The 42,323-nt window shown below is 68.6% G+C and carries 37 protein-coding genes and 1 pseudogene (1 of these 38 running past the window's edge); 15 read left to right on the top strand and 23 right to left on the bottom strand.

Annotated features, from left to right (window positions below):
* Positions 1-241 (bottom strand): hypothetical protein (locus tag B0I29_RS46430; protein ID WP_220091537.1); only part of this gene is annotated, 241 nt, incomplete at its 3' end.
* Positions 242-730: 489 nt separating this feature from the next.
* On the opposite strand from B0I29_RS46430, the gene B0I29_RS37385 reads away from it, so the two are divergent.
* Positions 731-1,009: a hypothetical protein gene (locus B0I29_RS37385; protein ID WP_111653883.1), complete on the top strand. Its 279-nt coding sequence runs from the start codon at positions 731-733 to the stop codon at positions 1,007-1,009.
* A 302-nt stretch (positions 1,010-1,311) separates the two neighbouring features.
* Positions 1,312-2,409, top strand: coding sequence for a glycoside hydrolase family 19 protein (locus tag B0I29_RS37380; protein ID WP_111653882.1), 1,098 nt, complete (start codon positions 1,312-1,314; stop codon positions 2,407-2,409).
* Between the two features lie 102 nt (positions 2,410-2,511).
* Here B0I29_RS37380 and B0I29_RS37375 read toward each other — a convergent pair whose 3' ends face one another.
* Positions 2,512-2,928 carry an MmcQ/YjbR family DNA-binding protein gene (locus B0I29_RS37375; RefSeq protein WP_111653881.1) on the bottom strand — a complete coding sequence of 139 codons (417 nt, stop codon included), beginning with the start codon at positions 2,926-2,928 and terminating at the stop codon, positions 2,512-2,514.
* Positions 2,929-3,041: 113 nt separating this feature from the next.
* On the opposite strand from B0I29_RS37375, the gene B0I29_RS37370 reads away from it, so the two are divergent.
* From B0I29_RS37370 to B0I29_RS37360, 3 genes are all read left to right on the top strand, one after another.
* Complete coding sequence (locus B0I29_RS37370) at positions 3,042-4,163, top strand: hypothetical protein (protein WP_111653880.1); 1,122 nt, start codon at positions 3,042-3,044, stop codon at positions 4,161-4,163.
* 136 nt (positions 4,164-4,299) lie between these two features.
* Positions 4,300-4,494, top strand: coding sequence for a hypothetical protein (locus B0I29_RS37365; RefSeq protein ID WP_111653879.1), 195 nt, complete (start codon positions 4,300-4,302; stop codon positions 4,492-4,494).
* Complete coding sequence (locus B0I29_RS37360; RefSeq protein WP_245973072.1) at positions 4,461-7,205, top strand: helix-turn-helix transcriptional regulator; 2,745 nt, start codon at positions 4,461-4,463, stop codon at positions 7,203-7,205. Before B0I29_RS37365 ends, B0I29_RS37360 begins: the two co-directional genes overlap by 34 nt.
* On the opposite strand, the gene B0I29_RS37355 is transcribed toward B0I29_RS37360, so the two are convergent.
* From B0I29_RS37355 to B0I29_RS37340, 4 genes and pseudogenes are all read right to left on the bottom strand, one after another.
* Complete coding sequence (locus B0I29_RS37355) at positions 7,174-8,646, bottom strand: multicopper oxidase family protein (protein ID WP_111653904.1); 1,473 nt, start codon at positions 8,644-8,646, stop codon at positions 7,174-7,176. The genes B0I29_RS37360 and B0I29_RS37355 overlap by 32 nt on opposite strands.
* Before the next feature lie 86 nt (positions 8,647-8,732).
* Positions 8,733-9,395 (bottom strand): response regulator, encoded by a 663-nt coding sequence (locus tag B0I29_RS37350; protein ID WP_111653877.1) that lies wholly within the window; start codon positions 9,393-9,395, stop codon positions 8,733-8,735.
* Positions 9,392-10,441: a sensor histidine kinase gene (locus B0I29_RS37345; RefSeq protein ID WP_111653876.1), complete on the bottom strand. Its 1,050-nt coding sequence runs from the start codon at positions 10,439-10,441 to the stop codon at positions 9,392-9,394. The genes B0I29_RS37350 and B0I29_RS37345 overlap by 4 nt, the downstream gene beginning before the upstream one ends.
* A 4-nt stretch (positions 10,442-10,445) precedes the next feature.
* Positions 10,446-11,177 (bottom strand): annotated as a pseudogene (locus tag B0I29_RS37340) (class I SAM-dependent methyltransferase).
* 86 nt (positions 11,178-11,263) lie between these two features.
* Between B0I29_RS37340 and B0I29_RS37335 the strand changes: the two are divergent.
* Together B0I29_RS37335 and B0I29_RS37330 are read left to right on the top strand one after the other, a co-directional pair.
* Positions 11,264-12,211: an NAD-dependent epimerase/dehydratase family protein gene (locus tag B0I29_RS37335; RefSeq protein WP_111653875.1), complete on the top strand. Its 948-nt coding sequence runs from the start codon at positions 11,264-11,266 to the stop codon at positions 12,209-12,211.
* A 645-nt stretch (positions 12,212-12,856) separates the two neighbouring features.
* Positions 12,857-13,906, top strand: coding sequence for an FAD-dependent oxidoreductase (locus B0I29_RS37330; protein WP_220091535.1), 1,050 nt, complete (start codon positions 12,857-12,859; stop codon positions 13,904-13,906).
* Here B0I29_RS37330 and B0I29_RS37325 read toward each other — a convergent pair.
* Positions 13,839-14,201: a winged helix-turn-helix transcriptional regulator gene (locus B0I29_RS37325; protein ID WP_111653874.1), complete on the bottom strand. Its 363-nt coding sequence runs from the start codon at positions 14,199-14,201 to the stop codon at positions 13,839-13,841. The genes B0I29_RS37330 and B0I29_RS37325 overlap by 68 nt on opposite strands.
* 99 nt (positions 14,202-14,300) lie before the next feature.
* Here B0I29_RS37325 and B0I29_RS37320 point away from each other — a divergent pair, with 99 nt between their 5' ends.
* Complete coding sequence (locus B0I29_RS37320) at positions 14,301-15,143, top strand: alpha/beta hydrolase (RefSeq protein WP_111653873.1); 843 nt, start codon at positions 14,301-14,303, stop codon at positions 15,141-15,143.
* On the opposite strand, the gene B0I29_RS37315 is transcribed toward B0I29_RS37320, so the two are convergent.
* Positions 15,094-17,805, bottom strand: coding sequence for an ATP-binding protein (locus B0I29_RS37315; protein WP_181558173.1), 2,712 nt, complete (start codon positions 17,803-17,805; stop codon positions 15,094-15,096). The genes B0I29_RS37320 and B0I29_RS37315 overlap by 50 nt on opposite strands.
* Positions 17,806-17,899: 94 nt before the next feature.
* On the opposite strand from B0I29_RS37315, the gene B0I29_RS46105 reads away from it, so the two are divergent.
* A complete protein-coding gene (locus tag B0I29_RS46105; RefSeq protein WP_181558172.1) occupies positions 17,900-18,475 on the top strand; it encodes a hypothetical protein in 576 nt (191 codons plus the stop codon).
* A gap of 6 nt (positions 18,476-18,481) precedes the next feature.
* Here the strand turns inward: B0I29_RS46105 and B0I29_RS37305 are convergent, their stop codons facing one another.
* The 9 genes from B0I29_RS37305 to B0I29_RS37265 all read right to left on the bottom strand — a co-directional run bounded on the left by B0I29_RS37305 (position 18,482) and on the right by B0I29_RS37265 (position 27,446).
* On the bottom strand, positions 18,482-19,639 hold the full coding sequence (locus B0I29_RS37305) for a glycosyltransferase family 4 protein (protein ID WP_111653870.1): 1,158 nt from the start codon (positions 19,637-19,639) through the stop codon (positions 18,482-18,484).
* 152 nt (positions 19,640-19,791) lie between these two features.
* A complete protein-coding gene (locus tag B0I29_RS37300) occupies positions 19,792-21,153 on the bottom strand; it encodes an alkaline phosphatase family protein (protein ID WP_111653869.1) in 1,362 nt (453 codons plus the stop codon).
* The gene (eboE, locus tag B0I29_RS37295; RefSeq protein WP_111653868.1) at positions 21,150-22,235 is read right to left on the bottom strand and encodes a metabolite traffic protein EboE; all 1,086 of its coding nucleotides are present in this window, start codon (positions 22,233-22,235) and stop codon (positions 21,150-21,152) included. The genes B0I29_RS37300 and eboE overlap by 4 nt, the downstream gene beginning before the upstream one ends.
* 2 nt (positions 22,236-22,237) lie before the next feature.
* Entirely contained in the window at positions 22,238-23,089 is an 852-nt protein-coding gene (locus B0I29_RS37290) for a TatD family hydrolase (RefSeq protein ID WP_111653867.1), read from the bottom strand.
* Positions 23,089-23,652 carry an EboA domain-containing protein gene (locus B0I29_RS37285; RefSeq protein WP_111653866.1) on the bottom strand — a complete coding sequence of 188 codons (564 nt, stop codon included), beginning with the start codon at positions 23,650-23,652 and terminating at the stop codon, positions 23,089-23,091. Before B0I29_RS37285 ends, B0I29_RS37290 begins: the two co-directional genes overlap by 1 nt.
* Positions 23,649-24,476: a sugar phosphate isomerase/epimerase family protein gene (locus B0I29_RS37280; protein WP_111653865.1), complete on the bottom strand. Its 828-nt coding sequence runs from the start codon at positions 24,474-24,476 to the stop codon at positions 23,649-23,651. Before B0I29_RS37280 ends, B0I29_RS37285 begins: the two co-directional genes overlap by 4 nt.
* Entirely contained in the window at positions 24,473-25,393 is a 921-nt protein-coding gene (locus B0I29_RS37275; RefSeq protein ID WP_111653864.1) for an SCO3242 family prenyltransferase, read from the bottom strand. The genes B0I29_RS37280 and B0I29_RS37275 overlap by 4 nt, the downstream gene beginning before the upstream one ends.
* A complete protein-coding gene (locus tag B0I29_RS37270; RefSeq protein WP_111653863.1) occupies positions 25,386-26,525 on the bottom strand; it encodes an inositol-3-phosphate synthase in 1,140 nt (379 codons plus the stop codon). Before B0I29_RS37270 ends, B0I29_RS37275 begins: the two co-directional genes overlap by 8 nt.
* 174 nt (positions 26,526-26,699) lie before the next feature.
* The gene (locus B0I29_RS37265) at positions 26,700-27,446 is read right to left on the bottom strand and encodes an ATP-binding protein (protein WP_111653862.1); all 747 of its coding nucleotides are present in this window, start codon (positions 27,444-27,446) and stop codon (positions 26,700-26,702) included.
* A gap of 181 nt (positions 27,447-27,627) precedes the next feature.
* Here B0I29_RS37265 and B0I29_RS37260 point away from each other — a divergent pair, with 181 nt between their 5' ends.
* From B0I29_RS37260 to B0I29_RS37250, 4 genes are all read left to right on the top strand, one after another.
* Positions 27,628-29,970, top strand: a complete 2,343-nt coding sequence (locus B0I29_RS37260; protein ID WP_181558171.1) for a glycoside hydrolase family 9 protein — start codon at positions 27,628-27,630, stop codon at positions 29,968-29,970.
* Between the two features lie 134 nt (positions 29,971-30,104).
* A complete protein-coding gene (locus B0I29_RS46100) occupies positions 30,105-30,248 on the top strand; it encodes a hypothetical protein (protein WP_181558170.1) in 144 nt (47 codons plus the stop codon).
* Positions 30,249-30,346: 98 nt separating this feature from the next.
* A complete protein-coding gene (locus B0I29_RS37255; protein WP_111653860.1) occupies positions 30,347-30,718 on the top strand; it encodes an STAS domain-containing protein in 372 nt (123 codons plus the stop codon).
* Between the two features lie 95 nt (positions 30,719-30,813).
* Entirely contained in the window at positions 30,814-31,452 is a 639-nt protein-coding gene (locus B0I29_RS37250) for an SMI1/KNR4 family protein (protein ID WP_111653859.1), read from the top strand.
* 39 nt (positions 31,453-31,491) lie between these two features.
* Here B0I29_RS37250 and coaD read toward each other — a convergent pair whose 3' ends face one another.
* The 5 genes from coaD to B0I29_RS37225 all read right to left on the bottom strand — a co-directional run bounded on the left by coaD (position 31,492) and on the right by B0I29_RS37225 (position 38,230).
* A complete protein-coding gene (gene coaD, locus B0I29_RS37245; RefSeq protein ID WP_111653858.1) occupies positions 31,492-31,938 on the bottom strand; it encodes a pantetheine-phosphate adenylyltransferase in 447 nt (148 codons plus the stop codon).
* A gap of 324 nt (positions 31,939-32,262) precedes the next feature.
* Entirely contained in the window at positions 32,263-32,790 is a 528-nt protein-coding gene (locus B0I29_RS37240; protein ID WP_146617026.1) for a hypothetical protein, read from the bottom strand.
* Positions 32,791-33,142: 352 nt separating this feature from the next.
* Positions 33,143-33,661 (bottom strand): tetratricopeptide repeat protein, encoded by a 519-nt coding sequence (locus B0I29_RS37235; protein WP_111653856.1) that lies wholly within the window; start codon positions 33,659-33,661, stop codon positions 33,143-33,145.
* Between the two features lie 371 nt (positions 33,662-34,032).
* Complete coding sequence (locus B0I29_RS37230; protein WP_111653855.1) at positions 34,033-35,253, bottom strand: SGNH/GDSL hydrolase family protein; 1,221 nt, start codon at positions 35,251-35,253, stop codon at positions 34,033-34,035.
* 1 nt (position 35,254) lies between these two features.
* A complete protein-coding gene (locus tag B0I29_RS37225; RefSeq protein ID WP_111653854.1) occupies positions 35,255-38,230 on the bottom strand; it encodes a glycosyl hydrolase 115 family protein in 2,976 nt (991 codons plus the stop codon).
* Positions 38,231-38,476: 246 nt separating this feature from the next.
* On the opposite strand from B0I29_RS37225, the gene B0I29_RS37220 reads away from it, so the two are divergent.
* Entirely contained in the window at positions 38,477-40,075 is a 1,599-nt protein-coding gene (locus B0I29_RS37220) for a methyl-accepting chemotaxis protein (RefSeq protein WP_111653853.1), read from the top strand.
* A 6-nt stretch (positions 40,076-40,081) separates the two neighbouring features.
* On the opposite strand, the gene B0I29_RS37215 is transcribed toward B0I29_RS37220, so the two are convergent.
* On the bottom strand, positions 40,082-41,833 hold the full coding sequence (locus B0I29_RS37215) for a hypothetical protein (protein WP_111653852.1): 1,752 nt from the start codon (positions 41,831-41,833) through the stop codon (positions 40,082-40,084).
* A gap of 123 nt (positions 41,834-41,956) precedes the next feature.
* Here B0I29_RS37215 and B0I29_RS37210 point away from each other — a divergent pair, with 123 nt between their 5' ends.
* A protein-coding gene (locus B0I29_RS37210; RefSeq protein WP_111653851.1) for a nuclear transport factor 2 family protein crosses the window boundary here: on the top strand, positions 41,957-42,323 show its 5' portion. The gene runs 23 nt beyond the window's last position; 367 of the gene's 390 nt are visible here — the first part of the coding sequence; the start codon lies at positions 41,957-41,959; its stop codon lies beyond the right edge, outside the window.

Raw genomic sequence — 42,323 nt, 5'->3', positions numbered from 1 at the left:
ACCTGCGGTGGACAGCCGCGTGCGAGCGATCCCACCGGTCACCTCGACCAAGCCTGGCCGGGCTGCGGTCGTACTTCAATGAAACAAGTAGCCGCAGCCGCCGGGCATGCCGCTGAGCCAACCCCCACGAACGATGCCGCTCGTGCTCCCGCCGAAACTCCTCAGCCGCCACCGAATAATTGCGGCGCAGCGTCCGATCCCGAAGATGCCTCGTCGGAAACAAAGAAAGCTGCTGCGCCATTCCTCCATTGTCCGCAGCCCAGCCAGCAACAACGATGACCCCAGCCCGAATTTCACATCAAGAAACGTTTCTGAAATCGCCGAACCTTCCAGACCCAACACACCAGAAATTGCTTCGTCTGCGGCACGGGTTGGTCACCTCAGCAGCTGCCGGAAAGGGCCGGCGCGGACCCCGGCAGCCGCGCTCCGAGCTGAAGATGATCCCCGCACGAGGCCAGCGCACAGGCACAGCACACCACCGGGTGCGGATCCACCACGATGAGGGGAACTCCGCGACTTCAGAAAATCCACAGCACGAACCCGGCCGAAGTCACCGGCGGGACACGCCCCGGGACACGGGCGAACGCCACCGCCAACGAAGCCCTTTCCCCTACTCTCCGCAACCTGATCATGCCACGCAGCGACATCCGCGCCCAAGCACACCCCACCCTGCCCCATTTCACTCACGAGTGGGTCACACCCCCGAACCGGCCAGATACGGTTAACCACTATGACGACCTATTCCGGTCCGGCGAGGCTCACTCTTGTCGACGGCACCCACGTGTCCGGCATGGCCTCGCTCAGCACCAATCAGCGCGGTGGCATCGAGGGCTGGGGTGGCACGTTCCGCCCGGACCAGACGAGCGACGACATCCGCAACGCGAGTGACGGGCTGTACCTGGAGTTGCCGTACGACCAGATCGGCGCCGTGGCAGTCACCGGCGTACGGAAACTGCTCGCGACGCAGTTACTCGTCTCGCTCGCCGGCAGCGGCCCCGCCCCGTTCTGACGGCGGCAGGCCACAAGAAGCCCGCAAAAGGCCAAAAAAAAGGCCGTAAAAGGCCACAACCGGCCGCAAAGCGCCGCGAACATCCCCCCAAGGAAGCCAGCAGCTTCCGCCACGACACAACAAACACAACACCGCGAGACCGATGGCGCCGCTCATGCGGCGCCATCGCCGTTTTCCGGCCGCGTACCGAATCCTGAAGTTTCTTAACAGATGCCTTGACTCCCCACCCGGCATCTAGTTGAGTCGATGTACCCCTGATCCCCCTCGCACCAGTACGTCCCTCGACGTACGGAAGGTGAACTATGCCCAGAAGACGGCTTCTGTCGATCGTGGCCGCGGTCAGTGTCGCCCTGGCCGGCGCCGCCGCGGCGATCCTGCCCATGACGGCTTCCAGCGCCGCCGAAGCCTGCGTGACCGCGTACAACAGCTCAGCGGTGTACACCGGGAACATGCGCGCTTCCTACAACGGCCGCAACTGGACCGCCAAGTGGTGGACCCAGGGCGAGGCCCCCAGCACCGGCGGCTCCGGCGTCTGGGCCGACAACGGCGCCTGCGGCGGCGGCACCACGAACCCGCCGCCCAACACCGGCACCTGCAACCACCCGAACTGGGTAGCGGGCCAGTACTACGCGGCCGGCTCGATCGTGCGGTACACCAACGGGCTGTACTACGTGGCGACCAACGCGAACCCGGGTTACGACCCGGTCATCAGCACCTGGTACTGGTCGCCGTACACCTGCACCGGCGGCGGCACCACGACTCCGCCGCCCGGCAACAGCGGCGGCTTCCCGGTCAGTGAGGCCCAGTTCAACCAGATGTTCCCGAGCCGGATCGCGTTCTACTCGTACTCCGGCCTGATCGACGCGATCAAGAAGTTCCCGTCGTTCACCACCACCGGCAGCGACACGGTGAAGAAGCAGGAGGCCGCGGCCTTCCTCGCCAACATCAACCACGAGTCCGGCGGCCTGGTCTACGTCGAGGAGATCAACCAGGCGAACTGGCCGCTCTACTGCGACCGTAACCAGCCTTATGGCTGCCCGGCCGGCCAGAGCGCGTACCACGGTCGCGGCCCGATCCAGCTGAGCTGGAACTTCAACTACAAGGCAGCCGGCGACGCACTCGGCATCGACTTGCTGAACAACCCGGACCGGGTCAAGAACGAGTCGTCGGTCGCTTACCAGACCGCCGTCTGGTACTGGATGACCCAGCGCGGCCCCGGCACGATGACCCCGCACGACGCCATGGTCAACAGCCGCGGCTTCGGCGAGACCATCCGCAGCATCAACGGCTCCCTCGAATGCAACGGCGGCAATCCCGCCCAGGTCCAGAGCCGCATCAATGCCTACAACCGCTTCACCGCCATCCTCGGCGTAACCCCAGGCTCCAACCTCTCCTGCTAAAAAAACAAAAAACAATTGCTGGGGTACGCGCAAAAGCCCGTACCCCAGCAATGTTCATTCAGTATCGACGCGCCCGCATTTTGTCGCCGTCCGCGGACTGTATCAACGGCACGCCAGCCAGGTCGCCGCCCGCCGTGCCGACGCCTGGGACAGCCACGCGTCCTGAATGACCTCGGCCAGCTCCGCCCGCGAAAGCTCACCGATCCGGCTGGCTCGCACGAGAACCGACAGATGCCCGTTGAAATGCGCGGTGGTGAAGAACGGCGAACCCTCGTCCTGCACCAGCGCCTGCTTGTCCGCCTCGGTAGGCACCCAGAAGACGATCACATCGGTCAGCCGCTCCCCGGTGACCGCGTCGACAGCGTCCGGCCGCGGATTGCGAAAGAAGACGAACGACTTCCGCCCCACCTGATAGACGGGGTTATCCCCGGTCCCGTTCTCGACGGTGACGTGCGGCATCCCCGCAGCGATCTCATGCACGTCCTCGACCCGGGCAGCCAGCCCCTCACCGTCGGCCATGACCCCACCCTAAGCCGGATTCCCGGCACCGCCACGCGTGATGTCACCGGCCGTCAACGCGGGGTTCATGGCACTGTCGACCGGCGGCGCACGGCCACCTGCATCATCCCGGGATGCTTGGTGATCAAGAAGTCGCCGGACTGTACGCCGCCGCGGACTCCGGTGACCTGACCTCGTTCCAGACGCAGATCCCCCAACTGTGGCGGGCCGTCGCGCAGGCCGAGCCCAGCGAGGCGACCGAGGTCCTGGAGAGGATCACCGGCTTGTTCGAGCGGGTGCCGAGGCCCGCGGCCGCCTACCTCGCTGTCGTAGCCGGCCGGCTGGTCGATCGTGGCGCGGCGCCAGGAACACTGCCCGGAGTCCTGGCCGACGCCCTGGTGGAGATCCTGGAGCTCGCGACCGGGTTCGTCACCGCCTGGCGCCGTGCGCTCGGCTCGTCCGCGCCACTCCCCGCCGGCGACGGCGAGCAGCAGGACTTCGACGCCGCCGTGGTCGCGCTGACCAGGAGCAGCCGCCTGCCGTGGCGGCGCGGGTCGACGGTCGACGAGGCGGTGGCCCTGGCCGGTGCGTGGTTCACGCTCGGCGAGTGGCAGACACCGGTGGTCGCGCTGCTGCATTCGCGCGAGGTGCGGGCGGACTTCCCCCGGCGACCCGAGATCACCGCACTGATCACCCGCCTGCGCGAGGACCGTCACGACCTTCAAGGACTGCGGAATCTGCTCGCGATCCTCGATGACGAGCCGCTGATCGTGGTGCATCGCGAACAGCGGCGGGGCTATCGGGTGCGCATCTCCGGAGTGGGTGACAACTTCCAGCTCTACACGCTTCTCGCCGACACGCTGATCGGCGATCCCGGGCAGGGGCTGCTCGACGGTGACCGGCCGGAGCCGTCCTGGGTCGCCGCGGCGACGACCGGCCCGGCGGACGCCGCCGATCAGATCGACGCGCGATTCCAGCTCACTGACGGCGACGGTCAGTACATCCCGCTCGAAGGACGTCCGGCGGACATCCCGCTGTCCCGCGGAAGCCGGGTGATCGTGCTGGACCGGGTTGCGGTGAGCCGCAGCTGGGACGTCGGCCGCCGGCACGACTGCGCAGCGCCCGAGGTCCGGCTCGACGAGATCCTCACGGTGGACGAGGTCGATCGATGGCTGTCCCAGGTGGCCGGGCTGATCCCGACCGGCCTTCCCGCGGTGCGCATCCACCTGAGCATGCGGCCCCAGGCGGGCGTCTAGGTATGCCTAGGCCACCTAGGCACCCCTCCTAGACGCCGCTGACCTGCGAAGATAGGTAGCCACTCCCGATGTGACGGCTCCCCGGAAGTCCGACGATGGATACATCAACGGAACGACGGAACACAGGAGTCAGGTCATGATGATGCACCCGGACATGCTGCTCGAACTCGTACACGATCGTCAGCGTGAGCTGATCGCGGAGGCCGACCGAGGCCGGCTTCTGGCCCGTGCCCTGAAGGCACGGCCTCGCCGGACCAAGAAGCCGGTCCGCGGACAGCCCACCGGTACCCTGGCGTCGTGCGAACCCTCCGCGGTGGTGCCAGCCCGGTGATGATCGGGCGGGAGAGCGAGCTGCGTCGATTGACGCAGCTCGCTGCCGCGCATGAGCCGGCGGTCGCGATCATCGCGGGCGAGCCGGGCATCGGGAAGACCCGCCTGGTCCACGAGCTGCTGGCGAGTCTGCCGGCCGACACCGTGGTGCTGGTCGGGCACGCCGAGCCGGGCTCACTGTCCCGCCCTTATGAAGTACTGCTCGACGCCATGGACGGCACCACGAGTGAGGACCAGCTCCAGGCTCTCGCCGACCCGCGTCGCAGCCCGGTCGAGCGCCTGCACACCGGCCTCGCCATCCTGAACCGGATGATCGGCGACTCCCCCGCCGTCGTCGTCTTCGAGGACCTGCACTGGGCCGACTCGGAGAGTGCCGCGCTGTTCGAACGGATCGCCGACGGGCGCGGGCCACGCCTGCTCATCGGCACCTACCGCCCGGACGAGGTGACCCGCCGCCAGCCCGTCGCCGGCCTACTGGCCCAGATGGAGCGACGGCACGCCGTCACCCACGTACGCCTCGATCGTCTGACGCCGTCGCAGACCGCGGCCATGCTGGCTGCCGCGACCGGCTCGCCAGCGCCGCTGCGCGCCGCGGCGGCGCTGCATCACCGCACCGGCGGCAATCCCTTCTTCTTGGAGGAATTGTTGCGCGCACTTCCTGGGTACGACGCCGAAGCACTCGTGGAACAGCCCCTGCCCTGGAGCCTCGCCGACGTCCTGCGCCGCCAGGTCGAGGACCTGGACCCGGTGAGCCACCGGATCGTCGAGGCCGCGACCGTGCTGGGTCACCGCATCCCGTTCGACCTGCTCGCCGACGTGACCGGCACCGGCGAGGACGAGCTCATCGCGGTACTGCGCGACCTGGTGACCCGCGGCGTGCTCGTGGAGTCCGGTGAGGACGAGTTCGCGTTCCGGCACGCGCTGGTCCGTGAGGCGATCGCCGACCAGATGCTGGGCCGTCAGCGCCGCCGGCTGCACGAGGCGGCGCTGGACGTGCTGCTGCGGGAGAGCGCCGATCCGGCGATGGTGGCGCATCACGCCCGCGGCGCCGGACGGTACGACGACCTGGTCGCCGCCGCCCGTCGCGGCGCCGCGCTGTACCTGTCGATCGGGTCGGCCTATCAGGCGTTGCAGCTGGCCGAGATGGGCCTCGACGAGGTGCCCGACGACACCGAGCTGCTGGCCTCGGCGGCCAAGGCGGCGTGGCTGGCGGGCCTGCTCGACGACGCCCTGCGGCACGCGCGGCAGTGGCGTGACCTGGCGAGCAGCAGCACCGACCGGGCCGAGTCGCTCTATCTGCTGGTCCGGCTCGCGTGGGAGACCCGGGAGACCGCCACCATGCGCGGGCTGACCCACGACATCGAGACGCTGATCGCGCAGCTGCCGCCCGGCGCCGACCAGGCGCGGGCGATGACCGCGATCGCCCAGTCGGCGTACCTGCGCGACGACGCCGACGTCGCACTGCTCTGGTGCGACCGGGCTCTCGCGCTCGCCGACGAGTTCGACCTGCCTTCGGTACGCCTGGCCGCGCTGGTCGAGAAGGGTTCGACACTCGCCGAACGGCCGCAGACCGCCGCCGACGGCCGCACCATCCTGTCCGGGCTGGTCGACGAGGCGGAGAAAGCGGGCGAGTGGGTTCTCGCGGCCCGAGCGTTGAACGCGCTGGTGCACGGTGTGCCGCCGACCACGCCGGCCGAGCACGCCGAGATCCTGGAACGGATGCGGGCCGCCGCCGAGCGGGCCGGTTTCGAGTCCCTGTCCGTGGCCACGTACTTCCAGGGTGGCGCCCGGCTGGCGTTGCGGGCCGGCGATCTGCGGGCCGCGATCACCGCGCTGGAGGAGGGCCGCGAGCAGGACCTCAGCTATCGGCGCCGGGGCCGCTGGGCCGATTACCACGGTGTCTTCCTGGCCGGGCTCTACCTGGAGGCCGGCGAGCTGGACCGGGTCGAGCCGATCATCAACGACCTGGCGGCACTGCCGGACAATCCGCCGAACACGATTCCCGGCCTGGCGTTCCACCTAGCCTGCCGCCGCGGCGATCTCGCCCGCGCCGAGGCGACGCTGGACCAGCTGTTCGCCGAGCTGGACGAGCAGCCGTGGCGCAGCGGCGAGCAGGCCCACGACCTGATCTCGGCGGCGCTGGAGATCGGCCTGCCCGCGGACCGCCTCGACCGGATGGCCCGCGACCTGCTCGACGTCAACGTGTGGGACGCGTTCCGCACGCTGGTCGACGCCCAGGTCGCGGAGGCGCACGGCCGGCACGCCGAGGCCCTGGCCGGTTATCTGTCCATCGTCGAGGCGCACATCCTCGGGCCGACGCTGCGCGGAACGGTACGCGTCGGCGCCGCCCGCTGTCTCCTGGCAGCCGACCGTCGCGAGGAGGCGACCGCGCAGGTGGACGCGGCCGCTTCGCTGCTGTCCGGGTGGGGTGGCTGGCGGGTGGCGCAGCTCGCCCAGGTCCGCGCTCAGCTCGGTCTCGCCCCGGCCGGTGTGGACGCCGCGGTCACCGGGCCGGCCGCGCTGACACCCCGCGAGCGGGAGGTGGCGGTACTGATCAGTGAAGGGCTGACCAACGCGGAATTGGCGAGGCGCCTGCACATCTCGCCGAAGACGGCCGCCGTGCACGTCTCGAACATCCTGCGGAAACTGGGCGTGTCCTCGCGTACCGAAGTGGCGCTTTTCATCGGTGACGGTGACCGGGCGCGAGGGTGAGTGGAACGCGGTTTTCGGTGCCGGGTTCGACGACGACGAATTGACCCATCATTCCTTTGTCCTCGTGGCGCAGCAGATGGCAGTGGTACATGTACGGCGTCAGCGGGTCGACGAATGCGCCGAATCGCACGAGGAGCCGGGCTGTGGCCTCTTTCGGAAGGAAGACGGTGTCCTTCGGGCCGGCCTGATACGCGGGCGGCGGTGTCCCGTTGATCTCCAAGATCCGGAAGACGACCTCGTGGATGTGGAAGTTGTGGGCGTAGGTGGTGTTGTCGATCTCCCAGATCTCGACGGCTCCGGCCGAGACGACCTCGTCGATGCGGGTCATGTCCATGTCCTTGTTGTTGATCTCGGAGCCGGAGAGCTCGAACCGCCGGACCGTGGCGCCCGCCGGCACGGCCGGGACCGGTGTGCCGCCAAGCGTGGCGGGTAACGGATCCGAGTCGTCGAGCCTGCTCCCGGCCACGATCTTGAGCAGGGTGAAGTCGTCTTCTTCGATGTCGTTGGCGGATCTGCTGTCCTCGCCGAGGCTGTTCATCACGACGGTCTCGCCGGCGGTGAACCGCACGACGACCTCGATTCGCTCCCCCGGGCTGATCTTGACGCGGTCGACGGGAGCCGGGCGTTCCAGCGGGCCGGCGTCGGTGCCGATCACGTCGAAGGTGCGGTTGTCGGCGAAACCGATCCGGTAGACGCGCGTGTTCGAGGCGTTGAGCAGCCGGAACCGGACGAGCCGGGTGGTCACCTCGTGGAACGGGTCGTAGGTGCCGTTGATCAGGATGGTGTCGCCGAGCAGGCCGAACGTTCCGCTCTCCACGCCGCTGGTGTCGATGGTGCCGTCGCGGTCGAAGTTCTTGTCCTGGACGATCAGCGGGATGTCGTCGACGCCGTATTCCGACGGCAGCGGCGGGCCGTCCGGGTCGTCGATCAGGAACAGTCCGGCCAGGCCCCGGTAGACGTGCATGGCCGTCTCCTCGTGCAGGTGCGGGTGGAACCACGAGGTCATGGCGGGCTGGTCGATGGTCCACTCGGCGATCCAGGTGGCGCCCGGGTCGATCATCTGGTGCGGGCCGCCGTCCATCCGGGCGGGCAGGCGCATGCCGTGCCAGTGCAGCGTGCTGGTCTCGGCGAGGCGGTTCGTGACGGCCATCCGGACCTTGTCGCCGCGGTGGGCACGGACCGTGGGGCCGAGGTAGGCGCCGTTGATGCCCCACGCGCCCTCGGTGACTTTCCCCGGGATGAGCTCGGCGCGGCCGCCGGATTGCAGGGTGAGCGCGAATCGTTTCGCGCCGTCAGGGTCGGTCGAATGGTCCGCGAGCGGCGGGATGCGCAGCCGATTGGTGAAACCGAGCTCGTCGTTTCCGCCCGCGTGCGAACATCCGCCGAGAAATGCTCCGGCGCCGGAGAGAACGGCCAGGGAGAGAAGACTCCTGCGTTTCATGAATACCAGCGTCACATTCGATGACTGCGCCAGTAATCCGCTGTCTCCCCCATTTCCCCGCACCGGCGCATACATCTGAGGATGTATCAGGGAAGCCAGCCGGGCACGATGCGGCCGGATTCGTAGGCGAACACCACCAGCTGCGCGCGGTCCCGCATGCCGAGCTTGGTGAGGATCCGGCTCACGTGTGTCTTCGCCGTCGCATAGGTGATCGCCAGCTCGGCGGCGATCTCCTCGTTGGACCGGCCGGCCGCGACCAGGTCGAGGATCTCGGCCTCCCGGGCGGTCAGCACGTCCAGCCGGGGCACCGGCGGCGGCGTCACCCGGGACGCCACCTCGGCGATCAGGCGGCGGGTCACCGACGGCGCGAGCAGGGCGTCACCGCGGGCGACCACCCGGACGGCGTGGATCAGCTCGACCGGTTCGATGTCCTTGAGCAGGAAACCGCTGGCGCCGGCCCGGATGGCGCCGTAGACGTACTCGTCGGACTCGAACGTCGTCAGGATGACCACCTTGACGCCGGCCAGGGTGGCGTCGGCGCAGATCGCTCGGGTGGCGCCGAGGCCGTCGATGCCGGGCATCCGGATGTCCATCAGGAAGACGTCGGGGCGGGTCCGCCGGGCCAGGGTGATCGCCTGTTCGCCGTCGGATGCCTCGCCGACGAGCGTGATGTCCGGTTCTCCTGCCATGATGGCGCGGAAGCCCGCGCGTACCAAGGCCTGGTCGTCGGCGAGGGCGAGGGAGATCATCGCGTTCCGTTCCCGGTGAGAGTGTCGGTGGGAGTGGGTGTCGCGGGCAGGCGCGCGCGGACCCGGAAGCCGCCGCCGGGTCGCGGCCCGGCCTGGCAGTCGCCGCCCAGGGCCGAGGCGCGTTCGATCATGCCGCGAATCCCGTTGCCGGCGATGATCTCGGTCTCCGAGAAAGAGCCGTCGTCGTCAACGGTGATCTCCACGGCCGTGTCGGTCTGCCGGATGGTGACATCGACGCTGGCCGCGGAGGCGTGCCGGACGACATTGGTCAGCGCCTCCTGGATGATCCGATAAGCGGCGAGCTGGACCTCCAGCGGGGGTTTTTCACCATCCACTTGGGTACGCACAACGAGGCCGGCCGCTTCAGCCCGGCGAAAAAGGTCGGCCAGCCCGGATAAATCGGGACCGTCCTCACGGAGCACACCGAGCACCGACCGGATTTCTTTCAGCGCTTCGCCGCTGGCGGAACGGATCGCCCGCAGCGCGTCAAAAGCGCCGTCCGGATCACGGGTGTGCAGGGCAGCGCCGGATTGCACACTGATCAGCGAGATCTGATGGGCGAGAACGTCATGGAGTTCCCGCGCGATCCGAAGCCGTTCCTCCACGGCCGCCTGCCGCTCAGCCTGCTTCTCGCGGAACCTCGCGACCTCCCCCAGCACCACCGGCAACAAGAGAATCGGCACAATCCCGAGAACAGCCGGAAACGCCTCCTCCGCCGTCGCGACCAGAATCGCCGACAGCACCGCCACCGCACCGGCCGCCAGAACCCACCCGCGATGACGCGCCACCGTATAAAGCGCGATCGCCAAACTCAGAACGACCGGCGCATCCGGAAACCCCAGCGGGTAATAAACGAGCGTGACCACCCCGGTGACGACCAGCACCGCGACCGGAAACCGATGCCGCCACAGCAACACGCCGGAAGCGACAATCATCAGACCGAGGCCGACCGGCAGCAACGGCCGGCCCGCATCATCCGCCGTGGTCAGCGCGGTGAGGACGTCGAGCCCGAGCACCCCGGCGACGACGGCCGCATCCCACCGCATGCTCCTACTCTAAAGCCGGGCGCCCGATCGCCACCCACGCCGCCGCGCTGAGCTCCACGGGTCCTTCCTCCGGCAGCAGCGAAGCGCACCGATCGCGCAATTCCGCGCGCCCCCGCTCGTCAAGGCCTCGCACATAAGTTCCCGCGGGTCCGACCCCGAGGGTGAACGGCTCCCACCAATCCGGAAAATCCTGGAACCGAGCCGTCACCCGCAGAACCGCCGGCTCCACGTCCCGCAATCCGGCCTCGGCGAACAATTCCGCGAGGTGCCCTTCCCGCGTTCCGGCCAATTCCGATTCCCCGCTGACCGCGGGATCCAATGACCGGACCGCCTGCCAGAACTCGGTGAGCGGTCCGCCGCCGGCTGCGTAATCCCAGACGCAGGCGCCAACCACCCCTTCGGTACGCGTAACCCGCGCCATTTCCCGAATCCCGGCAACCGGATCAGTCATGAAATGCACGACCAGCGAAGCCAGCGTCAGGTCGAACGACTCGTCGGCGAACGGCAGCCGCTCCGCCGACGCCTACCGCACGTCAACCGCCGGCAACCTCGCCCGGCTGGCGGCGACAAAGGACGACGACGGATCGACAGCCGACACGAACTCAGCACCGAGCCGATCGCCAAGCACCGATGTGAGCGCCCCGGGCCCGCAGCCGACATCAAGCGCCCGCTGCCCGGGCAGAGGCCGGACCAACGACGCGAACTCGACGGCGAGCGGCTCGGAGTACCTGCCCATGAAACGGCCGTAGGCGTCTGCCATGACCTCAAAACTCATGGCCGAAAGCCTAAAACACGCATTGACGTGCGTGACAGACTCGCGGGATGCGCGTCTTCATCACCGGCGCCAGCGGTTTCATCGGCCAGGCCCTCGCCGCCCGGCTGCGAGCCGAAGGCCACACCGTTTCCGGCGTCGACCTGCGCGCCTCCGCCGGTGTGGTCGCCGGCGACATCAGCGCGGGCGGCGCCTGGCAGCCGGCCACCGCCGACCTGTTCATCCACACCGCCGCGGTGGTCTCCAACGGCGTCGGCCTGGCCGGCCAGTGGAAGGTCAACGTGCGCGGCACCCGCAATGCCCTGGACGCGGCGGTCCGCAGCGGCGCGACGCGTTTCGTGCACTTCTCGTCGATCCGGGCCTTCTCCGACCTCGGGTTTCCGGACGGCGTCACCGAGTCACACCCGGTACGCCCGGACGGCAACCCGTACGTCGACACCAAGATCGCCTCCGAGCAGGTGGCGCTGCAGGCCCACGCTGCCGGCGAGATCGACGTGACGATCATCAGGCCGGGTGACGTCTACGGCCCGGGTTCCCGGCCGTGGACCCTGATGCCCCTGGAATTGATCAGAAAGAACCAGTTCCTGCTGCCGGCCCGGGGTAACGGCATCTTCAGCCCGGTCTACATCGACGACCTGGTCTCCGGCGTGCTGCTGGCTCGCGCGGATGACGCGGCGGGCCAGATCTTCACCCTCACCGGTGGGGCAGGTGTGACCTGCCGGGAGTTCTTCGCCCACTACTACCGCATGCTCGGCAAACGCAGCCCCCTCTGCCTGCCGACACCAGCGGCGGTGGCCGTGGCGGCAGCGGCCGGACGGGCGTTCGGCCTGGCCGGGCCCACCGAGTTCAACGCCATCTCGATGCGCTACTTCGCCCGCACCGGCACCTACTCGATCGAGAAGGCACGGCGGGTGCTCGGCTACGAACCCAAGGTCGACCTGCCGGAAGGCATGTCCCGCACCGAACGCTGGCTCCGCGACCAGCACCTGATCCCGTAACCCCTGACCCGATAGCGACCGCCCCAAGTACGACCCCGTCCCGCCACCGATCACGAGCGTGTCGATGTACAGCGCAATCCGCACCCGAGATCGACACGGGAGCTGGAGTCTGCCGGGTTGTGTCGATCTCGGGTTCGATCCGGGAGTTGCCGTGGCGAGCCGTAGCTCAGACCTGTAATCAGGGCCCCAAAACATTCCTGGACGACGGCTCAGGTCGTCAAGCCGTAGTCCAGACCCGTTATTCGGGTCCGATGACAGATCTGAGCTACGGCTCGCCTGCGACAACCCCGCCACTGAGCAAGCGGTATCGGCCAACCCGGAGTCGGCCAGCGCTTACGGTCGCTGGCAGGGCTCAACCACGACCACGAGCGCCAGCCGAACAACCGTGGTGTTCAGCCGAGGGCTGGCTGTCTCGTATGGCTGCCGGCTGTCGCCTATGGCGACCACGGTGTACAGCCACGGCCCGGAGAACTCGCGCTTACGGCGTTCGGCAGGCCGGCGAATGGGCGGACGGACGGGCGGACGGGCGGGCGGGCGGACGGGCGGGCGGATGCAAGATCGAGTCCGGGAGAGCGAGGAAGAACTCGTGAGGAATGATCACCCTCTGCTACTTGTTTGACGAAACAAGGCAGCGAGGAGATGACCATGGAACGGCGCACCACGGTGACGGTGATCGGTGGCGGACAGGCCGGGCTCTCTGCCGCCTACCACCTCCAGCGCCGCGGTTTCGACTTCGTCGTGCTCGACGCCGACGCCGGCCCGGGCGGCGCCTGGCAGCACCGCTGGGCCTCGCTGACCATGGAGACCGTCAACGGCATCTTCGACCTGCCCGGCCTGCCGAAACCCGCCATCGACCCGGCCGAGTCGAGCAGCACCGCGATCCCCCGGTACTTCGCCGCGTACGAACGCGCCTTCGACCTGCCGATCCTGCGCCCGGTGACAGTGCAGGCCGTCGAGCGTGACGGCGACGACCTGCGGGTCACCACCGACCAGGGCACCTGGCTCACCAGCGCCGTGATCAACGCGACCGGCACCTGGACGAACCCGCTGCTCCCGGCCTACCTCGGCGCGGAGACGTTCCGCGGCCGCCAGCTGCACACCCACGAATACACCGACGCCGCCGAATTCGCCGGCCGCCGCGTCGCGATCGTCGGCGGTGGCATCTCGGCGATCCAGCAGCTGGAGGAGATCTCCCGAACCGCCACGACGTTCTGGTACACCCGGCGCGAACCGGTCTTCATCGACGAGTTCCGGCCCGAGCAGGAGGGCCGCTCCACCATCGCGAAGGTCATCGCCGACGTCGAGGCGGGCCGCCCGAGCAGCAGCGTCGTCTCGTACACAGGTCTGGGTTGGACGAGTTACGCACGTGCCGCGCAGGAGCGCGGGGTTCTGACCCGGCGACCGATGTTCACCGCGATCGAACCGACCGGCGTCCGCGAAGCGGACGGCACCCTCACCGAGGTCGACACGATCCTGTGGGCCACCGGCTTCCGCGCGGCGCTCGCCCATCTGGAGCCGTTGCGGCTGCGCGGACCGCTCGGCGGCATCCCGATGCGCGGCACCCAGGTCGCGGCCGAGCCGCGGATCCACCTCATCGGGTACGGCCCGTCGCAGTCCACCATCGGCGCTAACCGGGCTGGTCGTGAGGCTGTGGCTGCTCTGCGCCGCCTGATTCCAGAGCCCACGCGCATATAGCGGCGAGCGGCTCCTGCAACGTCTTGCCGAGTGCGGTCAGCGCGTATTCGACGTGCTGTGGCGGCCGTTCCTTGAGCACCCGACGTTCCACCAGGCCGTCGGCCTCCATGTCGCGCAGCGTCTCGGTGAGCATCTTCTGCGAGATCCCGGCCACCCGTCTGCGCAGGTCAGCGTGCCGGGCCGGACCGGCGAGCAGCGCGTAGATCAGCAGCACCCGCCATTTCGACGCGAGCCGTTCCAGAGCCTGCCGGGTGGCACAACTCTCCTCCAGCACATCCGGAATGACGAGCGCCATGAACCAACCTCCGAAGGGCACCAGAAAGTGCCTTCTACCTCTGCGCGGTGATGCGTCCTACCGTCTGATCCAACGATAGTCGTCGAAAGGATTCCTCGAATGCCCGAGAGCGTCACGTTCACGGCCGACGGCATCACCCTGGCCGGGAACCTCACGGTCGCCGGTTCCTCGAACCCCGCCGTCGTCCTTACCGGACCGTTCACCGGTGTGAAGGAGCAGGTCGTCGCGGTCTACGCGGAACGGCTCGCCGAACGCGGCATCACCACCCTCGCCTTCGACCACCGGGGCTTCGGCGAGAGCGGCGGCCGCCGCGCCCACGAGGACAGCCAGGGCAAACTGTCCGACCTGCGGGCCGCGGTCAGCCTCCTGACGCAGTACACCGACCGGATCGGCGTCGTCGGCGTCTGCCTCGGCGGCGGTTACGCCCTGAAAGCCGCCGCGACCGACCCCCGGCTGCGCGCGGCCGTCGGCATCGCCGGCGCCTACAACAGCCCGATCAGGTTCAGCGCCGGCAACCCTGCCGGGTACCGCCAGGCGATCACCTCGTTCATCGACCGCTACGACGAGGAGCTGCCGGCGGTCGCGCCGGACGGTGGCGAGGCCGCGATGGGCGGCGACGAGCCGTACGCCTACTACGGCACCAAACGCGGTACCGCGGCGAACTGGGAGAACCGGGTCACCTACGGCTCCCTGCACTCGCTGATGACCCTCGACGCGCTCGGCGCCGCCCCGGTGCTCGGCGACACCCCGCTGCTGATCGTTCACGGACGTACCGACGACTACTGCTCACCGGAGCTGGCCCAGGCCGCCCACGACGAGGCATCCGGCCCGAAGGAACTGCTGTGGCTCGACGCCGGCCAGCACATCGACCTCTACGACGTGGAACCCTACGTCACGCAGGCGGCTGACGCGGCCGCCCGTTTCCTTCACCAGCACCTCTGAGCAGGGCGGCGACGGTTTCCGGCAATGTGGTTGCCGCGGCAGCCCGATAGACCGCGGCGACTGCGGACCCACCCAATGCCGCGCGTGCCGCCGCCTCCGACTGCTCCCGATCGGCGATCTCGTCGGGCGTGAAGCTCGGCGCACCCAGCGCCGACCGCTCCCGCTCGGCGAGCACGAGCAGCCCCAGCCCACCGGCTGGATCCCCTTCCAGCACGTCGAGCTGCGCCAACCCTTCGATCGCATCGAGTTGCCCCTCGACGATCCCCAGCTCGGTGTAGATCTCCAGCGCTTCCCGCATCGCCAGCCGGGCCGGCTCATATCGGCCGCGCCGACGATCGGTCGTGGACAGATTCGACAGCGCGGCCGCCACCCCACGCTGATCGTTCAACGCCCGGAACCCGTCGAGGCCCCGCGCGAACAACGCCTCCGCCTCATCCAGCCGGCCCATGCACCGCAGAGTCCCGGCGGTGTTGTTCGACGCCGCCGCGACCATCCGCGCGTCCGACGCCTCCTCCGCGATCCGTAACGCCTCGTAACCGAACTCCAGGGACGCCGGATAGTCCTCCTGCGCCTGCGCGGTGATCAGCAGGTTGTTCAGCGCCGCGATCACCCCGATCCGGTCGCCCACCGCACGGAACGTCGCGAGGCACTGCTCACCCAGCTGCCGCGCTCTGTTCAGATCTCCGGAGTTCCTGGCCAGCGCCGCCGCCGCCCGCAACGATCGTCCCCGCAGGGCTGTCGGCTCATCCGGGGTGGCGTCCAGCGCACGCCCGAGCCAGGACAGCCCCTCGGCCATCCGACCGGCGACCCACCAGTACCACCACATCGCCGCCGCGATCGTCAGACCCTTCGCGGCGTCACCCTCGGTGAGACTCCAGTCGATCGCCGCGACGATCGTGTCATGGTCCGCGCCGATTCCGGCAACCCACGCGGTGTGCGCCGGGCCGTCCATCGGCGGCGGCTCTGCGAGCCGTCGCTCCAGGATCAGAACCAGTCTTGTGTACGCGTCAACGCGCTCCTCCGCCACCAATCGTTCCCGGGCGAACTCCCGAATCGTCTCGATCAGCCGGTACCGCCCGTCCTGCCACTGCACCATCGACCGGTCGACCAGCTGGGTCAGCGGATCGAGCGGATCACTATCGGTCAGCGCGGCCGCGGTCGCCAGGTCGAATCCACCGGCGAGCACCCCGAGGCGCCGCAACAGGTCCTGCTGCGGCGTGTCGAGCAGCTCGTAACCCCAGTCGATCGCGGCCCGCATGGTCTGGTGCCGTGCCACCGGGGACACCCCGGTCAGCAGGTCGAGCCGCCGGTCCAGACGCGACATGATCTCCGACAGCGGCAGGGCGCGCAGCCGGGCGGCGGCCAGCTCGATGGCGAGCGGCAGGCCGTCGAGGCGACGGCACAACTCGGCGGCGACCGTCAGCTCGGCCGGGGTGAGCCCGGCGCCGCCGCGTGCGGCCGAGACTCGGTCGGCGAGAAGGCGTACCGCATCGGTGTGGTCTGTCGCCCCCGGCGGGGGCGTCGCCAGACCGCCCAGGGTGACCACGACTTCTCCGCTGAGACCGAGCGGTTCGCGGCTGGTCGCGACCAGCCGCAGCCCGGGGCAGGCGGCGGTCAGGGCGTGGGCGAGAGCGGTGGACTGCGGGCGCACGTGTTCGCAGTTGTCGAGCACGATCAGGACCCGCCCTGTCGCGTTCACCCAGCGGGTGACCGTGTCGAGGACCGGCACCCCCGGCTCCTCCCGAACGCCGAGCGCGGCGGCCAGCCGCAGGTTGAGCGGCCCGTCGCGGTGCTCGGCCAGTTCGACGACGTGCACCGCGTCGTGGTCGGCGGCCATCTCGCGGGCCAGTTCCAGGCTGAGCCGGGTCTTGCCGGCGCCACCGGGCCCGGCGATCGTCAGCAGCCGGGCCGTCCCGAGCAGGGTGATGGCCCGGTCCAGTTCGGCGCGGCGGCCGATGAAGCGATTCGGTTGCGCCGGAAGTCCGGCGGCGGGCCGGTCGAGGGTCGGATCCTGCCGGCGTATGGCGGCGGCGAGGGCTTCGAGTTCGGTGCCCGGCGCCGCGCCCAGTTCGGCAAGGGCCTCCGTCGTCTTTTTCAGAGTGGCGAGCGCCTCGCCGGCCCGGCCCGATCTATACAGCGCCAGCATCAGCTGCCGGACCAGGCCCTCGTCGGTCGGCTGCTCGGCGACCCATCCGGCCAGCTCGGTGGCGGCCGCGACGTGCCGCCCGCTGTCCAGCGCCTGCCGCGCCCACTGCTGCCGGGCGGCCAGCCGCAGCTCACCGAGCCGGGCCGCGGCCGCCTCCACCGATTTCCCGCCGCCGGCGTTCTCGTACGCATCCCCACGCCACAACCCGAGATCACCGGAGTCCTCGAACTCCGCGGCGTCAAAACCCGCACCGCTCAGATCGAGCCGATAACCACCCGGCGCGGTCGTCACCCGATCGCCGACGACCTTGCGCAGCGCCGAGACGTGCATCTGCAGGGTCGCGGCGGCTGTCGACGGCGCGCCGTCCGGCCACAACTCGGTGAGCAGCCGATCGATGGTGACCGGCCGTCCCCGGGCGGCGAGCAGCACCGCGAGAAGGGCGCGCGGTTTCGGCGCCGGGGTGACGACGTCGTCGTTGATGCGGATCTGCACCGGACCCAAGACCTCGAACCGCACCGGCACCTCTTCGGCTCTTTCTGGGCTCTGTTTTGGCGCTTTTTTGGTGGTGTCCCTCAGGCTGTCCGCACAGGTCAGACAAGGGAGTGACACCATGCTAAGCGCTCGACGCACCGGCACCATCCTCATGACCACTTTCGTGGCCGCGGCGCTGGCCGCCTGCGATTCTTCCGCTCTTTCTTCTTCGGATCTTTCCTCTTCAGACCAGGACTTCTCGCTCGGTCCGCGACTGACCGTGACCCTGAAGCTCGACGGCGCGATCACCGTCACCGGCGAGCAGACCGCCCTCGCACCCTCCGGCGGCGCCAACTTCCTGAAGAGCTGCTCCGAATACGCCCAGGGCAACACCGAGCAAGCCCTGTTCATGAGTCCCGGCCTGCTCGACGGCGACGTCGACGGCAAGAAGGTCACCATCGAGATGTGGATCGACGACTACACCGGCCCCGGATCCTTCCCCAAGGATCGCCTGGCCGCGCCGGGTTCCAGCCCGAGCATCGCCGTCGACAACGTCATCTACGCCACTTGGCCGGACAGCACGGGCAGCAAGGCGGTCATCAACGACGACGGCAGCGGTGAGTGGACGTTCACGAAGCTGGCGACGACCGGACCGGGCGGGCTGCCCGGGGACGCGGTCGACGGTTCGGTGAGCTGGACATGCCGCGATAAATAGCTTTTGTCAGCTCAGCTCGCCGAACAGCTTCTCCCACTGCTCGGCGATGACCGGCGATTCGTACTGCGCGGCGGTGATCCGCCCAGCCTTGCCCATGGTCTCCCGCTCGTGACCGTTCTCGATCAGCCGCGACAACCCAGCGGCCAGACCGGCGACATCCTCCGCCGGCACCAGCAACCCGTTCACCCCGTCGTCCACCACATCCGCCGGACCGGTCGGGCAGTCGAACGACACCACCGGCAGACCGGAACTCATCGCTTCGAGCAGCACCATCGGCAGCCCCTCCTTGCGCGAGCTCAACACGAAGATCGACGCCTTCGCCATCTCCCCGTCGAGGTTGCGGCTGATCCCCCGCAGCCGCACCACATCACCGAGCCCCCGCTCCTCGATCATGCCGGCCAGCTTCGCCTGCCACTTCCCCGCACCGAATATGTGCAGCTCCCAGTCCGGATGCGCCGCATGAACATCGACGAAGGCCTCAATCAGAAGATCAAAACCCTTCTGCCGGATCAGCCGCCCGGCGGCGGCAACGACGTGCGCACGCTCCCCATGGGGTACGCCTGACCGAGGCGGAATACCGTTCGGAACACGCTCGATCCGGACGCCGTCGCCGAGGGCCTCCCGATAGGACGCCAGGTCGGCGTGGGTCAGCACGGTCACGGCGTCCAGCTTCCGATAGGCCCGCACGATCTCGGCCTGCAGCCCCGGCTTGTAGCTACCGAAGTTCAGATGATCCTGTCCGATCCGGATCGCTCCCCGCGGCCCGGCCCACGCGGACAGCAGGTTGAGCGCGGGCCTCGTGGTGATCAGCACCGACCCACGAGGCTGCGCCCGCAGATAGCGGACCACCTTGAGATCGACGACCGGATCCCAGCGCTTGTACCGGAAATCCCGCCCGTGCGGCAGCCGGTTGGCGAACATCCGCGCCTTACGCCACACCCGCCGCCGTCCGTCGGCTTTGAACTTGGTGCCGTCTTCCCGCAACTCATTGAGACAGACCAGCCGCACCCGAGGATCCAACGGCAGCGCCGGCGCCTCCCCACCCCGATAAACGCTGGCGATCTCCACGTCATGCCGCTCACACAACGCGTTGGCCTGATTGAAGACCGTCCGGATCGTCCCGCCGACCCCATACGCGTTGTGCAACAGATACCTGATGTTCACGTGCGCCAAGATATGGCCTCAGGTCAATTCCGGTGGTCCCGTCGATGTCGCGAGGTCTCGTCTATGTCGCAGGTCTCGTCTATGTCGCAGGTCTCGTCTATGTCGCAGGTCTCGTCTATGTCGCGAGGTCTCGTCTATGTCGCAGGTCTCGTCTATGTCGCGAGGTCCAGCAGGAAGTCCTTCACCTCGGTTGCGGCTATCGATGACCGGGCCGCTGACGCCGATGAGCACAGCAGCACCGGCGCGTCCTCCGCCGACGACGGCAGCCGGCCGTGCGACCCCCGTACCGCCCGCGCCCCCGCGTCCAGCCCGACGACGTTCATCGAGTACCGCATGCCGAGCTTCTTGCGGGCCAGTGCCACCCCCGCCCGCCGTTTCGCCGCCGCCGGAGCGGCCGGGTCGAAGAACAGCTCGGCCGGGTCGTACCCCGGCTTGCGGTGGATCTCGACGTTCCGGGCGAAGTCCGGGGCCGCCGCATCATCAAGCCAGTAGTAATACGTGAACCACGCGTCCGGCGAAGCGACAAGCACCAGCTCACCGGACCGGGAGTGATCCAGGCCGTACGACGCCTGGCCGGCCGCGTCCAAGACCTGGTCGACGCCAGGCACCGTCGCACAGATCTTCGCGACCTCGGCGACGTCCCGGGGCGACCGGACGTAGACGTGCGCGATCTGGTGGTCGGCCACGGCGAAAGCCCGCGACGTCCACGGGTCGAGGTACTCCATCCCGGCCTGGGTGTAGACGTTCAGCAACCCTTCCGACCGCAGCACCCGGTTGATGTCGACGGGCCGGCTCGCGTCGGTGATGCCGTATTCGGACAGCACCACGACGGTCGCGTCCCGGGCGAAGGCGGCATCCAGCAACGGGCCGAGAATCGCGTCCAATTCCACTGCGGCGGCAACGGCCTGCGGCGATGACGGGCCGAACCGCTGCAGGTCGTAATCGAGGTGCGGCACATAGACCAGGGTGAGATCAGGATCGTGCATCGCCATCACTTTCGTGGCGGCTTCGCAGATCCATTTCGACGACGCCAGGCCGGCGCCCGGCCCCCAATAGGTGAACAGCGGGAACGTGTCGAAAGCGTCGTGCAGCGACGGCGGAGACGTGTAGCAGTCCGGATCCTTACGACCGTCCGCGTGATAGATCGGCCGGGGCGTGATCGTCCAGTCCACATCGGCGCCCATCGCGTACCACCAGCAGATGTTCGCGACCGTACTACCGGGCTTCCGTTTGCGCAGCGTGTCCCAGATCTTCTCGCCGCCGACCAGGCCGTTGTGCTGCCGCCAGAGGAACACTTCGCCGAGTTCGCGGAAATACCATCCGTTGCCGACGATGCCGTGTCCGGCCGGTGTTTCCCCGGTGAGGAACGTCGACTGCACCGAGCAGGTGACCGCCGGCAGGATCGTACCCAAGGGGGCTTGAAATCCGCTGTCGGCGACCGCGCGCAGGCGCGGCATGTGCGCGAGCATGCGCGGGGTGAGCCCGACGATGTCGAGCACGACGAGACGCGTCACGAATCTGTCTCCCCGAATAGCAGGTCGCGGGCGAACGCCAGTTCGGCAGCGATCCCGGCGGCCAGCTCGGCGTCGTCGCGCGGCCGCTGCGCCGCCGGCAGCACACCCCAGGTGTACGTCTCCACGTCGAAGTGATCACATTCGGACCGCAGCTCCCGGACGGCGGCGCGGGTGACCGCGACGGTCGAGGTGAGCGGCGCGGCCGGCGCGGCATGCAGGGGTACGTGATAGTGAATCCGCCACGGCCCGGGCAGCCCCTGCTCGATCGCTTCGTCGAGGTCATCGGTGGCCTCGCCGGACGCGCTGCGGGTCTGGTGCAGGAACCGGGGCTCGACATAGTCGTGCAGCACGTCCGAAAATGAACTCGCTTCGAGCGCCGCCGAGATCTGCACCTTCACGATCGGAATCCCGGCCGACCGCAGCCGACCGACCGCTTCGGCCGGGTCCTCCCAGGCGCAGGCCAGGTGGGCCAGATCCAGGCAGACACCGATCCACTCGTTGTCCAGCCGGGACACCTGCTCGACGGCCTGGGCGGTGGTCTCCACGACACAGCCCGGCTCGGGTTCGAGTCCGACTCTGATCGGTCGCCCCGCCACGTCCGAGATCTCGGCGAGCCCTTTGGCGAGGTCGTCGAGCCGCCGGGCGGCGGTGCCGGCGTAGGTGGCGTCCCACGGTGTGCGCCAGGCCAGCGGCAACGTGGAGATCGAGCCGCGCGCCGCGGTGTCCGGCAACAGATCCGCGAGAATCCGGGCAAGGTCAAGGGTGTACTGCAGCCGATCCGGCGTGGTCCAGTCCGGGTGATAGACGGCGTTCTTCACGACCGGCGCCTGAAAAGCGGCGTACGGAAAACCGTTCAGCGTCACCACTTCGAGCCCGCGGACGTCGAGTTCCCGCCGCAATCTCCGGCGCAATTCCACCGATTCGGCGAGCGCCGAGGCGACCGGCGCCGCCAGCCACAGCCCGAGCCCGAGGACGTCGGCGTCGAGGTGGGCGCGGATCCGCACCGCGTACGTGTCGAGCTGGCCGATGATGCCGTCCAGGTCCTCGGCCGGGTGCACGTTCGTGCAGTAGCTGAGATGCATCGTCAGCTTCCTCCGCGCAGGATCGAGTTGCCGGCGAACGTGGCTTCCGAGTCGTTCCGGTCGGCCAGGTCGAGCCGTCCGGATTGGCTGAAGAACGCGACCGGATTACGCCACAACACCTTGTCCACATCGTCCTTGGTGAATCCGCCGGCGAGCATTTCCTCGGCGGTGCGGACGGTGAGCAGCGGATCGGAGCGCCCCCAGTCCGCGGCCGAGTTCACCAGGACGCGTTCCAGGCCGTACTCATGAAGGATCTTGACCATCCGGGACGGCGACATCTTGGTGTCCGGGTAGATCGAGAACCCGGCCCACAGGCCCGCGTCCAGCGCGGCCGCGACGGTGAGCTCGTTGAGGTGGTCGAGCACCACCCGCGAGGGAACAATTCCGGACTCGGCGACCACGGCGATGCTGCGTTCCGTGCCGCGCGCCTTGTCCCGGTGCGGGGTGTGCACCAGCGCGGGCAGCTCGTGCTCGACGGCGAGGGCGAGCTGCGCGGCGAACGCCTCGTCCTCGGCGGCGGTCATCGAGTCGTACCCGATCTCGCCGACCGCGACCACGCCGTCCTTCGCCAGATAGCGCGGCAGCAGGTCGAGGACCGGCCGGCAGCGCGGATCGTTCGCCTCTTTCGGATTGAGCGCGATCGTCGCGTGATGCCGGATGCCGAATTGGCTCGCCCGGAACGGCTCCCAGCCGATCAGCGCGTCGAAATAGTCGGTGAAGGACGCCGGTCCGGTGCGTGGCTGGCCGAGCCAGAACGCCGGCTCGACAATGGCGCGGACTCCGGCCGCGGCCATCCGTTCGTAGTCGTCGGTCGTGCGGGACGTCATGTGGATGTGTGGGTCGAAGATGCGCATCAGGCCCCCAACTGGTCCAGCAATTCTCGGGCGTCGGCCGGCACCTCCCGCCCGGCCGCTTCTCTTTCACGGGCGAACGCCCGCAACATGTCAGCGAGTCCGGCATCCGCGCGCTCGCGCAACCCGTGCACGGCGGCCAGCGGAATGCCCATGAAGACACATTTAAGAACCCCTTGCCGCCATGCGGCAGCGTCGAGGACGGTCGCGCACGGTCCGAGCGCGGCGGCCACGAGCCGGGTGTCATTCGTACGCAAGGCGTCGTGCAGCACCGAGACCATCTCGTCGCGCCCCGAGAGCAATGGCATCGCCCTGAGCACGGCCCGTTTCTCGTCCGCGTCGCCGTACCGATAAAGGGTTTCCGCCTCCGCAGGCGCCTCGACCAGCATCAATGCCCGCGCGGCCTCGTCCGCCGTCCAGCCCGGCGCGACCGATCCACGCCCACAGCGCCGGCCGGCCGCCGGAAACAGCCCGCCGATCGCGGCCGGGTCTTTGCGAATGCGGACGATCGCCTCGTCGAGCCAGCCGTTCGCGCCAAGAGCGTCGCGCAATTCCACGGGAGTCATCCGGCCGCCTTCCTCAGGAATTCGAGAGATCGGGCCGCCACCGCCGGTCCCGCGTGCGAGTGCCGGGGCAGCTCCACGGCGACCAGACCGCGATAGCCGGTCGTGTCGAGCGCCGCCAGCACCGGCGGGAAGTCGATCTCGCCCTCGCCGAATTCCAGGTGCTCGTGCACGCCCCGGCGCATGTCGTCGATCTGCACGTTGACCAGGTACGGCCCGGCCTCGATCACCGATTCCGGCACGGGCAGCGGCTCCAGGCAGCGACAGTGCCCGATGTCCAGGGTCAGCCCGAACGCGGCCGGCTCCCCGAGATCGGCATGCAGCCGCCGCCACCCGGCCAGGTCCTCGACGAGCATGCCCGGCTCCGGCTCAAAACCCAGCGTCACGCCCCGCGCGGTCGCGTGCTCGACGATGGCGGCACAGCCCCGGACCAATCGGTCCCAAACGTCATCGATGCCGGACGGTGCGGTCCCGGCCCAGAACGAGACAGCTTCCGCACCCAGCTCAGCCCCGATGTCCACGGCCCGGCGCAGATAATCCAGGCGCAGTTCCGGATCGTCGTGCATGAATGTCGGCGAATGCTTGTGCCACGGGTCGAGCAGGTAACGCGCCCCGGTCTCGATCACCACGGCCAGCCCGAGCCGCTCCAGGTCGGCGGCCACATCGGCGGTGCGACGGGCGAGATCAGGAGCGAACGGGTCCAGGTGGTTGGTGTCCAGGGTCAGCGCGACACCTTCGTACCCAAGATCGGCAATGACCCGCAGCGCCTCGGGCAATCGATGGTTGCCGAACCCGTTGGTCCCATATCCGAACCTCGCCCGGCTCACGTCGGCGACACCACCCTGGCCAGGCGTTTCGCGAGCGGCGCGGCGGCGGCGAGAGCGATCGCGGTGACCGGTGCTCCGGCCCGCGCGGTCAAGGCTCCCTGCAGCGGCGGCATCCCGGTGATCCCCGCGCCCACCGCGGCCCGGATCCGCTGCGCGGAGGGTTCGGCGGCGGCCTTGACTTGCGCCGAGCCGAACCAAGCGGCATACCAGGCGGCGAGCCCGAGACTCGCCGCGGCGCCGAACGACTTTTCCGTTCTTCCCGCTGCTGTGCCGGCTCTTCCTAATGCTGGGCCGGAATTTCCCGTTGCCGCACCGGCCAGGACGGCGGTCGCGGCCAATGTGGACAGCGGAAGCGCTGTGCTCCCGCCGGACACCTCACGCTGGGAAAGTACGGTGACCGTGCCGGTGTGCGCGGCCATCGTCAGCGCCGCCGGCACCGCCGACCGGATGCGGCCTCCGCTGGCGCCGAGCAGCACATCCAATCCACGACAGGCAGCCATCACCGCCGGCCCGGCAGCCGTGTTCTTGGCCCACAGGTCATAAACCCAGACCGTCCCCGCGAGCGGAACCGCCACCGCCGCGGCCCGCCGCCCACCGGCGAGAGCGGCGATGCCGACCCCGGCCACGGTGAGCCCGGCCGCCACCGCAAGAGCCTGCCCCGGGCTGACCCGCCCCGACGGGATGGGCCGCTCCGGGCGCTCCACGGCATCAAGCTCCCGGTCAGCCCAATCGTTGGCGGCCATCCCGGCCCAGTACAGACACACCGAGGCGGCGGCCAGCCCACCGGTACGCGGCCCGAGCCGACCGGCCGCCGCGGCCCCGGCCACGGCATCCCCGGGCACGGAGAGCGCCGCCGGCGCCCGGACCAACTCAGCCAGATCACGCCACCGAGGCCGCCCGGGCCCTGGCTCAGGCATCGGGTAGCTCTCGGGCGAACCGGCTCAGCAGCGCCCATTGGTCGGCCAGCCCGTGCGGCACCTCGCCGATCGGATCCTTGAAGAAGAACGCGAGCTCGGTCAACGGCCCGCTGCGCCCGGCGGCATGCGCCGCCGCGACCAGCCGGGCCAGATCCAGTACGAGCGGCGCGGCCAGCGCCGAATCACAGCCGTGCCAGCTGAACTCCATCCGCATGCCGACACCGAGGAACCCGGTGAACGTGATCAGATCCCACGCCGTCTTGAAGTCGCCGATGTCGTCGACGTACTCGATGAGGCTGTGCCCCTGCGGCTGATATCCGAGCGTCTCCTTGAGAACCCGCTGCTTGCTGCCGGCCTTCGCGGCGTTGGCGGCCGGATCAACCAGGTTCGCGCCGTCACCACCACCGAGCAGGTTCGTGCCTGACCACGACCGCACGCGCAGGTTCCGCATCGCGAACATCGGCGCCAGCACCGACTTCACCAGGGTCTCGCCGGTCTTCCCGTCCCGCCCCGCATAGGGCAGCCCCTCCCGAGCGGCAAGCTCCTCCAGCGCCGGCAGCCGTGCCCCGGTCGACGGGGTGAAGTCGACGAAAGCGCACCCGGCCCGAAATGCGGCGTACGCGGCGAGCGCACTACCCGGCAACACCTGCTCGCCACTCTGCAACGCCCGTTCGAGAACCGCGAGCTCTGCGTGCGCCGGGTGATCAGAAACGGCCGGTTCGGTCGACGACACGTTGATCACCACGACCCGTTCGAGGCCGTGCCGCTCCCGGAACCGCGCGATGTCCGCGGCGATCAATCCCGCCGTCTCCCACGGGGTCTCCCCCACCGGCAGCGGCTGGACCTCCCGTTCCAGGGCAACGAGTTCGGCACTCAGCGACGCGACGATCCCCGCCGGCAATACACCCGCCGCGGCGAGCGACTCGGCTTTCTTGCCCAGCGGAACAGCGGTGATGTCATGCCCGCCGAACACCAGATCGGACAGCGACGGCAGCGCCGCATCCCGAAGCGGCAACGCCTCGGTGACCATCCCGACCGGCTCGGCAAGCCCGGCTCGCACCGCAAGAGCTCCGACGACGCTGGTCACCGCCACCGAGCCACGGGCACCGACCAGCCATACTCCGACCACCATCCCGACCTCCCCGCAAAGAATCGGTTTCAGTCAATCTTTCACGGGCCGCTCCGGCAGTCCAGGGCCGAGCGTGATCGAGCCGGTTCCGGTTCCCGGCCCCGCGGGCGAGGGCTCAGAAGGGCTGAGGCGAGCGGACGGCTCAGGAGGGCTGAGGGCTGAGGCAAGCGGGGCGGCTCAGCTCGGCGGGATCCGCAGGAGCGCCCAGACGATCTTGCCCGTGTTCAGCGCGGTGCAGCCCCAGTGTGACGCCAGGCCGGCGACGATGCGCAGGCCCCGGCCGCTGCCGGCCGGCACGATCGCGCCCGACGTCCCGGGCAGGTTGATGATCCGAGGCGGCGCCGAGCTTCCATCGCGTACGCCGATGCGCAGGAACACCGGCGTACCCGAGACCATCACCCCGAAGCCAGAGCCGGTGTGCTGGATCGCGTTGGTGGCCAGCTCCGACACGACCAGGCAGGCCCGGTCGCGCAGTTGTCCCAACCCCCAGGCCTCGCACGACTCCCCGACGACGCGGCGGGCCGCCGCGACGCTCTCCGGTGCCGGCGTCAGGTGCTCGCACGCCCAGCGAGGGACACCGGCCCGAATCGCCAGCACCGCATCGTCGCGTCGGTCGTAGAGCGCGACCGAGCCACGCTGCGACCCGAGCTCCCGGACGATCTCGGCAGCCGCCCCGCAGAGCAGCACCGGCACGCCCCAGGTCCGGCTGGCGTGCCGGGTCAGCGCCGGAAGGACGCTCACCGCGGGACCGGCGACAGGGTTCAGTTCCGACAGGTCGACGACCACAGCCGCTGGACATTCAGCGGCGGCCCGGCCGACGGCGGCGTTCAGTAGCCCAGCCGTCTCCGAGCTCAGCGTCCCGGAAAACCTGACGGTAGCGAGCCCGGCGTCCAGGTCACGTTCCGTGATGATGTCTGAGCGCACTTGCAAAGTTGACACCTGACGAGACCGCCGGGCAATTCTGTTCCCGCGACTACCGCTCGATCCGGTTAATCCCAACGCCTGATCCGTGCCCCCTCCGCTGCGGGGCACTTCGTAACATTCTTGAAATGGGAGCGCTCCCATGTAACGATGACGGTCACTGTCTTCTGAGGTGGGACCGCCGATGAAATTGAGAATCCCCGCCATCCTCGCGGCCGCCGCTCTCGGCGCCGGCCTGCTCTGGGTGGCCTCACCCTCCGACGCCGCCGCTGCTCCCCCGTACAGCTACGGTGAAGCGCTCCAGAAATCGCTGCTCTTCTACGAAGCCCAGGTCAGCGGCGACAAACCATCGTGGAACCGGGTCTCCTGGCGCGGCGACTCAGCCATGACCGACGGCGCCGACGCCGGCCTCGATCTGACCGGCGGCTGGTACGACGCCGGCGACCACGTCAAGTTCGGCCTGCCGATGGCGTTCACCACCACCATGCTGGCCTGGGGCGCGGTGGAGAACCGGGCCGCGTACAGCAACTCCGGGCAGCTCACCCATCTGCTGAACAACCTGCGGGTGCCAAACGATTACTTCATCAAGGCCCACCCGAGCGCCGACGTTCTTTACGGACAGGTCGGCAAAGGGGACGACGACCACAAATGGTGGGGTCCGGCTGAGGTTATGCCGATGGCGCGTCCGGCGTACAAAATCGATGTGAGCTGTGGTGGCAGTGAGCTGGCGGCGGAGACGGCAGCGGCGATGGCAGCGAGCTCGCTGGTTTTCCGCCCGACCGACCCGTCCTATGCCGACACTTTGCTCACGCACGCGAAGCAGCTTTACGCGTTCGCCGATCGGGTGCGCAAGAGCTATCACGAATGCATCACCGATGCGACGTCGTTCTATCGCTCCTGGAGCGGTTACGCCGACGAACTGGTCTGGGGCGCGATCTGGTTGCACCGGGCGACCGGTGACGCGTCCTATCTGGCCAAGGCGGAGGCCGGTTATGATGCTCAGGGAAACGAGAATCAGACCAGCACCAAGATGTTCAAGTGGACCATTTCCTGGGACAACAAACAGTATGGAAATTACGTTCTACTCGCCCAGCTGACCGGCAAACAGAAGTACCTCGACGATGCGAACCGCTGGCTCGACTGGTTCACGATCGGGGTCAACGGCGAGAAAGTGCGCACGTCACCCGGTGGCATGGCGGTGGTCGACTCGTGGGGCGCGCTGCGATATGCGGCGAATACCGCGTTCGTCGCGCTGGTCCACAGCGATCACATCAGTGATGCAACCCGCCAGCAGCGCTATCACGATTTCGCGGTCCGCCAGATCAATTATGCCCTCGGCGACAACCCGCGCAACTCCAGCTACGTGATCGGCTTCGGCGCCAATTCCCCGAAAAACCCCCACCACCGTACGGCTCACGGCTCCTGGTGGGACAGCCAGCAGGTTCCGGTGGAGACGAGACACATTCTGTACGGGGCTTTGGTCGGCGGACCGTCGTCGCCGGATGACGCCTACACCGACAGCCGCGCGGATTACGTGATGAACGAGGTGGCGACGGATTACAACGCCGGATTCACATCGGCGGTCGCGCGGCTCTATGGGGAATTCGGTGGTGCTCCGCTGACCGGTTTCCCGGTGGTGTCCCCGCCCGATATCGCGGAGATGTCGGTCGATACCACCATCATGCAGAACGAGACCCGGTCGACCGGGGTGAAGGTCGTGGTCTACAACAAGTCGGCGTTCCCGGCCCGCGCGCTGACAAGCGGAAAGTTCCGCTACTACTTCACTCGTGACGACGACGCGGCATTGACGGTGAGCTCGCCGTATTCGCAAGGATGTCCGGGGCCCACCAGCGCGCGTCAGCACGCGGGGAACGTGTGGTTCGTCGAGGTTGACTGCACGGGATACACCATCGCGCCCGCCGGGCAGTCGGCGCACCGGATGGAGGTGCAGCTCAAGATCGGTGTGGCCGAGGGCGGGGTGTGGAACCCGGCCAACGATCCCTCCTATCAGGCGGCAGCGGGACCGAATGCGGGAGTGCCGCTCTTCGACGGCTCAACGCTGGTGTGGGGCGCGGTGCCGGGAGGCCCCTCCCCGTCCGTGTCTCCCTCGGCTTCCCCGTCCGTGTCACCGTCAGTCTCGGTCTCGCCATCGGTCTCAGTGTCACCGTCGGTGTCGGTCTCGCCGTCTGTCTCGGTGTCGCCGTCGCCGGTGTCCGGCTGCCGTGTCGGATACTCGGTCAACAGCTGGAGCACCGGCTTCACCGCGACGGTGACCATCACCAACGGGCCGAGCGCGATCAACGGCTGGACTCTGACGTTCCCCTACGCATCGGGCCAGAAGGTGACACAGGCCTGGTCAGCAACGGTCACCCAATCCGGAACCCAGGTCACCGCGACCAACGCGTCCTACAACGGCGCCCTGCCCGCGAACGGCACGGTCAGCTTCGGATTCAACGGCACCCATGCCGGCGCCAACCCGCCACCGGCATCGTTCGCCCTGAACGGCGCCACCTGCACGACCACTTGACGAAATCCAGCTCGGTGGGGGTGCGGCCCGGCACCCCCACCATCCAAGAACGGCACCGCGTTCACCGCATCGATGGCAGCAGATCGGGGTACCACCCCTCCAGGAAGACGCATCAGCGTTCCAGGAGGAGTCCCATGCACGACGTGGCGCAGATCAACACCACCCAGCCGCCCGACTGGACACCCACCTCGGAGCAGCGCCAACAGGCGATCCGGAATGAGGCGTATCCGGAGTCCGGACGCGCCACCGCGATAACCCGCAGCAAGCGGTGCATTTAACCCGGCGAACCGCCCGATTGCTCCGAACTGCCGGGACTGACACGAGATCGTCATGTGTTCGTGCAGCTGCCGCCGAGTCCGCCGATGATCGTCGAAGCATGCTGACGACGCACTCACCTGTCATCTGGACCAGCGAACACGACGAGATCCTTCTGGTGGAGATACGCGACGGCATCGACGAGGGCGTCACGGCCGGCCTGCGCGACGTCCTGGCCTGGGCGGTGGACCGCTACGAAGGCGTCGTGGTCGACCTGTCCGCAGCGACGACCATCGACCGATCTGGCCTGAGCGTGCTGCTCCAGATCCAGGAGCGTGCCCACCTACGAGACAGCCGCATCCACTTCGCAGAACCGTCAACGGCACTGCGGGCGGCACTGGCCGCCCTGAACGCCGACGAGATGTTCGAAATGTTCAGCCGCCGCTCCGAAGCCATGGCCCGCCTGCGAGACGAGGGCGCCGCGGCCCGCTGAAGCCCGCGTCACGCGAGTGCCGATTGCGCGGACCAGAGTTGATCACCACGAGGAGGCGCGGTTCGTCGGCTTCCGACATTCCGTAGCCTCGCGGGATGGAGATCGCGGGCAGGATCGCGGAGTGGCTGTCGACCGGGCCACATCTGTTCGGCGAGCCGGGTTTGTCCGAGGCCGAGCTGCGTCGCGCCGAGGAGACCTTCGGGCTGGCCTTCCCACCGCTGCTGCGTGAGGTGCTTGCCCTGGTCCACCCGATGCCGCGACAGATCACCCCGCAGCCGGGGATCTACCAAGCGCCGTCACAGGTTCCGGACTGGCGCCTGCGCGACGTGGAGCGCACGCAGACCCTGATCGGCATCCCGCCCGACGGCGTGTTGTACGACGTCGAGGAGAACGACTTCTGGTGGAACGCCTGGGGCCCGCGCCCGGAGACGATCCCGGAGCGCCTGACCGTCGCGACGCGGGAACTGGCGCGAGTTCCTGGGCTGATCCCGCTTTTCGGCCACCTCCGCGTAGCAGCCTCCGACGACTCGCCGGTATTCAGCCTCATCCAGACGCGAGTGAGCCTTTACGCGGTCACGCTCGCCGATCTCGGTGATGACGAAACCCGGAGGGCGGCGGTGCAATCCGCGACGTGGCCGGTCGGGACGGTGCCGTTCTGGAGCGAGCTGTGCGCCTACGCCAACCACCGGGACACTGGGAGCCCTCTAGGGCGCCTGGGAAGCGGAGGTTTCTGACGAGACCTCAGCGGTATGCGGCTTGCCGCACGATCATCATCAAACCAACCGTGTAGGCAGAGCGCGCGCCGCTGTGGAGGAAACCGCCGCCAGGCCAGGACGGGCCGGGATCAGCACCGTCGTGATGCCCAGGCTCTCGTTCATCGCTGCCAGCTGACACTCGTGCCATAGGTCGGTCCGATTCCGGACGCCGCGGACGATCGTGCCGGCCCGGTGTTCGTGACAGAACGCGGCCGTCAGACCGGCCCATGCCGTAACAGTCACGTTCCCCCAGCTCACCGGCAGCAGGCTGCGCAGGGCCGCCAACCGCTGCTCCTGCGACGCTGCTGGTTGTTTATCCCCGTTCACCGCCACGAGCACGGTGACTCGATCGAAGAGCTGCCGCACCCGATCGACGACGTCCGCGTGCCCAGCCGTGAAGGGGTCGAAAGTCCCCGGATAAACCGCATGCGAGCCAGCCTGTTCACTCCACACGGACCCCGCCATCCGTCCAGTTTGCCCGCCGAGTGGCAGCGCCGGCGCAGAGGGCCGGGTCGCGTGATCCAGCAAGGGCCGAGTCACACGATCCAGCGAGAGCCGAATCGCACGGTCCAGCGCGAGAGTGCCGGATCGCACGATCCAGCGAGAGTGCCGAGACGCACGATCCAGCGAGAGTGCCGGATCGCACGATCCAGCGAGAGTGCCGGTCCGCGCGATCCAGCGAGAGTGCCGAATCGCACGATCAACGACACGATTCGGTGCTGCGGCCGTCACCGCCGGCCGAATGGTGACGGCAAAGTAGTGACGGCCAATCGGTGACGGCCGCAGCGGCTAAGAGGTGCGGGCGGCGAGCCGGAGCAGGCCCTCCACCGACCCAAGAGTCTGTCCGCCCACCCGGATCGTGGCGGCAACCCCGACCGAGGTGTGCAGAGGCCGGCGTGGCCGCGGCGCCCGGTTGCCGCCCGACGCCTGAGCGACGGCCGACGTATCAGTGACCGCAGGCGTCTGAGTGACGGCCGACGCTTGAGCGACGGCTGGTGCCTGGGTGCCAACCGTTGCCTGGGTGCCAACCGTTGCCTGGGTGACAGCCAACGTCTGGGTGACAGCCAACGTCTGGGTGACAGCCGACGTCTGGGTGACAGCCGACGTCTGGGAAGCGGCGACCAGTTCACGGATTCGTGCGGGCGTGGTGTTCATCGCGTCCGCCAACTCGATCAGAACGGCGAGGCAGCCGCCGCACCGGCACAGGGTTCCAACTGCGGCGGGGTGAGTCTGACGGCGAAGGACACGATGGATGTAGCGAATCTGCTCCGGCTTCAGCAGGGCAGGCGTAGTAGAGCCGGGAACACGGCGATACACGGATGGATCTCCTCTTCGAGGCTCGCCCGTGTGGGGCGAGAAGCACTGACAACCCATTTCTGGGCATGGCGAATTACGCGATGTGCCAGTGCATGAAGAGGCGGCGCGCGAGCACCGTATCGATCCGTCCTTCCTACCGGCGTCGCCGGCTAGTTGTTGCATCGTGCGTGTACAGGAGCACCACACTCTATCGTGTGTCGTCCTATCGTGTTGATGTGAGTTGACTGGACGCCAATCAAGTCAACTCACATCAACATAACTCCGACTGATGTGGACGTCGCGTGGACCGTGGACGTCGCGTTGACCGTGGACGTCGCGTTGACTCGTCAACCCGCGCTCGGCGGAAGCGGAATCACGTGTCGACCGTTGTTCCGTCGAGCCAGCTTCGGTCCAGGTCTTCGGCATATGCCGTGACCGCTCGCTGATACCGCTGGATCTCCGGGTCGGCGGTCGTCTCGACGAGAAGTCGCAGCAAGTCTGCTACCGCCTCCCGATTTTCGCCCGTGTTGTACCGCAGCAACGCTCGGAACACTCGCAGCGGGCGGAAGTCGGGAAACAACTGGACGCCTTGTTCGAACACCCGGCCGGCCTCCTCGTCACGCCCGAGTGCCCGCAGGGTGCTGCCCAATCCGAGCAACGCCTCCCGCATCTCCTCGCCGGACAGATCCCCAGCGATCGCCGCCCGGTAATGCGGAACGGCTTCCGCTTCCAGCCCGAGAACGTCATGTGCCCAGGCCGTCTGATACGCGACGCGGGCATCGGACGGGTATTCGCCGCGTAGATCCAGCAGCAGTTCACGAGCCCGACCCGGATCGCCGCCCTCGCGCAGCCGGACAGCACGCGCCAACCGTTCCTCCAACGCTTCCGCCATCAAATGATCATGTCACCACCGAACATGAGCGGTTGCGGACCAGCCCCCGAAGCCCGACGACATCAAAGCGCAAGAAACCCCGAACCCGACGAACTGCACCCCTGCCAACACCACGCCCGCCAACACCACGACCGGCAACACCACGACCGACAAACTCCGCCGCCCGCCAACACCACGACCGGCAACACCACGCCCGACGAACTCCCGCGCCCACGAACCGTCACGCCCGAGACCGAGAACGAGAACGAGAACGAGAACCGTCACACCCGACGCCGACGAACTCCTCAGCCTGGTCAAGTACCACGAACACACCGGATGACGCCCGGCACGACGGTGGGAGCGCCGGGCGTCATCCGTACCCTCGGATTGGTCTAAAGCAGCCGGCGCGGCACCGCCGCGGCCAAAGCTCCATAGCCCGCGGGGTTGAGATGCAGGTGGTCACCTACGTCGTAGGCGGCGGCCAGCTGCCGGGGCGCCGCCGGATCGCGGACGGCCGCGTCGAAGTCCACGACCCCGTCGAACAGGCCGGCGCGGATGGCCGCGTTGACCGCCTGGCGGGAGCGTTCCCGCAGGCCTTCCACATCGTCGTAAATGTTGCCGCCGAACGGGGTCACAGTCGCTCCCAGCACTCGCAGGGCACAGGCTTGGGCGCGCATCACGATCTGCCGGTACGCCCCGATCAGGTCCGCTACCACCTGATGCTGATCGGAATCGGTCGCCGGGGCGACGCCGATGTCGTTGACGCCCTCGAATATCAGCAGGGTCCGGGCGCCGGAGAGAGCGAGCACGTCGCGGTCCAGGCGGGCCAGGGCGTTGGGGCCGAGGCCGTCGCGCAGGACGCGGTTGCCGCCGGCGGCCTGGTTCAGGATCGCCAGGTCCGGATCGCGGAGCCGGGCGAACAGCTGGTCCGGCCATCGATCGTTGCCGTTGGTTGTCGAGCCGCGCCCGTCGGTGAGCGAGTCGCCGACGAGGACCAGACCGGAGACAGCGGCGAGGACCTCGACGCCGCTGATCAGGTACCAGTGGTCGGCAGAGACAGCGCCGGTCAGATCAGCAGCACCGTGCTGGTCGCCGTTGACCAGCCAGGACGTCGTGCGGGAACCGGGGTGTGAGGTCAACGCGGTGCTCGCGATCCCCGGCGCTGAATACAGCGAGATGGTCAGGTTGGCCCCGGCGAGCAGCGGCAGGTCGACCGGGTCGGAGACGATCTGCGCGCCGACCGGTATCACCACCGACGGCCGGCCGCCGAACGTCAGCGGCCGGGTGCTGCCGGGCCGGATCGCGGAAACACCGGCCCGGCCGTCGACAGGCAACGCCACCGCCGCCGCGGTGATCGGCATGTCCGCGCCGCCGAACGCGTTCGAGAAACGAACCCGCAGCTTGCGGCCGCCGGCGGTGATCCGGATCGTCTGCCGCACTGTGGTATCGGTCAAGGCGGCGAACGGCGCCGGCGGCATGTTGTGCGGCTCGGTGAGCTGCGGCATCGCGGTCCACGTGTGCGCCCAGCGCGGCAGCGGTCCGGGCATTCCGCGGCTGACCAGAACCGTCGAGGCGGCGGCGCCGGTCGACGTGAGCAGAGTGCGGCGGCGCATCTCAGAACCTCCGGCTCTCGACGGGCCCGAGGTAGCTGTACTCGACGCCGCCCGTGTCGACGACGAGCCGTTGCAGGATCACTGTTGGATCGACGGCCTCGAATGTCAGGGTGTGCACTCCCGGACTCCGCACCACGTGCGTAGTGGTGGTGACATTGACGTTGTCCGAGGTGTTGCGGGCCCACTGCCGGTTCATCGTGGTGTCGTCGGCGCCGGTCGCGGCGATCACGTCGACGGTCTGCGGCGCCTCACCGTCGAGCGATACCGCGTACCGCAGACCGCTCGTGGGCAGCACGTTGTTGCGCGGCGACAGGTGTGCGGCGATCTTCACGGGTCCGGTGGTGGTCAGCGTCAGCCGATATTCGAGACGGCTGCCGCCGGTGACCGCGGCCATCCCGTTGCCGACCTTGCCGATGTTCGGAAGCAGTCGCCAGTTTCCCGACCGACGGTCGTAGTGATCCGCGTCGACCGTCACGTGCCCGCCCGCCTCGGCGAAACCCTGCGGCCTGAGCGCGGGGTTACGCACCGCGACGCGCACGCTCTGCGTGCCTCCCGGCCCTTTGATCATGATGGGTACGGTCGTCAGCCCGCCCGGAGCCCGCCGCCAGTCGACGGTCACCGCCACCCGGACCTGCTCGTCCACCCGGCCGACCGCCGGGGTCACCGTCAGCCACGGCACGCCCGTGCTGATCCGGTAATCAAAAGCGGTGGTCCCTTTGTTGTAGATCTCGAAGTACCGCTGCCGTCCCACCTGCCACGGGCTGAGCTCCGGCAGTGCGGCGTCGACACCCATGGCCGCGGCCGCCGGCACCTCGATGCGCTTCAGGTACGGATAGATCTCGTCGGGCAACGCCACATGATTGTCGGTCTGCGGCTGCTGCCACGAGGCGTTGTTGTATCGCGCCGCGTTCCCGTACCCGATCTTCGGCTGGGTCTGCCAGCCCGCCCACTTCCCGCCGGCGATACCGCTGTTGTAGCGGTCGCTGAGCGCCTGGTCCTCGGCGAACCGGGCCTCCGCCTCGGCGGCCAGGCCGTTCGTGGCGGCCCGGCCCTGCTCGGCATAGCGAATGTTGGCGAATTGGGCGCGGCGTAGCTCGTACAGATTGGCGCTGGCCTGCACCTGATAGTCGACGAGCTGGAAATAGGCGTCCTGGGCGGCGGCCGGAACGCGACGCCTGATCCGATCAGCCGCCGCGGCGAGTGCCTGCCATTCGGCGACGACCCGGTCCATCTCGGCGGGTGTGTACGGGTTCTCCTGGTCGTTGTAGACCACGTTCGCCGCGTCCCCGGTGATCCGGCGGTTCAGCAGTTCGGGTTTGCGACGCGATTGCAGCCGGCCGTACTCGGAAAGGACTTCGGCGATGGCCGGCGCGAGTTGTGGGCCGAAGTTCTCCGCGGCGTACTGCCGTTCCCACTCGCCGATCCGGGACAGCGGCATCGCGTCCGGGTTCCACGCGTAGTCCAGGAAGAACTGGGTGGGCAGCTCCTCGTTCTTCAGGTCGCCGACGTTTACCACCCAGAGCCGGTCGACGCCTTTGGAGTACGACAGGTGCAGCTGCTCCCACGCATTGACCAGATTCGTGGTGTCGGCCCACTTGTAGTTGCGGCCCTCACCGACGTAATCGAAGTGGTAGTACAGCCCGTACCCTCCGCTGCGCTGCGGCAGACCGGCGTGCGGGAGCTTGCGCATGTTGCCCCAGTTGTCGTCGCAGAAGACAACGGTGACGTCTGCAGGCGGCTGGTAACCGGACACCCAGTAGCGCTGCACCTCTTTGTAGAGGGTCTGCACCTGCGGCGCCGAGGTCAGCCCGAATTCGGCGAGAATGGCGCGCTGGGTGTCGATGATGGAACTCATCAGGTCGATGCCGTCGCCGTCGGGCAGGCTGACGTCGCCGTTGCCACGCATTCCCAGCGTGATGACGCCCTCGAAGCCCTCCTCCTTCATCCGGCGGGCGCCGTCACGCCAATACGCGACGATCGCGTCCCGGTTGCGGCGGAAACTCCATTCGCCGGTGCCGCCGTACGGGTCGCTGCCCGGGGTGACGACGGTGCCGTTCGCGTCGCGGACCGCCGCTTTCGCGTGCCGGTTCCACTCCTCGATGCCGCGCATCATCGGCGCCTCGTGCGAGGTGCCCATGACCACGCCGTACCGGCTCGCCGTCTCGTGGTTGACCGGGTCGTCCTCGGCGAACGCCCTGCCCCACACGGCCGGCCACAGATAATTGGCCTTCAGCCGCAGCATGGTCTCGAATACCTTGGCGTAATAGCCGGCGTTCAGCCCACCGGAATAGCCCGGTGCTTTCCCGGGTCCGAAGTAGTTCGGCGCCCAGGTTCCGGTCGCCGGGTTCTCGTCGTTGATGAAGAACCCGCGGTACTTCACCTTCGGTGTGCCCTGGGTGTGCCGGCCCGGAAGCGCGTAAAGGGCGTCGGCGTGCGGGACCGGCACGTCGTCCCAGAAATGCCACGGCGAGACGCCGATGCGGCGCGACACGTCGTAGACCCCGAAAATGGTGCCGCGCTGGTCGCTGCCGGCGATCACGAATGCCCGCCGGACGCCGGGCAGCGGGTTCTCGACGACCTGCTGGAGCGAGGTCTCCCACTTTCCGGCGATGCCCCGGACGTCGAGTTTGCCGGCTCTCACCAGGCGATCGACGATGGCGCTCCGTCCGAGCGTACCGATGATGATTTGGTCTTGATTTTTGCCAGAAGCACCCAGACCCGGCGTGATTCCGGTGGCCGAGGCCAGGTCGGAGCGCAGGTCGGCGGCGACCCGGGTGACGCCGGCATGGTCTGCGGGGTCGACCACGATCGGCGCGGCGGCGCCTTTCGCGACGAGCGGGAAACGGCCCGGTCCGGGCTCGGTGGCGATGTAACCGGCGGTTCGAGGGACGGCGGCTGCCTGCGGCGCCGCAACCGCGGGGACGGTGGTTGCGGCGAGCGCGACGGCGGCGAGGACAGCGAGGGGACGGGTTCGCATGTGTACGCCTCCGAAAGTTTCGGGAATGTTTCGCGAGGACGCCCGCAACATATAGCCGCCGATCTATGGCGTCAAGGAGTCGTTCGCAGGCGAACGCATTGAGCTGCGGCTCCGAAACTTACGAAGACACATCGATCATGACCCTGGTGGGCCAGATGCCTTCCCCGGGCTCAAAGGTTCGATCCTCGCGTCGAAGAGGACGAGGTCGGCTGCATCCCGCCCGCGATCTGACAGGGGCTGTCAACGATGACCGCTTCCACCACGGCACCGCCGCTGCGCTGGACACTGAGCCGCAAGATCTCGGCGGTCCTCGTCGCCGCGGGCCTCGGCCTCGTCCTCATCGGCTTCACCGGGTACCGGTCGGTGAGCTCGCTGGAGGACACCGCCGACCGAGTGGATCACACCTATCAGGTGCTCGCGCAGATGGCGATGCTCTCCGGCAGCCTCAAGGACGCCGAGACCGGCCAGCGCGGTTATCTGATCACCGGCGTGGACAGTTATCTCGACCCGTTCACGCAGGCCAAGACCGACCTCGCCACCGAGCAGACGGCCCTGCGCTCGCTGACCGCCGACAACGCGCAGCAGCAGGAACGGCTCGACACGCTGCAACCGTTGATCGAGGCGAAGCTCGCCGAACTCCAGGAGACCATCGACCTGCGCGGCGGGGCCGGTGGCTTCCCGGCGGCCCTGAAAGTGGTGCTGGGCGGCTCCGGCAAGGCGGTCATGGACCAGATCCGTACCGTCCTCGATGACATGCAGGCCGCCGAGGTGACCCTGCTGCAAAGCCGCAACCAGGCCGCCAGCGATTCCGCGACCAGGGCACAGGCCGTGATCGTCCTCGGCTGCGGCGCGCTGCTGCTCGCGATGGCCGTCGCCGGATTCGTGCTGGCCAGGCGGATCGCCGGACCGGTTCACGAAGTCACCGACGCGCTGAAAGCACTGGAGAACGGCGACCTGACCGCCACCGCCCCGGTGCACACCACCGACGAGCTGGCGGTGATGGCCGCCTCCCTCAACGCCGCCAGCGCCTGCCTGCGCGAGACGATCGGCGGAAAGATGGGCAAGGCCGCCGTCGCGCTCTCCGGCGAGGCCGCGCAGCTGACGACGATCAGCACTCGCCTCGAGGCCGACGCCGCTGACGTGGCGCAGCGGGCCGGCGACGCCACCGCCTCGTCCGAGGAGGTCAGCTCCGGCGTCCAGTCGATCGCCGCCGGCGCGGAGCAGATGTCCGCGTCGATCAGCGAGATCGCCTCGAACGCCGCGCAGGCCGCCGAGGTGGCCCAGCAGGGCCTGGCTGTCGCGAACCGCACGAACGAGCAGGTGGCCGAGCTGGGCGCGGCCAGCGCCGAGATCAGCGACGTGGTCCGGCTGATCACCAGCATCGCCGAGCAGACCAACCTGCTCGCTCTCAACGCGACGATCGAGGCGGCCCGCGCCGGCGAGCTCGGCAAGGGCTTCGCGGTCGTGGCCGGCGAGGTCAAGGAACTCGCCCAGCAGACCGCCAAGGCGACCGAGGAGATCACCGCCCGGATCGGCGCGATCCAGGGCTCCAGCGAGGCCGCGGCCAGCGCCATCCACGAGATCAGCGACGTCATCCAGCGGATCGGCGACTACACCACGACGATCGCCTCAGCGGTCGAGGAGCAGACCGCGACGACCGGCGAGATGAGCCGTACCGTCGCGGAGGCGGCCGGCAGCAGCAGCGGCGTGGCCGGCACGGTCTCCTCGGTGGCTCAGGTGGCGGCCTCGACCGCCGAGGCCGCCCGCACCACCCAGCAGACGGCGGCCGGCCTGACCCGGCTCGCCGACGACATGTCCGCCCTGGTCAACAGCTTCAAGCACTGAGCCGGTTCATCGTCGCCAGGCCTCGCGGATGTTGACGAGCAGCACCAGCAGGGCGCCGGCGAAGAAGCCGAACGTCACCACGTAACGGCCGTCGTGGTAGAGCACCACCAGGCCCACCACCGCCACGCACGCGATCAGCAGGCGGACCACCACGGCCAGGAACTTCTTGCGGACCAGGCCCTCGAAGATCAGCAGCATCAGCAGCAGCCCGAGGGCGGTCTCCTGACCGGAAATGTTCAGCGGCGAGGCAACCGCGCCGATCGCCCACAGGATCAGCGGGGTGCTCAGCACCGCCCACCACGAGCGGGCGCGGCCGAGGAAACCAGCAGCCGGCGCCATCGGCAGCCGACGATGCAACAGGTGGGCGTGCGGGTCGTCCGGCACGGTCGCGGCGGTGATCGTGCGATGCAGGTCGTCGGCCAGGCGGGTGCGTTCCATCCGCAGGTGGAGCAGCTTCTGCTCCTCACCGACCAGGGCGCGTACCTCCGGCGCCGCGGCGGGCAGGCCCGCCGCGGCGACCGCCAGCTCATGACGCAGAGAGCTGATCTCCTGGTCCAGCTCGGCGAGCCGGTCCCGGTCCTTCTGGGTACGGATCTCGGCGTACTCCCGTTCGGCAGCGCGATTGGGTACGACTTTGGCGAGCCCCGCCCAGCCGACCGGATCTGCCCACGACTGACGGACATTGCCGTCCCGGGAGTACCGGGGGCCGGCCGGTCCACGCTCGCCGCCCAGCCGGTCGCGGGTGTCCCGCCCCCACAGCCCGCGGAAGTCGCGTACCCACGGGGTGTCGTCGCCGATCACCACCGGGTGCCAGGCCTCGGCCTGGCCGGGGCCGATGGCCCGGCCGTCGCCGCGCGCGTAGTCGACGTACGGGATACCGACGGTCCGCTGGTCCTCGGCCGACCAGGGCGCGAGCAGCCGGGCCGACCAGCGCAGGGCGTCGACGAGGCCCCGCAGCCGCGGTGGTCGTACCGTGATCAGGTAGTCGCCGGGCAGGTACGCGCCGGAGTGTGACCCGGCGCCGACGAAGACCACCGGATGCCGGCCGTCGACCACGCTGAGGTCCGGGTCGTCCCAGCGTCGCCGCAGGTCGTCGCCGGTCTCCTCGTGCGCGGAGAAGACCACCCAGGACGGCTTCGGCAGGCCGTCCGGACCGGGCTCGGCGCTGGCGTCCACATAGACGGTGACCTGTTCCCAGTCGGCCTCGTGCTCGTTCACACCGCCGAACGCCGACCGCCAGTTGTTGAAGCTGTAGAAGTACCAGTACTGCAGGACGATCCACGGCTCGTCGCGCAGCACCCGTCCGTAATAGATCGGCCGCGACGGTTCCAGGTGGTCGCGCTGCAGCAGGAACGAGTGCGCCGCGCTGCCGCCGGGAACGCTGCCGCGGAACAGCAGCGAGAACCGGTTGAGCGTGTCGACCAGCCGCGCGGTCAGGCCGACCGAGGCGAGCCGGCTGGCCCGGGCCAGGTGCGGCGGGCGGTCCCGCAGCGGGATGTGGGTCAGCTTCTCGTCGTTCTCGATGCCCGACAGTGACAAGCCGAGGCCCTGCTCACCGCCGCCGGCCTCGGCCAGGTTGTCCAGGCTCAGACGGCCGGTCTCGACCGTGCAGACCGGGCTCATTCCGGGCTCGTTACGCCACAGGCTGGACTTGCTCACATACCTCTCGACCGAGACCGGGTAGAAGTACTCGCCCTCGGTGAACCTGGCCACCGGCTCGTAAGCGCGCAGCAGCCGCAGGTCGTCCGCAGTCCCCAAGCCCGTTCGTCCCTTCGGCGATCAGTGACGGGTGGAGGTTATCCGGAGCCCTGGACATCGACGCCACGGGTGCATATTCTCCGGCCGTCGGATAGTCAACAAATTTACTATCAAGGGGGCCGGATGCACGCCTTCCGTCAAGCGGTCGAGGCTCGTGACTCCACCGCGATCGAGGCTCTGCTCGCCGACGACGTCGTGTTCACCAGTCCGGTGGCCTTCCAGCCGTACCCGGGCAAGCCGATCACCGCGGCCATCCTGCGCGGCGCGCTGCGCGTTTTCGAGAACTTCCACTATGTACGCGAGATCGGCGCGGAAGGGGCCGGCGATCACGCCCTGGTTTTCGAGGCCACCGTGGGCGGCAAAGACGTCACCGGGTGCGACTTCCTGCACGTCAACGACGCGGGCCTGATCGACGACATCATGGTGATGGTCCGGCCGTTGTCAGCGGCTCACGCTCTGGCCGATGCCATGAATGCCCAGTTCGATCAGA

Origin of the sequence: Actinoplanes lutulentus, assembly GCF_003259845.1 — a bacterium.
Lineage (GTDB): Bacteria > Actinomycetota > Actinomycetes > Mycobacteriales > Micromonosporaceae > Actinoplanes > Actinoplanes lutulentus.
The sequence above is the reverse complement of the archived record's forward strand: the minus strand, read 5'-3'. Positions and strand labels throughout refer to the sequence as shown.

Excerpts from the sequence above, each read along its gene's own strand:
- B0I29_RS37355 (WP_111653904.1), bottom strand. The coding sequence starts at position 8,646 with ATGAAACGCAGGAGTCTTCTCTCCCTGGCCGTTCTCTCCGGCGCCGGA.
- B0I29_RS37380 (WP_111653882.1), top strand. The coding sequence starts at position 1,312 with ATGCCCAGAAGACGGCTTCTGTCGATCGTGGCCGCGGTCAGTGTCGCC.
- B0I29_RS37285 (WP_111653866.1), bottom strand. The coding sequence starts at position 23,652 with ATGACTCCCGTGGAATTGCGCGACGCTCTTGGCGCGAACGGCTGGCTC.
- B0I29_RS37330 (WP_220091535.1), top strand. The coding sequence starts at position 12,857 with ATGGAACGGCGCACCACGGTGACGGTGATCGGTGGCGGACAGGCCGGG.
- B0I29_RS37255 (WP_111653860.1), top strand. The coding sequence starts at position 30,347 with ATGCTGACGACGCACTCACCTGTCATCTGGACCAGCGAACACGACGAG.
- B0I29_RS37290 (WP_111653867.1), bottom strand. The coding sequence starts at position 23,089 with ATGCGCATCTTCGACCCACACATCCACATGACGTCCCGCACGACCGAC.
- B0I29_RS37225 (WP_111653854.1), bottom strand. The coding sequence starts at position 38,230 with ATGCGAACCCGTCCCCTCGCTGTCCTCGCCGCCGTCGCGCTCGCCGCA.
- B0I29_RS37385 (WP_111653883.1), top strand. The coding sequence starts at position 731 with ATGACGACCTATTCCGGTCCGGCGAGGCTCACTCTTGTCGACGGCACC.
- B0I29_RS46100 (WP_181558170.1), top strand. The coding sequence starts at position 30,105 with ATGCACGACGTGGCGCAGATCAACACCACCCAGCCGCCCGACTGGACA.
- B0I29_RS37270 (WP_111653863.1), bottom strand. The coding sequence starts at position 26,525 with ATGGTGGTCGGAGTATGGCTGGTCGGTGCCCGTGGCTCGGTGGCGGTG.
- coaD (WP_111653858.1), bottom strand. The coding sequence starts at position 31,938 with ATGGCGGGGTCCGTGTGGAGTGAACAGGCTGGCTCGCATGCGGTTTAT.
- B0I29_RS37275 (WP_111653864.1), bottom strand. The coding sequence starts at position 25,393 with ATGCCTGAGCCAGGGCCCGGGCGGCCTCGGTGGCGTGATCTGGCTGAG.
- B0I29_RS37370 (WP_111653880.1), top strand. The coding sequence starts at position 3,042 with ATGCTTGGTGATCAAGAAGTCGCCGGACTGTACGCCGCCGCGGACTCC.
- B0I29_RS37230 (WP_111653855.1), bottom strand. The coding sequence starts at position 35,253 with ATGCGCCGCCGCACTCTGCTCACGTCGACCGGCGCCGCCGCCTCGACG.
- B0I29_RS37235 (WP_111653856.1), bottom strand. The coding sequence starts at position 33,661 with ATGGCGGAAGCGTTGGAGGAACGGTTGGCGCGTGCTGTCCGGCTGCGC.
- B0I29_RS37220 (WP_111653853.1), top strand. The coding sequence starts at position 38,477 with ATGACCGCTTCCACCACGGCACCGCCGCTGCGCTGGACACTGAGCCGC.
- B0I29_RS37365 (WP_111653879.1), top strand. The coding sequence starts at position 4,300 with ATGATGATGCACCCGGACATGCTGCTCGAACTCGTACACGATCGTCAG.
- B0I29_RS37320 (WP_111653873.1), top strand. The coding sequence starts at position 14,301 with ATGCCCGAGAGCGTCACGTTCACGGCCGACGGCATCACCCTGGCCGGG.
- B0I29_RS37350 (WP_111653877.1), bottom strand. The coding sequence starts at position 9,395 with ATGATCTCCCTCGCCCTCGCCGACGACCAGGCCTTGGTACGCGCGGGC.
- B0I29_RS37250 (WP_111653859.1), top strand. The coding sequence starts at position 30,814 with ATGGAGATCGCGGGCAGGATCGCGGAGTGGCTGTCGACCGGGCCACAT.
- B0I29_RS37325 (WP_111653874.1), bottom strand. The coding sequence starts at position 14,201 with ATGGCGCTCGTCATTCCGGATGTGCTGGAGGAGAGTTGTGCCACCCGG.
- eboE (WP_111653868.1), bottom strand. The coding sequence starts at position 22,235 with ATGCATCTCAGCTACTGCACGAACGTGCACCCGGCCGAGGACCTGGAC.
- B0I29_RS37345 (WP_111653876.1), bottom strand. The coding sequence starts at position 10,441 with ATGCGGTGGGATGCGGCCGTCGTCGCCGGGGTGCTCGGGCTCGACGTC.
- B0I29_RS37335 (WP_111653875.1), top strand. The coding sequence starts at position 11,264 with ATGCGCGTCTTCATCACCGGCGCCAGCGGTTTCATCGGCCAGGCCCTC.
- B0I29_RS37260 (WP_181558171.1), top strand. The coding sequence starts at position 27,628 with ATGAAATTGAGAATCCCCGCCATCCTCGCGGCCGCCGCTCTCGGCGCC.
- B0I29_RS46105 (WP_181558172.1), top strand. The coding sequence starts at position 17,900 with ATGCTAAGCGCTCGACGCACCGGCACCATCCTCATGACCACTTTCGTG.
- B0I29_RS37375 (WP_111653881.1), bottom strand. The coding sequence starts at position 2,928 with ATGGCCGACGGTGAGGGGCTGGCTGCCCGGGTCGAGGACGTGCATGAG.